This window comes from Pseudomonas tumuqii (assembly GCF_013184545.1).
Lineage (GTDB): Bacteria > Pseudomonadota > Gammaproteobacteria > Pseudomonadales > Pseudomonadaceae > Aquipseudomonas > Aquipseudomonas tumuqii.
Map to the genome: position 1 here is coordinate 224,445 of NZ_JAAOJA010000007.1, position 46,289 is coordinate 270,733.

General features: G+C 62.6%; 40 protein-coding genes and 1 pseudogene (1 of these 41 only partly in view). 34 read left to right on the forward strand and 7 right to left on the reverse strand.

From position 1 onward, the window contains the following. From G9C89_RS15025 to G9C89_RS15115, 20 genes and pseudogenes are all read left to right on the forward strand, one after another. Positions 1-595 carry the 3' portion of a haloacid dehalogenase type II gene (locus G9C89_RS15025; protein ID WP_172149361.1) on the forward strand. The gene continues 110 nt to the left of window position 1, outside the view, so only the last 595 of its 705 coding nucleotides appear in the window; the start codon falls outside the window, past its left edge; the stop codon is at positions 593-595. Further along, a complete protein-coding gene (locus tag G9C89_RS15030; RefSeq protein ID WP_172149363.1) occupies positions 592-1,656 on the forward strand; it encodes a phosphotransferase in 1,065 nt (354 codons plus the stop codon). Before G9C89_RS15025 ends, G9C89_RS15030 begins: the two co-directional genes overlap by 4 nt. Next, positions 1,653-3,005 (forward strand): aspartate aminotransferase family protein, encoded by a 1,353-nt coding sequence (locus G9C89_RS15035; protein ID WP_172149365.1) that lies wholly within the window; start codon positions 1,653-1,655, stop codon positions 3,003-3,005. The genes G9C89_RS15030 and G9C89_RS15035 overlap by 4 nt, the downstream gene beginning before the upstream one ends. Positions 3,006-3,031: 26 nt before the next feature. Continuing rightward, entirely contained in the window at positions 3,032-3,535 is a 504-nt protein-coding gene (locus tag G9C89_RS15040; RefSeq protein WP_172149367.1) for an Lrp/AsnC family transcriptional regulator, read from the forward strand. 296 nt (positions 3,536-3,831) lie between these two features. Continuing rightward, positions 3,832-5,304: an aldehyde dehydrogenase family protein gene (locus tag G9C89_RS15045; protein WP_172149369.1), complete on the forward strand. Its 1,473-nt coding sequence runs from the start codon at positions 3,832-3,834 to the stop codon at positions 5,302-5,304. A 372-nt stretch (positions 5,305-5,676) separates the two neighbouring features. Then, positions 5,677-6,345, forward strand: coding sequence for a haloacid dehalogenase type II (locus G9C89_RS15050; protein WP_172149371.1), 669 nt, complete (start codon positions 5,677-5,679; stop codon positions 6,343-6,345). A 37-nt stretch (positions 6,346-6,382) separates the two neighbouring features. After that, entirely contained in the window at positions 6,383-7,657 is a 1,275-nt protein-coding gene (locus G9C89_RS15055) for an NAD(P)/FAD-dependent oxidoreductase (protein WP_172149373.1), read from the forward strand. An 85-nt stretch (positions 7,658-7,742) separates the two neighbouring features. Further along, complete coding sequence (locus G9C89_RS15060) at positions 7,743-9,386, forward strand: ABC transporter substrate-binding protein (RefSeq protein WP_172149375.1); 1,644 nt, start codon at positions 7,743-7,745, stop codon at positions 9,384-9,386. 82 nt (positions 9,387-9,468) lie between these two features. Next, positions 9,469-10,422 carry an ABC transporter permease gene (locus G9C89_RS15065; protein WP_172149377.1) on the forward strand — a complete coding sequence of 318 codons (954 nt, stop codon included), beginning with the start codon at positions 9,469-9,471 and terminating at the stop codon, positions 10,420-10,422. Continuing rightward, entirely contained in the window at positions 10,419-11,333 is a 915-nt protein-coding gene (locus tag G9C89_RS15070; protein WP_172149379.1) for an ABC transporter permease, read from the forward strand. Before G9C89_RS15065 ends, G9C89_RS15070 begins: the two co-directional genes overlap by 4 nt. A 1-nt stretch (position 11,334) precedes the next feature. After that, the gene (locus tag G9C89_RS15075) at positions 11,335-13,167 is read left to right on the forward strand and encodes an ABC transporter ATP-binding protein (RefSeq protein WP_172149381.1); all 1,833 of its coding nucleotides are present in this window, start codon (positions 11,335-11,337) and stop codon (positions 13,165-13,167) included. After that, on the forward strand, positions 13,164-13,472 hold the full coding sequence (locus G9C89_RS15080; protein WP_172149383.1) for a (2Fe-2S)-binding protein: 309 nt from the start codon (positions 13,164-13,166) through the stop codon (positions 13,470-13,472). The genes G9C89_RS15075 and G9C89_RS15080 overlap by 4 nt, the downstream gene beginning before the upstream one ends. Next, positions 13,454-14,878 (forward strand): FAD/NAD(P)-dependent oxidoreductase, encoded by a 1,425-nt coding sequence (locus tag G9C89_RS15085; protein ID WP_172149385.1) that lies wholly within the window; start codon positions 13,454-13,456, stop codon positions 14,876-14,878. Before G9C89_RS15080 ends, G9C89_RS15085 begins: the two co-directional genes overlap by 19 nt. Then, on the forward strand, positions 14,875-16,029 hold the full coding sequence (locus G9C89_RS15090; protein WP_172149387.1) for an NAD(P)/FAD-dependent oxidoreductase: 1,155 nt from the start codon (positions 14,875-14,877) through the stop codon (positions 16,027-16,029). Before G9C89_RS15085 ends, G9C89_RS15090 begins: the two co-directional genes overlap by 4 nt. Continuing rightward, positions 16,026-17,183 (forward strand): acetylornithine deacetylase, encoded by a 1,158-nt coding sequence (gene argE / locus G9C89_RS15095; protein ID WP_172149389.1) that lies wholly within the window; start codon positions 16,026-16,028, stop codon positions 17,181-17,183. Before G9C89_RS15090 ends, argE begins: the two co-directional genes overlap by 4 nt. A gap of 1,161 nt (positions 17,184-18,344) precedes the next feature. After that, positions 18,345-18,539 (forward strand): annotated as a pseudogene (locus G9C89_RS25540) (HAMP domain-containing protein); the annotation flags it as partial. Further along, positions 18,534-19,397 carry a methyl-accepting chemotaxis protein gene (locus tag G9C89_RS25545; RefSeq protein WP_390623824.1) on the forward strand — a complete coding sequence of 288 codons (864 nt, stop codon included), beginning with the start codon at positions 18,534-18,536 and terminating at the stop codon, positions 19,395-19,397. The pseudogene G9C89_RS25540 and the gene G9C89_RS25545, both read left to right, overlap by 6 nt. A gap of 401 nt (positions 19,398-19,798) precedes the next feature. After that, positions 19,799-21,256 carry an NAD-dependent succinate-semialdehyde dehydrogenase gene (locus G9C89_RS15105; RefSeq protein ID WP_172149393.1) on the forward strand — a complete coding sequence of 486 codons (1,458 nt, stop codon included), beginning with the start codon at positions 19,799-19,801 and terminating at the stop codon, positions 21,254-21,256. A 45-nt stretch (positions 21,257-21,301) separates the two neighbouring features. Next, positions 21,302-22,381: a tartrate dehydrogenase gene (locus G9C89_RS15110; RefSeq protein WP_172149395.1), complete on the forward strand. Its 1,080-nt coding sequence runs from the start codon at positions 21,302-21,304 to the stop codon at positions 22,379-22,381. 355 nt (positions 22,382-22,736) lie between these two features. After that, the gene (locus G9C89_RS15115) at positions 22,737-23,567 is read left to right on the forward strand and encodes a substrate-binding periplasmic protein (RefSeq protein WP_172149397.1); all 831 of its coding nucleotides are present in this window, start codon (positions 22,737-22,739) and stop codon (positions 23,565-23,567) included. Positions 23,568-23,684: 117 nt separating this feature from the next. Here G9C89_RS15115 and G9C89_RS15120 read toward each other — a convergent pair whose 3' ends face one another. Further along, positions 23,685-24,611: a 2-hydroxyacid dehydrogenase gene (locus G9C89_RS15120; protein ID WP_172149399.1), complete on the reverse strand. Its 927-nt coding sequence runs from the start codon at positions 24,609-24,611 to the stop codon at positions 23,685-23,687. 272 nt (positions 24,612-24,883) lie between these two features. Between G9C89_RS15120 and gabT the strand changes: the two genes are divergently transcribed. From gabT to G9C89_RS15145, 4 genes are all read left to right on the forward strand, one after another. Continuing rightward, positions 24,884-26,182 carry a 4-aminobutyrate--2-oxoglutarate transaminase gene (gene gabT / locus G9C89_RS15125; protein WP_172149401.1) on the forward strand — a complete coding sequence of 433 codons (1,299 nt, stop codon included), beginning with the start codon at positions 24,884-24,886 and terminating at the stop codon, positions 26,180-26,182. Positions 26,183-26,276: 94 nt separating this feature from the next. Next, positions 26,277-26,933 carry an HAD family hydrolase gene (locus G9C89_RS15130; protein ID WP_172149403.1) on the forward strand — a complete coding sequence of 219 codons (657 nt, stop codon included), beginning with the start codon at positions 26,277-26,279 and terminating at the stop codon, positions 26,931-26,933. 45 nt (positions 26,934-26,978) lie between these two features. After that, positions 26,979-27,467 (forward strand): Lrp/AsnC family transcriptional regulator, encoded by a 489-nt coding sequence (locus tag G9C89_RS15135; RefSeq protein ID WP_172149405.1) that lies wholly within the window; start codon positions 26,979-26,981, stop codon positions 27,465-27,467. Between the two features lie 428 nt (positions 27,468-27,895). Beyond that, complete coding sequence (locus tag G9C89_RS15145; protein ID WP_172149407.1) at positions 27,896-28,600, forward strand: methyl-accepting chemotaxis protein; 705 nt, start codon at positions 27,896-27,898, stop codon at positions 28,598-28,600. 117 nt (positions 28,601-28,717) lie between these two features. On the opposite strand, the gene G9C89_RS15150 is transcribed toward G9C89_RS15145, so the two are convergent. Continuing rightward, the gene (locus G9C89_RS15150) at positions 28,718-29,338 is read right to left on the reverse strand and encodes a TetR/AcrR family transcriptional regulator (protein ID WP_172149409.1); all 621 of its coding nucleotides are present in this window, start codon (positions 29,336-29,338) and stop codon (positions 28,718-28,720) included. Between the two features lie 149 nt (positions 29,339-29,487). Here G9C89_RS15150 and G9C89_RS15155 point away from each other — a divergent pair, with 149 nt between their 5' ends. The 9 genes from G9C89_RS15155 (at position 29,488) to G9C89_RS15195 (ending at position 39,794) form a co-directional block, all read left to right on the forward strand. Next, on the forward strand, positions 29,488-30,762 hold the full coding sequence (locus G9C89_RS15155) for a serine hydrolase domain-containing protein (protein ID WP_172149411.1): 1,275 nt from the start codon (positions 29,488-29,490) through the stop codon (positions 30,760-30,762). 123 nt (positions 30,763-30,885) lie between these two features. After that, positions 30,886-32,211, forward strand: a complete 1,326-nt coding sequence (locus tag G9C89_RS15160) for an alginate export family protein (RefSeq protein WP_172149413.1) — start codon at positions 30,886-30,888, stop codon at positions 32,209-32,211. Between the two features lie 41 nt (positions 32,212-32,252). Further along, the gene (locus G9C89_RS15165; protein ID WP_172149415.1) at positions 32,253-33,353 is read left to right on the forward strand and encodes a polyamine ABC transporter substrate-binding protein; all 1,101 of its coding nucleotides are present in this window, start codon (positions 32,253-32,255) and stop codon (positions 33,351-33,353) included. Positions 33,354-33,889: 536 nt separating this feature from the next. Then, a complete protein-coding gene (locus G9C89_RS15170; RefSeq protein WP_172149417.1) occupies positions 33,890-34,558 on the forward strand; it encodes a GntR family transcriptional regulator in 669 nt (222 codons plus the stop codon). Positions 34,559-34,622: 64 nt separating this feature from the next. After that, complete coding sequence (locus G9C89_RS15175) at positions 34,623-35,429, forward strand: ABC transporter substrate-binding protein (protein WP_172149419.1); 807 nt, start codon at positions 34,623-34,625, stop codon at positions 35,427-35,429. A gap of 190 nt (positions 35,430-35,619) precedes the next feature. After that, positions 35,620-36,387, forward strand: coding sequence for an amino acid ABC transporter permease (locus G9C89_RS15180; RefSeq protein WP_172149421.1), 768 nt, complete (start codon positions 35,620-35,622; stop codon positions 36,385-36,387). A 1-nt stretch (position 36,388) separates the two neighbouring features. Then, positions 36,389-37,168, forward strand: coding sequence for an amino acid ABC transporter ATP-binding protein (locus G9C89_RS15185; protein ID WP_172149423.1), 780 nt, complete (start codon positions 36,389-36,391; stop codon positions 37,166-37,168). Positions 37,169-37,332: 164 nt separating this feature from the next. Next, complete coding sequence (gene ggt, locus G9C89_RS15190) at positions 37,333-38,919, forward strand: gamma-glutamyltransferase (RefSeq protein WP_172149425.1); 1,587 nt, start codon at positions 37,333-37,335, stop codon at positions 38,917-38,919. Between the two features lie 11 nt (positions 38,920-38,930). Then, positions 38,931-39,794 (forward strand): sulfite exporter TauE/SafE family protein, encoded by an 864-nt coding sequence (locus G9C89_RS15195; RefSeq protein ID WP_256674199.1) that lies wholly within the window; start codon positions 38,931-38,933, stop codon positions 39,792-39,794. A gap of 258 nt (positions 39,795-40,052) precedes the next feature. Here the strand turns inward: G9C89_RS15195 and G9C89_RS15200 are convergent, their stop codons facing one another. Continuing rightward, positions 40,053-40,331, reverse strand: coding sequence for a peptidylprolyl isomerase (locus tag G9C89_RS15200; RefSeq protein ID WP_079202230.1), 279 nt, complete (start codon positions 40,329-40,331; stop codon positions 40,053-40,055). Positions 40,332-40,480: 149 nt separating this feature from the next. Here G9C89_RS15200 and G9C89_RS15205 point away from each other — a divergent pair, with 149 nt between their 5' ends. Beyond that, positions 40,481-41,677, forward strand: a complete 1,197-nt coding sequence (locus G9C89_RS15205; RefSeq protein WP_172149427.1) for a PilT/PilU family type 4a pilus ATPase — start codon at positions 40,481-40,483, stop codon at positions 41,675-41,677. 97 nt (positions 41,678-41,774) lie between these two features. On the opposite strand, the gene G9C89_RS15210 is transcribed toward G9C89_RS15205, so the two are convergent. The 4 genes from G9C89_RS15210 to G9C89_RS15225 form a co-directional block, all read right to left on the reverse strand. Next, positions 41,775-42,422 carry a glutathione S-transferase gene (locus tag G9C89_RS15210; RefSeq protein ID WP_172149429.1) on the reverse strand — a complete coding sequence of 216 codons (648 nt, stop codon included), beginning with the start codon at positions 42,420-42,422 and terminating at the stop codon, positions 41,775-41,777. Between the two features lie 174 nt (positions 42,423-42,596). Continuing rightward, complete coding sequence (locus G9C89_RS15215) at positions 42,597-44,552, reverse strand: acetoacetate--CoA ligase (RefSeq protein WP_172149431.1); 1,956 nt, start codon at positions 44,550-44,552, stop codon at positions 42,597-42,599. A 339-nt stretch (positions 44,553-44,891) separates the two neighbouring features. Beyond that, on the reverse strand, positions 44,892-45,794 hold the full coding sequence (locus tag G9C89_RS15220; RefSeq protein WP_172149433.1) for a hydroxymethylglutaryl-CoA lyase: 903 nt from the start codon (positions 45,792-45,794) through the stop codon (positions 44,892-44,894). 99 nt (positions 45,795-45,893) lie between these two features. Further along, the coding region (locus tag G9C89_RS15225) for an acetyl-CoA carboxylase biotin carboxyl carrier protein subunit (protein ID WP_315852820.1) at positions 45,894-46,289 on the reverse strand (396 nt) is incomplete at its 5' end.

Here is a 46,289-nt window from a genome sequence, read left to right on the forward strand (position 1 = left end):
GATGCCGGCCTTCCTGGACAGTTTTCGCTTCTACCGTCTCGATGAGGTATTGGGTGAGTGGAAACCGTTCTTTGACGTGGTTGAAAACTCCATTCAACGCACGTGCAAGAAGCACGGCGTGGAATATCGTCCTTCCGATGCGCTCGCCCTGTACGAGGCCGTACCGACCTGGCAGCCGCACCCGAACGTCGTCGAGACGCTCGAGGCAATCGCTGCGCATGTTCCGCTGGTGATCCTGTCGAACTCGATGGTCGATCTGATCCCGCACAGCGTCGCCCATCTCAAGGCGCCTTTCCACGCGGTCTACACCGCCGAGGAAGCCCGCGCCTACAAGCCGCGGGCGCAGATGTTCGAGTACATGTTCGATCAGCTCGGCTGCGGGCCGGAGCAGATGATGCACGTCTCCTCGAGCTTCCGTTACGACCTGATGACCGCCTCTGATCTGGGCTTCATGGCCAAGGCCTTCATCGACCGCGGTCACGAGCCCGCCTGCGACGGCTATGGTGTCAACCGCCTGACCGACATTCGCCAGCTTCCCGGTTTGCTCGGCCTCGATTGCCTGGCCCAGACCGCCACGATGAAACGGGGCGCATGATGTCGGAGCATCCGATTGCGGCAGCGGCGTTGAGCACGGCGGTGCCCAGCCTTGCCCTGGACGAGGTGGGGGCCTTGGTCGGTCGTCTCTACGGTATCGATGGCAGCGTCAAATCGCTGGTGGGCGAGCGCGACCAGAATTGCTGCATAGAGACCGCGGACGGCACGCGTTACGTGGTCAAGATCAGCAATCCATCCGAGCCGGTTGCGGTCGTCGATTTCCAGATCGCTGCGCTCGAGCACGTCGCCCGCGTATCGCCAGACCAGCCGGTGCCACGCGTCGTGCGGACGCTTGGAGGACATACGTGCGACACCGTAGCACTGGCCGGCGGGGTTCAAACCACCGTGCGGATGCTGACCTATCTCGACGGCGTGCAAATCCGGGAGACACCCCGGACCGCCGCGCAGCGTCGGGCAATGGGGACAGTGCTCGCCGAATTAAACCTCGCGTTGCGCGATTTCACCCATCCTTCCGCGACGCACGATCTGCTGTGGAACGTTTCCGCGGCGCACCGCCTGGCAGCCAAGCTCGATGCCATTGAGGACGCCCCGCGTCGCGCGCTCGCCGAGTCGTTCATGACGCGCTTCAACGAGCATGTCCTGCCGCGTCTGCCCGCGCTGAGGTCGCAGGTCATCCACAACGATTACCACCTCTACAACGTGCTGGTCGCAGCCGAGGATCATCAGCGCATAGTGGGGATCATCGACTTCGGCGACATGCTGCATGCCCCGCTGGTGGGGGAGGTCGCCACGGCGGCGGCCTTTCACATGGCCGGCAGCGCCGATCCTTTCGAGGGGGCGGCGCAGTTCGTCGGCGCTTATCACGCCACGCTGCCGCTCAGCGAAATGGAGCAGGAGGTCGTTGCCGACCTCATGGCCACACGTCACCTGATCACCGTGTTGATTTCGGAATGGCGGGCCAGGCGCTACCCGGAGAACCGCGCCTACATCATGCGCCACAACCCCGCGGCATGGGAGGCGTTGTCCCTGATGGCCGATCTTTCCCGCGATCAGGCGCGCGACCGATTACTCACCGAAGTAAGCAAAGGAAAAAGCCAATGAAAAGCACCACTGACCTCAACATGGTCAACGCCTATATCCCCGGACGCGCCGACCTGAGCCCCGCAACCGCGGCCATGATCGCGCGGCGCGACGCCTTGCTCGGCCCGGCCTATCGGCTGATGTACGAGCACCCGCTGCATATCGTGCGTGGCGAGGGCGTGTGGCTGATCGATCCAGAGGGGCGCCGTTACCTCGACGTGTACAACAACGTGGCCTCGCTCGGCCATTGTCACCCGGCGGTGACCGAGGCGATATGCAGGCAAGCGCAGACGCTCGCGACCAACACCCGCTATCTGCACGACACCATTCTCGAACTGGCCGAACGCCTGCTCGCGACCGTGCCCGAGACTGACCTTGCGCATCTCATGTTGACCTGCACGGGCAGCGAGGCAAACGACGTCGCCTATCGTATCGCCAAGGTCCGCACCGGTGGCACGGGCGTGATCGTGACCGAAACTGCCTATCACGGCTTCACCGACGCAGTGTCGCAATTCTCGCCATCACTCGGCGCGACAGTCGATCTCGGCGCGCACGTTCGCCTGGTCCCGGCACCGCGCCTCTATCATGCTGAGGGTGCTGACCTCGGCGAACGCTTCACCCGCGATGTCGAGGCGGCGATCGCCGATCTGCGGCGTCACGGCATCAAGCCAGCGGCACTGATTGTCGATTCACTGTTCACCAGCGACGGCATCCTCCCCGGACCGGCGGGCTTCTTGAAGGGCGCGGTCGACGCGATCAAGCGGGCCGGTGGTATTTTCATCGCCGATGAGGTCCAGCCCGGCTTTGGTCGGACGGGCAAGCATATGTGGGGTTTTCAGCGTCACGGCGTCATCCCCGACATCGTCACCCTGGGCAAACCGATGGGCAATGGACAACCTGTCGCGGGACTGCTGGCCACCGCTGACGTATTGGCGGAATTTGGCAAAAACTCGAGGTACTTCAACACCTTCGCCGGCAATACCGTATCGTGCGCGGCGGCGCTGGCGGTGTTGGATACGATCGAAAAAGAAGGCCTGGTGCAGCATGCCGCCAGGGTCGGAAAGATCCTGCACGACGGCATCGCCGCGCTTGCCACCCGGCACGAGGCGATTGGTGATGTGCGTGGTGCGGGCATGTTCGTCGGCGTGGAACTGGTCTCGGATCGCGCATCGCGAACCCCCGACCGCGAGCTCACCAGCCGGGTGGTCAATCTGATGCGCGACAAGGGCGTCCTGCTCAGCGCCTGTGCGATGGGGCACAATGTGCTCAAGATTCGACCGCCGCTGGTGCTGTCCGCGGAACAAGCCGGCATGGTGATCGAGACGCTCGACGAAGCGCTAACCGAAGCGCAATCGGCAAAAGCGCGCTAACGGGACCGACACTCAAGGTACGACTCATGCGATCTTCAGCTTCCCTCGACCCGTTCGATCTCAAGATTCTTGTGCATCTGCAGCGCGAGGGACGCTGTTCGAATGTCGATCTGTCCGCGGCCATTGGCCTCAGTGAGAGCCCATGTCTCCTGCGTACGAAACGGCTTCAGGAAATCGGCATTATCCGGGGCTACCGCGCGGAGGTCGCACTGGAGACGCTGGGCAGCCACGTAATCGTGTTTTCCGAGGTGACCATCTGCAGCCATCGGCCCCGCGACTTCCGTAAATTCGAAGCAGGGGCTGGCAAGTACCACGAAATCGTCGAATGCTACAACGTCAGTGGCGGTTACGATTACCTGCTGAAAATCGTGGCGCCTAGTATTTCCTGTTTCCAGGCGCTCATGGAGCGGCTGCTGGAAGATGATATCGGGATCGAGAAATTTGCCAGCCGGATCGTATTGCGCCAGCCGCTCGATCAGCGTGGATATCCGCTGAGTACTATCGCAACCGGTAAGCCAAGTTGGGACTGATCAAGTGACGCATTGACGCATGAAGTTCGGCACCTTGCATCACTATGGCGTTCGGTTTGAGCTTGGCGTCCGTCGTGTTTCTAACCTTCTGTAGCTGTCTCGCTGCGGTGGCTATACGCAACTGCTGCCGGGCCCGATGGGGCTTTCGGTAGATTGCATAAATGGCGGCTCGACAGACCGCAGCTACTGCTCAAATGGGGGCTAAGGTCGGCAGCAAATATTGGCCGATTTTTTCTACGATGGAGGCCTGGCATCTCATCGCCGAACTGGCGTCCAGCCCCTTTCCGGAGTCCTTTATGAACAGCTTCGACCCCAGCGTCGTCAAGGTACGCAGTGCCCATTTCATCGGCGGGAGATACCGCAATGCCCTGCCGGGGCTGGAGGTGGTGCGACCCTCGGACGGCCAGTACTACGCGCAACTGCCGATCGCCGACACGATGCTGGTCGACGAAGCGGTGGAGAACGCCTGGCAGGCCTTTCGCCAGAGTGACTGGGCGACCCGTCCGCCGCGCGAACGCACCCGCGCCATGCGCCGTTGGGCCGATTTGATCGAGGCGGATGCGGCGACCCTTGCGCCGCTCGAAGCGATTGGTTCGACCCGTCCGTATAAAGACGTGCTGGCCTGGGATATTCCCTATGTGGCCGAGGTTCTGCGCTTCTTCGCCGAACTCGCCGACAAGCACGGCGGCCAGGTCGCGGCGACCCAGCGTGATCGTTTGGGTATGCAGATCGCCGAACCCTACGGGGTGATCGGTGCCATCGCGCCGTGGAACTTTCCGCTGAGCATGGCCAACTGGAAGGTCGCGCCGGCCCTGGCGGCCGGCAACGCGGTGGTACTCAAACCCTCGGAACTGACTCCGTTCTCCATCCTGCGCTACGCCGAGCTGGCGGTGCAGGCGGGGATCCCGGCAGGCATCTTCAATGTGGTGCAGGGCGACGGCCGGCTCACCGGCGACGCCCTGTGTCGTCACCCGCGGATCAGCAAGGTGACCTTCACCGGGTCCACCGCCACCGGCGCGAGCATCATGTCCACCTGCGCCCAGTTCGGGCCGAAGCCGGTGACTCTCGAGCTCGGCGGCAAGAGCCCGCAACTGGTGTTCGCCGACGTCCCGGACTTGCAGAAGACCGCCCGCAGCGTCGCCATGGGCATCACCGGCAATGCCGGGCAGGTCTGCGTATCGGGCTCGCGGCTGATCATCGAGCGTTCGATTCTCGAGCCCTTCGTCGAGTACCTGCAGGGCTACTTCCGCGATCTGCGCCCGGGGCACACCTGGTCGGCGCAGACCAGCCTGTCGCCGATCATCTCTCGTCAGCAGGCCGAGCGGATCGACGGCATCGTCCAGCGCTCGCTTCAGGCCGGCGCCGAAGTGCTGGAGGGCGGTGGCCCGATCGAGGGGCTTGGCGGTGCCTATTACCAGCCGACCCTACTGAGCACGCCGGACAGCCGCAACCCGGCTGTGCTCGAGGAGATCTTCGGCCCGGTGCTGACAGTGCAGACCTTCGAGGATGAGGAGCAGGCGCTACGCCTCGCCGAGCACCCTACCTACGGCCTGGCTGCCGGGGTGCACACCGCCGACCTCAACCGCGCGCTGCGCCTGATTCGCGGCCTGGAAGCCGGCACGGTGTGGGTCAACCGCTACGGCCGTAGCAACGATCACATCCTGCCGACCGGGGGCTATAAGCGCTCGGGTATCGGCAAGGATCTGGGCTGCGAAGCCTTCGAGGCGAATCTGCGGCATAAGAGTGTGCTGATCGATATCGCCGGTTGAATCCGCTGGCCGGTGCCGCCGGCCTCGAGTCTCACGGCAGCATGAGCGGGCGCGTCCTCAGGGGCGCGCCCGTTTTAGTTTGGGGGCGGCGTAGGTTCTGCGGCGCCAGGCGAGCAGGGTGCTCGGGTGAGCGTTGCGATAGCCCGCTAAAGTGCATGAACAGGGGATTCGCCCGCTTTTGGAGCGCTCCGCAGCCTCTGCTGAGGTCGGCCAGTAAAACGGTGGTTTGTACTGAGCGACGCGCGCTTTTAACGGCATCTGCTGGTTTCATGGTGTTGTAATGAAACCGTGATGCAGCGTTGCACCGATGCCTCCCGAACGGAGTAACTGCTTGCCCCGCCATGACCTCAACCATCATTCAGGACCGCACTCATGAGCTTTCTTCGACCCAAGTACATCACCTTCGACTGCTACGGCACGCTGACCAACTTCCAGATGGGCCCGTTGACCCGCGAGCTGTTTGCCGATCGCGTTGCCCCTGAGCAAATGGATCAGTTCGTCAAGGATTTCACCGCTTATCGCTTGGATCAGGTGATGGGTGACTGGCGTCCTTATGACGAAATCCTCAAGACCGCCATCTCGCGGCTGTGCAAGCGCTGGGGCATCGAATATCGCGGTGAAGGTCAGGTTTACTACGATGCCGTGCCGACCTGGGGTCCACATGCCGATGTGACGGCCGGCCTGGCGAAGATCGCCGACAAGATTCCCCTGGTGATTCTATCCAATGCGATGGACGAGCAGATCATGTCCAACGTCGACAAGCTGGGCGTGCCTTTCCACAAGGTCTTCACCGCTCAGCAGGCCCAGGCCTATAAGCCACGTCTGCAAGCCTTCGAGTACCTGCTCGACAACCTTGGTTGCGGTCCGGAAGACCTTCTTCATGTGTCTTCGAGTTTCCGTTACGACCTGATGTCGGCCGACGATATGAAAATCAAAAACAAGGCCTTCGTCGCCCGTGGCCACGAGCAGCCAGGCAACGCCTGCTACAGCTACCGGCAGATCTCCGACATCGGCGGCTTGGCCGGCCTGGTCGGTCTCTGATCCACAACGGTTGCTCTTCAAGGCAAAGGGGTTGGATATGCACAGTGAATCCTACTGGCTCGATACCGCACCGGCGTTCACCGGCGCGCAGAGCGGGGCGCTGCCCGATCAGGTGGATGTCGCCATTGTCGGCGGCGGTCTTACCGGTCTGTCGGCGGCCCGCGCATTGGCCATGAAGGGCGCCAGGGTAGTGGTGCTGGAAGGTGGTCGGGTGATCGGCGAAGCCTCCGGGCGCAACGGCGGGCACTGCAGTACCGGCGTCGCCCAGGATTATGTGGCCCTCAGCGCAAGCCTGGGTGCGGATCGGGCGCGGGCCTATTATCGGGCCTACGAAAGCGCGGTGCAGACCGTGGTCGCGCTGGTGGAGCAGGAGCAGATCGCCTGCGACCTCAAGCGTAACGGCAAGCTCAAGCTGGCGGCCAAACCCCTGCATTACGAAGGGCTGGCGCGGACCTGCGAACTGATTCGCCGGGAAGTCGACGCCGACGTCGAGCTGCTGTCTGCAGAAGAAACCCGCGCCGAAGTCGACTCTGCCGAATTCCACGGCGGCTTGTTGCAGCGCAACGGCGTGCAGATGCACATCGGTCGTTTCGGCGTCGGCTTGGCGCACGCGGCCGCTCGACACGGCGCGCTGATCTACCAGCACACCCCGGTAAGCGACTGGCAAGCCAATGCCAGTGGTTATCGGCTCAACACCAGCAAGGGTTCGCTACAAGCCAAGCAGATTTTGCTGGCGACCGGTGCCTGCCAGCACGGCGACATGGGTTGGTATCGGCGGCGGATCGTGCCGGTGGGCAGCTTTGTGATCGCCACCGAGGTGCTGCCCCAGGCCTTGATCGAGCGCTTGCTGCCGGCCCGTCGTTCTTACGTCACCAGCCGCATTATCGGTAATTACTTCCGGCTGACCCCGGACAATCGCCTGCTGTTCGGCGGCCGGGCGCGCTTCGCCATGTCTGATGCGAACTCCGACGCCAAGAGCGGCAAGGTGCTGCAGGCGGCGATGGTGCAGATGTTCCCGCAGTTGGCCCAGGTCAAGGTCGATTACTGCTGGGGCGGCTTGGTGGACATGACCTCCGACCGCTTGCCGCGCGCTGGCCAGCATGGCGGGGTGTACCACTCCATGGGTTACAGCGGCCATGGCGTGCAGATGTCGGTGCACATGGGCCAGGTCATGGCCGAGGTCCTGGACGGCAAAGTCGAAGCCAACCCCTGGCGGGAATTGAGCTGGCCGGCGATTCCCGGGCACTTCGGTAAGCCCTGGTTCCTGCCGATGGTAGGTGCGTATTACCGGCTGCAGGACTACCTACACTGAATTTATGCAGTTGCTTCACGTTGCAAGAACGCTTCGCCAATGCGCGGGCACCCGAGCCTTATCAATTTCGAAAGGAAGAAACGATATGACTGACAATAAAAACAAAGTCGACTCCCAGCTGATCACCGGCGAAGAAAGCCTGCGGGTTTTCGAGGGGCTCAACCGGGGTATGTCGCGTCGTGATGCACTGCGCATGTTGGGGTTGGCCGGGGTGGCCGTCGCGGGTGCGGGCAGCCTGTTCGGCTCGGCCGGCCAAGTGTTCGCCGCAACCTCCGCAAGCACGGGCAAAGGCAAGCGCGGTGGCCGTATCAAGGTCGCCACTGCGACCAGCTCGACCGCCGATACGCTGGACCCGGCAAAGGGCGGTAATTACACCGACTACTGTCGTCACAACATGTTCTATAACGGCCTGACGGTCCTGGACGCGCAACTGGCGCCGCGCATGGCCCTGGCGGAGTCGTTCGGTACAGCCGATGCGATCTCCTGGACCATCAAGCTGCGCAAGGATGTCGTGTTCCACGATGGCAAGCCATTCACCGCGGCCGACGTCGTCTATTCGTTGATCCGTCACAAGCTGCCGGAGACTGGCTCCAAGGCGCTGACCGTCGCGCAGCAGTTCGAGGAGGTGAAGGCCGCTGGACCGCATGAAGTGCAGATCCGCTTGACCAGCCCGAACGCCGACTTGCCGGCCATCCTCGCCACTACGCACTTCCTCATCGTGCGTGACGGCACCACCGATTTCGCCATCGCCAACGGCACCGGGCCTTTCAAGTGTGCGGAATTCCAGCCAGGGGTTCGCTCGATTGCCGCGCGCAACGACAGCTATTGGAAGCCGGGCCTGCCCTACCTCGACGAAATCGAGTTCTTCTCGATCCCGGACGAGGCCGCTCGCATCAGTGCCCTGCTCGCCGGTGACGTGGACCTGATCAACCCGATCAATCCGCGTTCGGTTTCGCGCATCCAGGACAGTGCCAACGTAGAGTTGATGGAGACCCCGACCGGTGGCTATACCAACCTGATCATGCGCGATGATCTGGGCCCGGTGCAGAACCCGGATTTCGTCCTGGCGATGAAGCATCTGCTCGATCGCAAACAGATCAATCGGGCTGCCTTCCGTGGCTACGGCAAGATCGCCAACGACCAGCCGATTGCCCCCAGCAATCGTTACTATTTCGCCGGTCTGCCACAACGTGAGTACGACCCGGAGAAGGCCAAGTTCCACCTACAGAAATCCGGCATGGCCGGACGTTCCCTGCCTATCGTGGCGTCTGAAGCCGCTACCGGCTCGCTGGACATCGCTCAGTTGCTGCAGCTCTCGGGACAGCAGATCGGCCTCAAGCTCGATATCAAACGGGTGCCGGCGGACGGCTACTGGTCCAATCACTGGATGAAGCATCCGCTGGGCTTCGGCAACATCGGTGCGCGTCCGACCGCCGACTTGTTGTTCAGCCTGTTCTTCAAGTCCGACGCCGGCACCAACGAATCGGGCTGGAAGAACGAACAGTTCGACCAGTTGCTGGTTGCCGCGCGCGGTGAAACCGACGACGCCAAACGCAAGCAGATGTATGCCGATATGCAGGTGCTGGTGCATGAACACTGCGGTATCGGTATTCCGCAGTTCAACAGCAGCCTCGATGGCCACAATACCAAGTTGAAAGGACTTACCCCTCATCCACTCGGTGGGTTGATGGGCTACATGTTCGCCGAGAACGTCTGGCTGGATGCCTGAGCGATTGGTGCAACGATAGCTCGATAACCAAGGCGTCGCCTGCGGGTCATGCAGGCGGCGTCACTAAGTGAAGGTATGAATTATGAACAGCACTATTGCACGCCTGGTTGGTGGTCGGTTGGCTGTAGGCGTGCTTACGCTGCTTATCGTGTCGCTGGTGGTGTTTTTCCTCACCAGCCTGCTGCCGGGTGACGCGGTACAGGAACAGCTCGGCCAGGAGGCGACTGCGGAAGCGGTGGCGGCGCTGCGTGCGCAGTTAGGCCTGGATCTACCCGTGCACCTGCGTTACTTCAACTGGCTGGGCGGGCTGATCACCGGCAATCCCGGTATTTCCCTGGTCAACGGCATGCCGGTCGACGACATGATCGCCAGCCGGCTGCCCAATACCCTGAAACTGGCAGCGGTCACCACGCTGGTCTCGGTGCCGCTGGCGCTGACCATAGGTATTCTGTCGGCGATGTACCGCGGTTCGATCTTCGATCGTTACAGCAACATGCTGGCGGTGTTCGCCGTCTCCGTGCCGGAGTTCCTGATCGCCACCATCGCGGTACTGATCTTCGCCGTGAAGCTGGGCTGGCTGTCGGCGCTGTCGCGTAGCGTCGAGGTCGAGTCGTTCGGCGAACTGGTGCGCATCTACGCGTTGCCGGTGCTGACGCTGTGCTGCGTACTGACGGCGCAGATGGCGCGCATGACGCGGGCCGCGGTGGTCGATCAGCTCAGCGCCTCCTATGTCGAAATGGCGATACTCAAAGGGGCACGACCGATACGGGTGGTGCTTCGTCATGCATTGCCCAATGCGATCGGGCCGATCGCCAACGCCGTGGCGCTGAGCCTGTCGTACCTGTTGGGCGGCGTAGTCATAGTCGAGTCGATCTTCAACTATCCGGGCGTCGCGACGCTGATGGTAAACGGTGTGGTCACGCGTGACATGCCGTTGATACAGGCGTGCGTGATGTTGTTCAGCCTGGGTTTTCTGATGCTGGTTCTGCTGGCTGACCTCTGTGCAATCCTATCCAACCCGAGGCTGCGCAAATGAAACCGAACAGTATTTCACCTAAAGCGAGCATCGGCAGCGGCAAGGATAACGCCCTGAAGCAGGATGGAGCGAACGAGCCGGTGCGGACCCGCCGGCGCCGGCTCTCGCTGTCTGTCGGCGGCGTCATCGGTCTGCTGATCGTGACCTTCTGGGCGCTGATGGCCGTCGCCGGGCCCCTGTTCGCGCCCCACGATGCCAACGCCATGATCAGCGATGGTTACTTCGGCCCGCTCAGCCTGGAGTTTCCCTTGGGTACCGACTACCTGGGGCGGGATATCCTCAGCCGCTTGTTGCACGGAGCGCCTTTCACCATAGGCGTGGCGTTGGCGGCCACAGCGCTGGCCTGCACGGCAGGTGTGGTCCTGGCGCTGGTGGCGGCCGCTTCCGGTGGCTGGGTCGATGCACTCATAAGCCGTACCCAGGATGCGCTGATCGCGATTCCGAACAAGATTTTTGCCCTGCTGATGGTGGCCTCGTTCGGCTCCTCGGTGCCGCTGCTGTTGCTGATGGCCGCATTCGCCTATATGCCGGGTTCCTTCCGTATCGCGCGTGCGGTCGCGGTGAACGTCATGACCATGGACTTTGTCCAGGTTGCGCGTACCCGCGGCGAAGCCATGCCCTACATCATCTTCATCGAAGTGCTGCCGAACATGCTGCGCCCGGTGATGACCGACTTTGGCCTGCGTTTCGTCTACGTGGTGCTGCTGCTCAGCGCCATGAGTTTCCTTGGGCTGGGCGTGCAGCCGCCGGACGCCGACTGGGGCTCGCTGGTGCGGGAAAACATCGAGGGCCTTTGGGCGGGTGCCCCGGCCGTGCTGGCACCGGCGGTCGCCATCGCCACCCTGACCATGGGGGTCAACTTGCTCATCGACAGCTTCGGCGGGCGATCCAAGCGCGAGATGGAGAAGTGAGATGAACGAAATCGTCAGGGTAAGCGGCCTGCGTGTGGCCGCACGTAACGAAGAGGGCATCGATGTGCCGATCGTGCACGGTGCCGATTTTAGCCTGAACAAAGGCGAGGTACTGGCGCTGATCGGCGAGTCCGGTTCCGGCAAGAGCACCATAGCGCTGTCGCTGATGGGTTATGCCCGCTCGGGTTGCCGTATCGTCGGCGGCTCGGTACGGGTCGGCGATGTCGACGTGCTCAAGCTGTCGAATGCCGAGCTGGCAAAGCTGCGCGGGCGCACCGTGGCCTATATCGCGCAGAGCGCGGCCGCGGCATTCAATCCGTCCAAGAGCATCATGGATCAGGTGATCGAAAGCGCGCTGATCCACGGCGTGCTGTCGCGCAAGCAGGCGCAGGCCAAGGCCGTCGAGCTGTTCCGCGAGCTGGCGCTGCCGGAGCCCGAACGCATCGGCGCGCGCTATCCGCACCAGGTTTCGGGTGGGCAGTTGCAGCGGCTGATGGCGGCGATGGCGCTGATCACCGATCCGGCACTGGTGATTCTGGACGAACCGACCACGGCATTGGATGTCACGACCCAGATCGAAGTGCTGCGGGCGTTCAAGAAGGTGGTGCGTGAACGCGGCACCACGGCGATTTACGTCTCCCACGACCTGGCGGTGGTGGCGCAGATGGCCGACCGTATCGTCGTGCTGCGCGACGGCCAGATCCAGGAAAACAACCCTACCGAACAGATCCTGGCAGCGCCGGAGCATCCCTATACCCGCAGCCTGCTGGCCGCGATAAGGCCGGCGGCGCGCCAGGGAGCGGGCGATCAAGAGGCAGCTTCGGCGGAAGAGGATGTGCTGCTCGACATCCACGGTCTGGAGATTTGCTACGGCACCAAGAAGGTGCTGCAGGATGTCGATCTGAAGATCCGACGCGGTGCGGCGGTCGGCGTGATCGGCGAGTCGGGGTCGGGAAAAACCACCCTGGCCCAGGCCATCGCCGGCCTGGCGCCAACCACGGCTGGGCATATCCTGCTCGATGGCCAGCCGCTCAGCAGGACGCTGGCCGGGCGTACCCGCGAGCAGTTCCGGCGCGTTCAGTTCGTCTTCCAGAACGCCGATACGGCGCTGAACCCACGGCACAGCATCGAACAGATCCTCGGCCGCCCGCTGCGTTTCTATCACGGCATGAAGGGTGCGCAGCAGCAGCGTCGGGTGGCCGAGTTGCTGGAACTGGTGCAGTTGCCGGCCAGCATTGCGCAACGCCGGCCCGGCGAGTTGTCCGGTGGCCAGAAGCAGCGCGTCAACCTGGCGCGGGCGCTGGCGGCGGAGCCGGATCTGATCCTCTGTGACGAAGTGACCTCGGCGCTGGATACGGTGGTGGGTGCGGCGATTCTCGAACTGTTGCGCGACCTGCGCCGCGAACTGGGCGTCTCCTACCTGTTCATCAGCCATGACATCTCCACCGTACGTGCGCTGTGCGACGACATAGTGGTGATGTACAGCGGCCATAAGGTCGAGGCCGGCGATCAGCAGGCGTTCGTCCAAGCGCCGTTCCATCCCTATACCAACCTGTTGACCAATTCGGTGCCGGAGCTGCGCCAGGGCTGGCTGGAAAACTGCGGGGCTGCTAAAGGCGGGCTGCCGCCGATCGGCGAGCCGACCAGCAGCGCGCATCTCTGCCCGTTCCTCGATCGCTGCCCGGTGCGTATCGAAGGGGTGTGCAATCGCAGCGCGCCACCGCGCCACAATATCGCCGGCGGTAGTGAGATTCTCTGTCATCACACCGGTGCCGAGCTGCTCAAGGCGCAGGACTGTGTGAACAGCATGAAACTTGTGGGCACCTACGCGTGAGCGCGCGTTTCGTACGCTTGGCCGAGGGTGAGCGGCCAACGGTCAGATTGATGGTCGATGGCGAGCCCATCGAGGCATTGCAGGGCGACACCCTGATGGTTGCGTTATTGACCCGGGTGTCGGCCCTGCGCCAGTCGGAATTCGATCCAGGCCGCCGCGCCGGCTTCTGCCTGATGGGCGCCTGTCAGGACTGCTGGGTCTGGACCCGTAGCGGCGAGCGTCTGCGCGCCTGTTCCAACGAAGTCCGCGAGGGGCTGGATATCGTCACCAGGCAACCGGAGGCGATATGGCCACTGCGCGGCTGAAAAATCTGCAGAAAGACGCCTTACGGGTGGTGATAGTGGGTGCCGGTCCAGCAGGCACCCGCTGCGCCGAGACCCTGGTGGCGGCGGGAATCAGGCCGATTCTGCTGGATGAGAACCGCCGTGATGGCGGCCAGATCTATCGTCGTCAACCCGAGGGTTTCACCCGCGACTATGCCACCCTGTACGGTAGCGAGGCGGAGAAGGCCCGGGCACTGCACCAGAGTTTCGACCGCCTGCGCGAGCGGATCGATTACCGGCCCGACACCCTGGTGTGGAGCCTGACGCCGGGCCAGCTGTGCTGCGTCAGCCAGGGCAAGCACACGACCGTCGATTACGATGCGCTGATCCTCTGCACCGGCGCCACCGATCGGCTGATGCCGATCGAGGGTTGGCAGCTGGCTGGCACCTACAGCCTGGGCGGGGCGCAGATAGCGCTGAAGGCGCAGGCGGTGTCGATCGGTCGCCGGGTGGTGTTCCTGGGCAGCGGGCCGCTGCTGTACCTGGTCGCCAGCCAGTACCTCAAGGCCGGCGCCACGGTGGCCGCGGTGCTCGACACCTCGCCGCTACGCAAGCGCATTGCGGCCCTGCCCAAATTGCTCGCCCGCCCCGGGCTGCTGTTCACCGGGATGAAACTGCTGGCGCAGCTCTACCTGGCGCGAATCCCGGTGCACCTGGGGGTCGAGCCCCAGCAGGTGCTGGGCGATGCGGCCAGCGGCGTCAGCGCGGTGCGTGTGCGCACCAGCCACGGTGACAACCTGCAGTTCGATTGCGATGCGCTCGCCCTGGGCTATCACCTGCGTCCGGAAACCCAGCTGGCCGACTTGGCCGGTTGTCGTATGCGGTTCCAAGAGGTGTCGCAGCAGTGGGTGCTGGATACCGATGGAGAAGGGCGCACTTCGGTCCGCGGTGTGTACGCCGCCGGCGATGGCGCACGGATCCGTGGAGCCGATGCGGCGGAGCATGCCGGCCGCCTGGTAGCGCTGGCCCTGTTACAGGATCTGCAACAACCGGTGCACGGCGAAGCGCTTGCCTTGCAGCGTCGCGTCCTGGCGGTGATGGATGAATTCAGTCACGGCCTGTGCCAGGCATTTCCCTGGCCGGCGGCGCAGGCCAAGGCCTTAGCGGACGAGGCGATCGTCTGCCGCTGCGAAATGATCACGGCCGGCGAGCTGCGCTCCGTGGTGCGCGAGAAGGGCGCCTGCGAGGTCAATCGCGCCAAGGCCTTCAGCCGGGTCGGCATGGGCCGCTGCCAGGGCCGCTACTGCTCCCAGGCCGGCGCCGAGGTGATCGCCGCGGCGGCTGGCGTCGCTGTCGAACGGGTCGGCCGCCAACGCGGCCAGGCACCGGTCAAGCCGCTGTCGATGTTGACCGAGGAACTCAAGCAGGCCGAGGAGGTGGCACCGTGAGCATTGAGAAGACCGATGTACTGATCGTTGGCGGCGGCCTGATGGGTGCCGCTTCGGCATTCTTCCTGCGTCAGCGCGGCAAGTCGGTGATCCTCCTCGAGCGGGACCAGATCGGCCAGTACGCCAGTGGGGTGAACTTCGGCAACGTGCGCCGCCAGGGGCGTTTCCTCGGCCAGTTGGAGCTGGCCAACCGCTCCTTCGCGCTGTGGAAGCGCCTGCCGGAACTGATCGACGACGATCTCGAATTCATTCCCAGCGGGCACATGCGCGTGTGCTACCGCGAGGACGAGATCGCCGAGCTGGAGGCCTACGCCGCGGCGCCCGAGGCGCGCGAGCTGGACCTGCGCATCTTCAGCGGCCGCGAGCTGCACGAGCGCTTCCCGTTCTTCGGCCCGGAGGTCAAGGGCGGCTCCTATGCACCGCACGACGGCCATGCCAACCCGCGCCTTGCCGCACCGGCCTTCGCCCGCGCCGCGCGGCGCGCCGGGGCGACCATCGAGGAGCGCTGCGAGGTGACTAGCGTACAGAAGGTCGGCGGGCAGTTCCGGGTGACCACCAGCGACGGCCGCGAGTACCGCGCCGAGCAGTTGCTGATCACGGCCGGCGCCTGGGGCGAGAAGCTCTCCGCGCAGTTCGGCGAGCCGGTGCCGCTGATCGCCAAGGGCCCGCAGATGTCGGTCACCGAGCCGGTGCCCTATGTGCTGAAGACGGTGATCGGCGTGTACACCAAGATCCCCGAGGAAGTGCTGTATTTCCGCCAGATCCCGCGCGGCAACATCATCATCGGCGGCTGTAACCACAGCAAGCCGGACATGCTCAACCGCCGCGCCCATTTCGAGCCGCAAAGCCTTCTCAAACAGTTGCAGCAGATGCACCGGCTGGCGCCGCATATGGCCAACCTGAACATCATCCGCACCTGGAGCGGCATCGAAAGCTACCTGCCGGACTCCCTACCGGTGATGGGCCCCAGCGGCACGGTCGATGGCCTGTATTACGCCTTCGGCTTCAGCGGCCATGGTTTCCAGCTGGGTCCGGGAGTAGGGGACGTGATGGCCGAGCTGATCAGTACCGGGAGCACCAGCACCGCCATCGAACCCTTTCATATCCGTCGGTTCGCCACCTCATCCATGCAGCGGAGCAAGGCCTCGTGAAACCCCGTGTCCTGGAGATTTTCAAACGGCTGATCGCCTTCGATACCGTCTCTTCGGAGTCGAACCTGGCGTTGATCGAATATGTGCGCGAGCTGCTGCTGAGCAAGGGCATCGAGTCCTTGATCGTCAAGGACGAGAGCGGGCGCAAGGCCAACCTGTTCGCCAGCACCGGCCCGCGCGATGTACCGGGGATTCTGCTGTCCGGGCATACCGATGTGGTACCCGCCGCCGGCCAGGCCTGGAGCGTGCCGGCGTTCCAGGCGACGCTGAAGGACGGGCGGCTCTACGGCCGCGGCAGTTGCGACATGAAAGGCTTTATCGCCCTGGCCATCGACGCCATGCTCGAGGCCGCCGACGCCTCGTTGAGCCGGCCGTTGCAACTGGCACTGTCGCATGACGAGGAAATCGGTTGTGTCGGTGTACGCCGCCTGCTCGACGTGCTGCACCTGGCACCGTTGCGGCCGTTCCTGTGCATTGTCGGCGAACCGACCGAGATGCAGTTCGTCCTCGGCCACAAGGGCAAGGGTTCCTACCGCGCCTTCTGCCATGGCCAGGAAGCGCACTCGTCCCTGGCGCCGCGCTCGGTCAACGCCATTCACGTCGCCTGTGATTTTATCGCCGCGCTGCGCCAGAGCCAGCAGCGCTTGCAAGAGCAGGGCGCGCAGGATGCGGATTACGACGTGCCCTACAGCACCGTGCATGTCGGGCAAATCGTCGGCGGCAAGGCCCTGAACATAGTGCCGAACCTGTGCAGCCTGGATTTCGAAGTGCGCAATCTGCCGGCCGACGACCTCGATCAGTTTCTCGATCAGATGCGCGAACAGGCCGAGTCGATCGTGCGTGAGGCCAAGCGCTTGTCCAGCGTCGCCGCCATCGAGATCGAGACCCTGAATGTCTACCCCGGCCTGGATACCCACCCCAGCGTGGAAGCCGTACGCCTGCTGAAGAACTTCGCCCCGGCAGATACCGGCAGCGTGAAAGTATCCTTCGGCACCGAGGGCGGCTTGTTCAGCCAGCGCCTGAATGTCCCCGTGGTGGTCTGCGGGCCGGGCTCCATTCAACAGGCGCACAAGCCCGACGAATTCATTGAGGTCAGCCAGATGGACGCCGGCGAGCGCTTTCTCGAGGGGCTGCTGGGCTCGTTGAAGCTGTAGCGCCAGCTCAGGCCCTCGCGCACAGCGGAGGGCCGTCTCGCATGCCCAGCTTCCGCCAAGGGAGCACTGACGGCCGTGAGACTTCTCGCCCGAAAAAAGCCGAAAACAATAACCATAAAAAGCGGGACAGCCGAGCCTCCTCGTGCGTCCTGACAACACGCTGGGAGTCCTTCCATGAAAGCCCTCGAACGTCTTTCCTTCTCCGGTAAGTTCGTCTTGCTCGGGGTATTGGCCCTCACCCTGATCGTCGTGCCGACCATCCTCTACGTGCTGGGTGCGCTGAGCAGTGGACGTCAGGCCGAGCGCGAATTGCATGGTATCGCGCCGGTGCAGGCGCTGTTGCACCTGGTCGCGCTGACCCAGCAGCATCAAAATCTGGCCACCACCGTTCTCGGCGGCGACAGCAGTCTGCAGCAGGCCCGCCTGGCCAAGCAGGCCGAGTTGCAGCGTAGCTTCGAGGCGAGCGAGCAGACGCTGCGCACGGCCGAGGTCGACGCGGATCTATTGACCGCTTTGCAGCAGGTGCGCGAGCAATGGCAAGCCCTGTCCGAAGAGATCGGCCAGGGCAGCATCAAGGCTAGGCCGAGCATGCAACGGCATACGCAACTGATCGCGTCCAGCCTGCTGATCGAGGATGCCTTGCTCGATCATTTCGAGCTGTCCCTGGATCCGCTTCTGGAAACCTATTCGCTGATGAACGCGGCGCTGATCGAGATGCCGCAAACCGCCGAGCTGTTCAACCAATTGCGCGGCTTCGGTGCCCTGTATCTGGTGCAGGGGCGAATTCTGCCGGAGCAACAGGGTGCCTTGATGGGGCTGACCGCCCAGGCGCTCGCCAGTTTCGACAGGATGGGCCGGGCCTTCGCCAAGGCCGCTGCCGCCGACCCGGCGATCGCCGCCATGCTGGAGGAACCGCTGGCGGCGCTGCGCCAGCAGATCCGGCAGGCCCTGACATTGACCGATCAGCATCTGGTCGCGGTCATCGAGATGGATTTTTCCGGCGGCGGTGCCGGCTTGAAGGTGGCGTACCCGGTCGCGGACTACCTGGCCGCTTATGATCGGCCGATCGACGCCATGCAGGCGCTTGGCGACTCGGCATTGGCGCTGCTCGAGGAGCGGCTGGGCGAGCGGCGCGACCGGCACCGGCAGCATCTGCTGCTGATGTCCGCCGGCCTGCTGGCGCTGCTGCTGGTCGGCGGCACGCTGGCGACGCTGATCGTCCTGCGCTTGCTGAAACAGTTGGCCATGGCCATGGCCGCGGCCGAGCGGATCGCCAAGGGCGACCTGACGCAGACGCTTGATGCCGCCGGTATGGATGAAGCGGCGCGTCTGCTGCAGGCACTGCAGCGCATGCAAGCGGATCTGCGCGGCACCGTCACCCAGGTTGTGAATTCCGCCGAGCAGCTCAACTCGACTTCCGAGGCATTGAGCGCGGTGACCGAGGACACCAGTCGCGGTTTGCAGCGGCAGAGCGGGGAACTCGATCAGGCCGTGACCGCCGTTACCGAGCTGACCACCGCGATCGAAGAGGTGGCGCGCAATGCCGCCTCGGCCTCGGAGGTGTCCCAGGCTGCCGACCGTTGCGCCCGTCAGGGTCAGGGCAGCGTCACCCGCACGGTCGGCGCCATCGAATCGCTGACCGGCGACATGGCGCATACCGCCGATGCCCTGCAAGCCCTGGCGGGCCAGATAGGCGGTATCGGCTCGGTGCTGGACGTAATTCGCGGGATTGCCGAACAAACCAATCTGTTGGCCTTGAACGCCGCGATCGAGGCCGCCCGGGCGGGCGAAAGCGGGCGCGGTTTCGCCGTGGTGGCGGACGAGGTGCGGGCCTTGGCACAAAGAACCCAGGAATCCACCAAACAGATCGAGACCATCATCGGTTCGGTGCAGCAGAGCAGTCAGGGCGCTCTGCGTTCCATGCACAGTAGCAATGAGAAAACCCAGGACACCCTGGAACTGGCGCGCGCGGCGGGTACTGCATTGACTGCCATCGTCGAGGCGATTGCCCAGATCAACGAACGCAACCTGAGCATTGCCAGCGCCACCGAAGAGCAATCCTACGTGGCCCGCGAGGTGGACAGTAACCTGCTGAATATCCGCGATGTTTCCGTGCAGACCACGACCGGGGCCCACCAGACCCGAACCTCGAGCCTGGAACTCGCCGGCCTGGCCAACGAGCTGAGCGGGATGATCAAGCACTTCAGCGTCTGACCGCGGTACTAGCAGGCCATTAAATGTTGAGCCCGCCGCAGTCTGGTGGGAGATCCCCCGTCATCCAGACGTCGCGCTGTCGCGCAGCAAACCGGATGGACATAGCGTATCTGTCGGCTTGTGGATACCTGTGGGAGGGGCTTTAGCCGCGAGAATGTGCCAGTCCAGTCGCGGCTAAAGCGGAACGCCGCCCGGCCGCTCCCACAGAAGCGACATCTTATTAGTGTCGCGACACTAGCAGCCCCTCCCGGGGCTGCGCTCCCGTCAACAACCCGCACACCCAGTAGAGCCTGCCGTCGCCGGGCGATATTCAGCATCCAGCGCTGCTGGACGAGCGCTTTCAGCATCCTCGTCTGTAGCCTCTGCATAGACTGGAAGCTGTCTCGGAACAGGACTCGACCATGCTCAAGAATCGTTTGAAAGACCCCAGCCTGCTGGTAGAACTCGCCTACATCGATGGCCAGTGGATCGCTGCCGATAACGCAGCCACCCTGGATGTCGTCGACCCCGCCAACGGCGAGTGCCTGGCCCGGGTGCCGGCTCTGCAAGGCGGCGAAACCCGCCGCGCCATCGAAGCCGCCGAACGCGCCTGGCCGGCCTGGCGTGCGCGTCCTGCGGCAGAACGTGCTGCGCTGCTGGAGCGTTGGTATCAGGCCATGCTCGATAATCTCGACGATCTGGCCTTGATCATGACCTGCGAGCAGGGCAAGCCGCTCCATGAAGCCCAGGGCGAAATCCGCTACGGCGCCAGCTTCGTCAAATGGTTCGCCGAGGAGGCCCGTCGGATTTACGGCGAAACCATTCCGGCGCCCAGTGGCGACCGCCGCCTGCTGACCCTGAAACAGCCGGTCGGGGTCTGCGCCGCCATCACTCCGTGGAATTTCCCCAACGCGATGATCACCCGCAAGTGCGCGCCGGCTCTGGCGGCCGGCTGCCCGGTGATCGTCAAGCCTTCGGACCTGACGCCGCTGTCGGCGTTGGCACTGGCCGTGCTGGCCGAGCGGGTCGGCATTCCTGCCGGGGTGTTCAACGTAGTCACCGGCATGCCGGCCGGGATCGGCGAGGAACTGACCGGCAACCCGACCGTGCGCAAGATTTCCTTCACCGGCTCGACCGCTGTGGGCAGCTTGCTGATGCGCCAGAGCGCCGATCAGATCAAGCGCCTCAGCCTCGAATTGGGCGGCAACGCGCCCTTTATCGTGTTCGACGATGCCGACCTGGAGCAGGCGGTGGCCGGGGTCATGCAGAGCAAGTTCCGCAACGCCGGACAGACCTGCGTCTGCGCCAATCGGATCCTGGTGCAAGAGGGCATCTACGAGCGCTTCGCCCAGCGCCTGGTGGAGGAAGTGGGCAAGCTCAAGATCGGTAATGGCCTGGAGGAGGGCGTGACCATCGGCCCGCTGATCAATGCGGCGGCGGTGAGCAAGGTCGCCCGGCATATCGACGATGCCCTGAGTAAAGGGGGGCGTTTGCTCTGCGGCGGCATCCCCGCGTGCGACAGCCAGTTCGTCCAGCCGACGGTACTCGGCGAGGCGCATGCCGGCATGCTGTTGGCCAACGAGGAAACCTTCGGCCCGGTGGCGCCCTTGATGCGTTTCACCGACGAGGCCGAAGCGCTGGCCCTGGCCAATGCCACGCCCTATGGCTTGGCCGCGTACTTTTTCACCCAGGATCTGCGCCGCTCTTGGCGTTTCGGCGAGGCACTGGAGTTCGGCATGGTCGGCCTCAATACCGGGCTCATCTCCATGGAGGTCGCGCCGTTCGGCGGTATGAAGCAGTCCGGCCTGGGCCGCGAGGGCTCCAAGTACGGCCTGGACGAGTACCTGGAAGTCAAGGCCTTCCATATCGGCGGGCTCTAGGTTTTCGAACCGGCCTGATTGACGCGAATTCGACAAGGTGACGACATGAGCAAGACATTCAAAATCGCCGCTATCGCTGGCGACGGCATCGGCAAGGAAGTGCTGCCCGAGGGGCTGCGGGTGCTGGAGCAGGCGGCACGCAAGTGGGACCTGGACCTGAGCATCGAAGTGCTCGATTGGGCGCACTGCGATTACTACCTCGAACACGGGCAGATGATGCCCGCCGACTGGTTCGAACAGCTGAAAGGCTTCGATGCCATCTACTTCGGCGCCGTGGGCTGGCCGGACAAGGTGCCGGACCATATTTCCCTGTGGGGCTCGCTGCTCAAGTTCCGCCGCGACTTCGATCAGTATGTGAATATCCGCCCGGTGCGCTTGTTCCCCGGCGTGCCCTGCCCCCTGGCCGGACGCGAACCTGGCGATATTGACTTCGTGGTGATCCGCGAAAATACCGAAGGCGAATACTCCTCGGTGGGCGGCAAGATGTTCGAAGGCAGCGAACACGAGTTCGTACTGCAGGAGTCGGTGTTCACCCGCCGAGGCGTGGATCGGATTCTCAAGTACGCCTTCGACCTAGCGCAGACCCGACCGCGCAAGCGTTTGACCGCGGCGACCAAGTCCAACGGCATCTCGATCAGCATGCCTTACTGGGACGAGCGCACCGCGCTGATGGCCGAGCAGTACCCGGAGATCACCTGGGACAAGCAGCATATCGACATTCTCTGTGCGCGCTTCGTGTTGCAGCCGGATCGCTTCGATGTGGTGGTGGCGTCGAACCTGTTCGGCGACATCCTTTCCGATCTGGGCCCGGCCTGCGCCGGCACCATCGGCATCGCGCCTTCGGCCAACCTCGACCCCGAGCGACGCTTCCCGTCGCTGTTCGAACCGGTGCACGGTTCGGCCCCGGATATCTACGGGCGCAACATCGCCAACCCTATCGCCATGATCTGGTCCGGTGCCTTGATGCTGGATTTCCTCGGCAATGGCGATGAGCGTTACCGCGCCGCTCACGACGGGATTCTCAAGGCCATCGAGCAGATCATCGCCCAAGGGCCGATCACGCCCGATCTCGGCGGCCAAGGCTCGACCCAGGACGTCGGCAAGGCGATCGCCGCGGCGCTTTAGTCGCGCATTCACGGCGGACCGACGCAAGCCTCCAGAATAGTGTGCGTCACCCTTTAGCCCGCTCACACTGCGGGCTTTTTTTTGCGCCTTAATCGGGCATGGGTCTGATGCTGCCCCGAGTCCGGTAGCAGCCGATTTTAGCCGCGTCATGTAAGGGGCCGCTCGCCGTCTTCGACGCCGCGCTGTCGCGCAGCAAACTGGGGGCAATTGCGTCTATCGGCTTGTGGGTACCTGTAGGAGCGGGCCATGCCCGCGATGTGTTTCGCGGGCATGGCCCGCTCCTACAGGTCTTTGTGCAGATTAAATTTCTATATATAAAACAATTAGTTATTTTTTGTTTGATAAGAGGCTGCGTATGCATATATTGCTGGTTGGGCTACTGGCTTGTGCCTTGCACACCGTGAGCCGGGCGAGCCCGCCTATCGACGTGACCATCCTCTGCGATGCCGGCTACCCGCCATACAGCTATGCCGAGGGAGACCAAGCCAAGGGCCTTTACCACGATATTCTGCGCGCTGCCTTTGCCCGCATGCCGGAGTATCGCGTGCACATTCGCCCCATGCCCTGGGCGCGCGGCCTGGCGGAGTTGGCCAAGGGCCGAGCCTTGGCCCTCTACCCGCCTTACTACCGGCCCGGCGAGCGGCCGTGGATGGACTACTCGCGGCCGATATTGCGGGAGAAGCTGGTGGTCTTCGTGCGCGCCGAGGTGGCTCGAACACTCCCGGACGGGCGATTTCCGCACGCCTATGGCGGCCTGCGCATCGGCCAGAACCGGGGCTTTATCAATATCCTCGACCAGAACTACCAGCTCATGCTGGCCAGAGGCGAACTGCGGCAGATCTATGGCAAGGACAACCGCACCAACCTGGCCATGCTCTACCGCGGGCGACTGGATGCCTATATCAATGACCGCCGTGCCGTCCTCTGGGAACTGGAACGGATGCAGCGCGACGGCGTCTTTGGGGAAAAGGCTCTGGATTGGATAGTCGAAGGGCCCTGGCTCTCCGGTGAGGAGGGGCATCTCGGTTATACCCGGGTCAACCCGTCGGCTTATCCCTACAAGGACGATTTCAAGCAACGCCTCGACGCCATCCTGGCCGATCTGGAGCGTGAAGGCAGCATCATCCGCCTGGCAAAGCGCTACGATCTGTTCAACCCCTTGTTCTCCCAAACCGAGGGGATATAGCAGGCTGTCTCAGCTCGTAGGGTGCGCTGCGCGCACCAGGCACCCACTTGTCAATGGTGCGCACGGCGCACCCTACACACTGACGGCATCTAGCAGGCGTCGAATGCGAAGAACCTGCTAGTAACCCTGCTTGCGATCAATCTGGCCGAGCATGGGCTCGCCGCGTTGATGCCGGCGGATATTCTCCAGCAGCACACCAAATGCGCTTTCCGGTTGGGTCATCGCGGCGATATGCGGCGTCAGCAGAATCTGCGGGTGGTGCCAGAAGGGTTGGTCCGGCGCGGCAGGTTCTTGTTGCAGTACGTCGAGCACTGCGGCGCTGAGCTGGCCGCTGGCCAGAGCGTCGAGCAAGTCTTCTTCCACCAGGTGGCCGCCGCGACCCATATTGACCAGCGCGGCGCCTTTGGGCAGGTGCTGGAACAGCTGACGGTCGAGAATCCCTTGGGTTTGCTCGGTCAGCGGCAGGACGCACAGCAGAATGTCGCACTGGCCGAGGAAAGCCGGCAGCTGCTCGGCGCCGGCAAAACAATCGACCCCGGGTATGCGGTGTTGGCTGCGCGCCCAGCCCGACAGGGCAAAGCCATAGGGTTGCAAGCTGGCGAGTATCTGCCGGGCTTGCAGGCCGAGGCCGAGAACGCCGACCCGGCGTTTCTGCGCGGGCACCAGGCGGTGCGCTTGCCAGCGTCTTTCAGTCTGCTGCTGACGGTAGCGGAGCATGTCCCGGTGCAGGGCGAGTACGGCGAAGCTGGCGTATTCGCACATGCCCTGGGTGATGCCCGGATCGAGCAAACGGACCACCGGCATGCTCGCCGGCAAGCGGCCGAGGTCGAGCTGGTCGACCCCTGCCGACAAGGCGAACAGCACCTGCAGGTTCGGCAGCAGTGTCTCGAGATCGTCCGGCGCCTGCCAGGCCGCCAGATAGTGAATATCCCGCGGGTCGCCGATATCCGGCCAGGCGCGCCATTCGATATCCGGGGCCTGTTCGGCGAACAGCACTTTCCATTGTTCGCCGCGCACCGGGTCGGCTTTATAGAGCAGGGCCATGGGTATTTTCTCCTATAAACGGAAATAGCCAGAATGCCCGAGTGGCAGAGCAGTAAATATCGTAAGAGCCGCGGCAAACGCATTGCGTCGGGCTATATGGAACGAATTTCGACAGATTCCATGTACTGAAGGATTCTGCCGTTTGCCGGGGTGAAAACAGTCGATCCGAATTTCTCAGGGGCCAAGTTCGGCGTAGAGCGTTGTGGCGAAGGCTTAACCTGAAGCTCATCGCAGCCGCCTCCCGGTTGCCGGGCTCACTTATGGGAGATGCCATGAACAGCAAAGTCGAAGAAACCCCTTATCTGCTCCAGCAGCGTGATCAGTTCGTGCCACGTGGCTTGGTCACTGCCCATCCGCTGGTCGTCGACCGCGCCCAGGGTGCCGAACTGTGGGATGTGGACGGCAGGCGTTACCTGGACTTCGTCGGCGGTATCGGTGTGATGAACATCGGCCACAATCATCCGAAGGTGGTCGCGGCGGTGCAGGCGCAGATGCAGAAGGTCACCCACGCCTGCTTCCAGGTAGTGGCCTATCAGCCCTATCTCGATCTGGTACAACGCTTGTGCGAGTTGGTCGCTGGCTCCAGTGGCATTGCGCATAAGGCGGCACTGTTCACCTCGGGTGCAGAGGCTGTGGAGAATGCGGTGAAGATTGCCCGCGCCCATACCAAGCGCCCGGCAGTGATCTCCTTCCGTGGTGGTTTCCATGGCCGTACCCTGCTCGGTACGACCCTGACCGGCATGAGCCAGCCCTATAAGCAGAACTTCGGCATGGCGCCCGAGGTGTTCCATACGCCGTATCCGAATGCCTATCGTGGTTTCACCAGCGAGATGGCGCTGCAGGCCCTCAACGAGTTGTTCGCCACCCAGGTCTCGCCGGATCGCGTAGCCGCGATCATTATCGAGCCGGTACAGGGCGACGGCGGTTTTCTCTCGGCGCCAGTCGAGTTTCTCCGCGCGCTGCGGGCGCTGACCGAACAACATGGCATCGTCTTGATCCTCGATGAAGTGCAGACCGGCTTCGGCCGCACCGGCAAATGGTTCGGTTTCCAGAACGCGGGGATTCAGCCGGATCTGGTCACCGTGGCCAAGAGCCTCGCCGCTGGCTTGCCGATCTCGGGCGTGGTTGGTCGTGCGGAAATCATGGATGCGCCGGCCCCCGGTGGTCTCGGCGGTACCTACGGCGGTAACGCGCTGGCTTGCGCGGCGGCGTTGGCGGTGATCGAGACCTACGAGCAGGAACAGCTGCTGGCACGCGGCGACAAGCTGGGCGAACGTCTGCGTCAGGGCCTGCAGCGCCTGCAGGCGCGCTACCCGCAGCAGATCGGTGATGTACGCGGCACCGGCCTTATGCTGGCGATCGAGCTGGTCAAGGACGATGCTGCCCGCAGCCCGGATGCCGAACTCAACCAGAAGCTCATCGATGAGGCTCGTAACGGCGGCCTGCTGGTGATCAAATGTGGCGTGTACCGCAACGTGCTGCGTTTCCTCGCGCCTCTGGTCGCCGAAGAAGCGCAGATCGACGAAGCCCTGGATATTCTCGAGGCGGCCCTGGCGCGCGTATTGAGTTGAACTAAACCCTCGATCTGCGCGCGTTAATGGTGCGCCGATCGAGGAGGTTTTTGGAGCATGGATTGATGAAGTGCATCCGAGGAGGCTACATACCATGGACCTGACTGATTACCGTGCGCTGCTGATCGATTGCGATGAAGTCCTGGTCGATCGCGACTCCGGCATCTGGACGGCCTTGCAGCCGTTGCTTGAAAACCGTCCCGGCGTGTTGGGACGGGAAGAGGTACTGAGCGAGTTCAACGAGGCGGTGCGCGCACTCTATCCGCGCTTCTCCGAGCTGGGCTTCAGTGGCTTGCTGTGCTTCGCCCATCGCCAATTGGCCGAGCGCCTGGGGCTCAAGGTCAGCTGGGAGGAGGGGATGACGTTCGCCCGTTCGGTACGCAACTGGTCGCTGTTCGAAGACGCGCCCGGTGCCATGCTGTATCTGCACAAGTTCTATCGGCTGCTGGTGCATGGGGACCGCGATGCCGAGGATCGCGAATCGCTCTGCGAGCGACTGGGAATCATGCCCGAGGATTTACTCTCCCCGGCCAGCAAGCCATTGGAGGACCGCGCCTGGTTGCTCGCCAACGAGCTCAAGGCCGAGGATATTCTGCAGGTGTCGAGGTACCCCGCCGAGTCACCCGCATCGGCGGGGTTGTGCCTGATAAATCGTGGCCATGGCCACTATACTCAGCAGTGTCCGGCGGACTATTACATAAACAGCATGGCCGATCTGGTCGCTCAGCATCAGCTGTCTTTGCGGCGCTGACTTTGCTAGAAAGACTGCCTAAAAATAGCGATCGAGAGGTACGCAATGGAAGGTTTAGTCAAGCTGGACCGAATCGACATCAATATTCTGGTCGAATTGCAGAAAGACGGTCGCATCACCAACGTCAAACTGGCCGATGCGGTCGGCCTATCGGCCAGCCCCTGCCTGCAACGGGTCAAGCGGCTCGAATCGGCCGGCTATATTTCCGGCTATAAGGCCCACCTCAATCTGGCCAAGATCACCGACTCGGTGACGGTATTCACCGAGATCACCCTCCACGACCACAAACGCGAAGACTTCGCCAAATTCGAGTCCAATATCCGCTTGGTCGATGAGGTGCTCGAGTGCCACTTGATCAGCGGCGGCTACGATTATCTGGTGCGCTTCATGACTAGCAGCATCCAGCATTATCAGGCGGTGATGGAAGGCCTGCTGGACAAGAACATTGGCATTTCCAAGTACTTCAGTTACATCGTCATCAAGTCGCCTGTGCTGAAAGATGGGATCCCGCTGCGCAAACTGTTGCGTCATTGATCTGTACTCGCACATTCAATAGGGTAAAGCACGTCACCAGAACCGCAGCAGTTTTTGCCTTGGCTTCAGCCGGCCAGTTATTGGCATTTTTTTTGTCTCAGGGCACTACCGCGCCTCCTTCTTTGAGTTTGGTGCGCCAAGCATGCAGGGTGGCTTGGCAGATGCCTTCTTGACGCGACAACTCGGCCACTTACATGTTTAGTCGGCAGCGTTGAATACCCCGCCTGAGTCTGTGCAAAGAAGGCCTGCCGGCACCCAGTAGGTGACCCAGGGGCGACGTATTGCAGCCGATCATCGCCAGCGTCAAGGCTTCGATGGAGACGCTCAGCGCGGCAGCGGTTCGATCCGCTGCCGGTGCACGGGCCAATCTCAATGCCATGGAACGTCAACGTGGAGACACTGATCAGGTTGCCACCGCGATGCAGCAGATGAGCCTGTCCGCCCACGAGATCGCGCGCGACACGGTGTCTGCGTCCCTGGCCACCGACAGCATTCTCAGAACTATCGAAGACGGCACCGAGCTGATTGAGCGCACCACGGCGATCGTCGCGCGGCAGGGTGAGGAGCTGGCGGCGACCAACCAGCAGGTCGGCAGCCTGTCGCTCAAGAGCGAGCGCATAGGCGTGGTGCTCAGCTTGATCCGCGACATCGCCGAGCAGACCAACCTGCTGGCGCTCAATGCGGCCATTGAAGCGGCACGTGCAGGTGAGCAGGGGCGCGGTTTTGCCGTGGTGGCCGATGAGGTGCGCAGCCTGGCCCAGCGCACCCAGGACTCGATCCAGGAGATTCGCAGCATCATCGAGGCGCTGCAGGGCGATACCCAATCGGTGGTGCAGTCGATGGCGATCAACCAGCACCAGGTTAGCGAGACTGGACGGCTGTTCGCCGAGCTGGTCGAGTCTCTGTACGGGGTGGGCAGTGGGGTGATTGAAATTGCCCGGATGAACGGCCAGATCGCCAGCGCCGCTGAGGAGCAAAGCGCGGTGGCCGAGGAGATCAATACCGCGGTGGAGCGCATCCGGCTGGTCAGCGACGAGCTCACCGAGCATGCCCGTGCCGCGGCGGACGATACGCGGGCAGTCGGGGAGCGGGTGATGGTTCAGGGGCAGTTGCTGGCGCGGTTTCGCGCCTAGGGCGATTGACCGGCCACTATCGCGGCTGCAGCCGCGATAGTGGCGTTGAGGCGCAACGTTTGGCGGCCTTGACCAGGAAAGGGAGCGCCGAGACAGGGCGGTTGCCAGTGCCCCTCGCTATGCCTTGTGCGCGGCCATGCCGTAGAGGATCAGCCCGGAGGTCTGGCGCACCAGCTTGCGGTGAGTCTCGAGGTCGAGCGGATCGCTGCTGGTCAGGCGCAGCATCTGCAGATGCGAGTAATCGTTGAGCAGGAACGCGGCGAGGTCGACATCCAGGTCGGCGCGCAGCTTGCCCGCGGCCTGCAGATCGCGCAGCAGTCCGGCAATCTCCCCGCGGAGGGCGTCATTCATGCGCCGATAGCTGTCGGGCAGGCCGTTGTGCCCGCCGCCAAGCACGTGCAGCAGCAGCTCGCGCCAGATTGGTGCAGGCAGCATGGCCAGGGCCTGGTCCACCAGGACCTTTTCCAGGTAGCACAGGGCATCGAGCGGGTCATCCATCTCGGCAATGTGCTCGCGTGCCTCTCTCAAGGCGCGTTCGTCGCCTTTCTGCAGCATCTCCAGCAGGATTTCCTGTTTCGAACCGAAATACTTGAACACCGTTGGCGCGGACACGCCTGCTTCCTGGGCAATCTGCTCGATGGTGGTGTTCTGGAAGCCCTGGCGCTCGAACAGCGCCACTCCCGCCGTGCTGATGGCCTGCCGACGCATCGCTTTCTGCCGTTCCCGAAGACCGCTCACTGCTTATCCCTGTTGGTTGCCGCCGTTGTGCGTGGAGCATAACGGCTGGCGCTTTGTAGTGAAAATATTTTATTGACTTAAATAATTAAGTTGGTTAATTATTTGGCTACATCTGCCGCGTGCAGAGCACCTGTCAGGATTGAAGCTTTATGACACTCAGCCCCAATTCGCCCGCCGCCCTTCAGTTGGGCCGACACTACGCCGATGCCCACGAAGCGCTGCTCGCCGACCCGCGCCACGACACCTTCATGGCCGGCTTTCCGCCGCCCGAAGCACAGCGCGTGACTTGGCACAACTGGATGAGCCCGCCGTTCAATAAGTGGGGTTTCCGTCATCTGGGCCGCCTGCGTCCGAGCATCTCCGTCGCCGCTGGTACAGGCGCCGCAGATGTGCTGCCGCAAGCGCTCTGCGACCTTGATGGTTTCAGCTTCGAGAGCGTATGCGGGCTGTCCGTGCGCCTCGACGAGCATCTGCTGGCCAGCCACACCGATGCCTTTATCGTCCTTCACAGGGGCCAGGTGAAGTACGAGCGCTACTTCAACGGCCAGACGCAGAATGACCGTCACATCATGTTCTCGGTCACCAAATCGCTGATCGGTGTGCTGGCCGAGCAGCTGATTTGCGACGGTGTGTTGAATCCCGAGTTGTTGGCCAGCCACTACGTGCCCGAATTCGCTGGTAGTGCCTTTGCCGATGCGACCGTGCGCCAACTGCTGGATATGGCCGTGAGCATCGAATACACCGAGCGCTACGACGATCCGGCCTCGGAGAGTTCGCAGTTCGGTTACGCCTGCGGCTTCCAGCCGGCACCCCCGGCTTACAGCCAGTACGCCTCGCTCTACCAGTACCTGCCATCGTTGCGTAAACGCGGCGAACACGGCGGTTTTTTCCACTACGTGACCGCCACCACCGAGGCCCTGGCCTGGGTGATGGAGCGCTCCAGCGGGGTGGCCTGCCCCGAGTTGCTTGCCCGCGTATGGGGGCAGATCGGTTGCCAGCGCGACGGTTACTTCATGGCCGACCCGTGGGGCCGCGGTGTCGCCGGGGCAGGTTTCAGTGCCACCGCGTGCGACATCGCGCGCTTCGGCCTGCTGCTGGCCAATCGTGGGCAGTACCAGGGTCGTGAGGTGATTGATCCGCGCGCCATCGACGCCATCGCCCAAGGCGCTGATCCGGCGATCTACGCGGCCAACGAGGAGTTCAGCGAGTGGACCCCCGGCGCGTCATACCGCAGCCAGTGGTACGTGTTCAACGACCATAGCCAGGCCCTGATGGCGTGCGGTATCAGCGGTCAGTACCTGTTCGTAGACCGTGATGCAGAGGTGGTGATCGTCAAGCAATCCTCGCTGCCGGAAGCCATCAGCGTTTTCGACCCTGACAACGTGCGTGCCTTGCGTGCCCTGGTCCGCCACTTCGCTGGCTGACTAGCCGAGCCGACACAACAAGAAAAATCGCTGGCAGGTCGAGTGCCTGCCAGCCCTGCGCCGGCGACGGTTGTCGCCCTACAACTGCCCTGTAACACAACAACAATCATCCAGGAGCACCCCATGATTCGAGCACGTTTTACCCCCTCATTGCTCATAGCGTTAGCCTTGGGCAGTCCGCATGCCCTGGCTGGCTATACCTTCCAGGAAGGCGAGCTCTCCGGCGAGGTTAACCTCACGGCTGGTGGTGCTTACATCTCAACGCGCAACGTTAACTTCGGCGTTGGCCGGATCGACATGCGCAACGGTGAGAACACCGGCACCCGCGCCGACTGGCAGGAGGCCTATGTCAAGCCCGCGGTCAAGTTCAACTATGCGCTGAACCCGGACTTCGACCTGCTCGCCAGCGGCTCGGTGGTGGCAGCTAGCACCTTCGGCGACGGCGATGCCGGCGGCTTCACCCGCAGTTCCGACGGCCGCGTATTGGTAGAAGAGGCTTATGCGGGCTTCCGTGCTGGCGAGTGGCGCTTCACCGCCGGCCGCCAGGATTACATGATTGGTAGTGGCTTTATCGTCATGGACGGCAACCTCGACTTCCTTGACGATGGTGCCTTCTGGCTGGCCCCGCGTACCGCGTTTCGTGACTCCGCCGTGCTCGCCTGGGGGCGCGACGCCCTGTCCGTGCAGGCCTTCAGCCTGCGCACCGACGATCACTTGGGTGACTATCGTATGACCGGTGTGAACCTGGACTACGAGTTGCCTGATGTTGCGACCCTGGGCGCAATGGCGATGAAACTCGATTCCGATGAGCGCTCCGCCAATGCCGGTATGCCGCGTGAAGGCATGGAGGTTTACAACCTGCGAGCGCTCAACGCCAAGCTGCCTGGTCTGCCCAATCTGACCCTCAACGCCGAATATGCAGTGCAGGGCGGCGAGGGCGACGGGGTCGAGTACGACGCCAGTGCCTGGTACGCCAAGGCCGAATATGCTTTCTCCGACCTGCCCCTGCAGCCGGTGCTCGGTTATCGCTATGCCTACTTCTCCGGTGACGAAAACTTGGGCGACAACAAGCGCGAGGCCTGGGATGCGCTGAGCAAGGGCTTTGTCGACTGGGGCACCTGGCTGGTCGGCGATGTGGTCGGCAACTACCTGCTGAACAACAGCAATGAGACCGTACACACCTGGTCATTGAAAACCCAACTCCACCCCACGTTGACCCTGGGTGCCATGCACCACCAGTTCTCCCTAGACGAGAAGAACTTTTTTGGTGCCCCGGTTAATGACCGCCGGTTTGCCGACGAGAGCGTGATTTACCTCGACTGGGCCGCGACGCCGAGCCTGTTCACCTCGATTTCCTACAACTGGGTACAGCCGAAAGCGGCGGCCAAGCAACTGCTGGCTGACAAGGATTTCTCCGCTGTTGAAATGTATTTCACCTACCGTTACTGACATGTGTGCACCAGTAGCAACTGGTGCCCTAGGAGCCCAAGATGAATTCTTTCGTGCGTAGCATGACGGTCGCGTTCGCCGTCACCCTGATGAGTAGCCCGGTGTTCGCTGAACAACGGACCGTGCGGATTTACAATTGGCTGGAGTACCTGCCTAGCGAGATCCTCAAGGATTTCGAGGCTGAAACCGGTATTCGCCCGATTTACGATGTGTTTGACAGTATTGAAATGCTCGAGTCCAAATTACTAACAGGTAATTCGGGTTATGACGTGGTGTTTCCCAGTACTGCTAACTTGGGTAAGTTTATCCAGGCCGGTACCTTTGAGCCGCTGGACCGCAGCAAGCTGAAGAACTGGCCGCATCTGGATGAGCCCTTCATGGCCGAACTGGCCACCACAGGCGACCCGGGCAACCAGTACGCGGTGCCCTACATGTGGGGCACCACGCTGATCGGCTACAACGTCGACATGGTGCGCAAGGCCCTTGGCCCGGACGTCAAGCTCGACAGCTGGGACCTGATTTTCAAGGAGGAAAACATCTCAAAACTGGCCAAGTGTGGCGTGGGCTTCATTGACGCAGCTAACGAGATTCTGCCCATCGCGCTGCATTACCTGGGGTTGCCGTCGCACTCCACCGATGCAGCCGATTATCGCCAGGCCCAGGAACTGATGCTGACGATTCGTCCGTACGTCAACTACTTCAACTCCTCGCGCTACGGCATGGACCTGGCCAATGGCGAGATCTGTGTGGGCATCGGCTGGTCGGGTGGAGTGGCCCTGGCAACCCGTCTGGCCGATGCGGCCGGTAAGGGCGTCAAGGTCGATATGATCCTGCCCAAGGAGGGTGCGCCGGTGTGGTCGGATGTGATGGCGATTCCCAAAGGCGCAGTCAATCGTGATGAAGCGCACGCGTTTCTCGACTACATGATGCGCCCAGAAGTGATCGCCAAGGCCAGCAATGCCATCGGTTACCCAAATGCCAACAAAGACGCCACGGCCCTGGTCGATGCCAGCGTGCGCGACAATCCGAACATGTATGTACCAGCAGACAAGCTAGCGTCGCTGTTCGTGCTCAAGTCGCTGCCGCAGAAGGTTGAGCGCATGCGCCTGCGCACCTGGAACAGTATCCGCACGGGTAAGTGATCCTGCCAGGCCCGGCCGCAATGGCCGGGCCTTCCATTGATGCGCCAGGTTTGGCGCGTTGCGCGTAAGTGCAATCAGTTTGGCTGTGCTGGTCAAACTGGTGACTTGGCGGCTCAGAACAAACTCGCTGATGCTGTCTGTCCGTAGGCAGGAACCGCCGTATATGGAACCGTGTATACGCTGGTTGAGAGGTTAGCGGGGTGGTCCCGCCTCCTGCTCGATCCTGCGGGCGAAATCTCCCACTCTTCATGTGCGCCACCGCCTCGGCAGTCAAGGCTGTCCGCGCACGGGGCGAGTGCAAGCGTGGTGCCCCCCGGCGTTACGTTGGGTAACTGTGCGCACCGTTTCCTTCTCATGCATGCCCTGATTTGTGGCGCTCCCGCCCACGTTACAACATGTCGACGTCGTGCAATTGCTCTTTCTTCCAATAAATAGCTAGTAAAAACAAGTACTTGATTAATTTTTGAGCGAGTTTGGCACGCTCTCTGCTTTAATTTGGATAATTGGATACAAAAATACATAGAGGCAATCGATACATGCGAATCATCCCCGCCTACGCCGAACGCGCGCCCATGACAGCCGAAGAAGAGGCCTACAACTATCTGCTCGATGCCATCTGCAAGGGCCAGTACTGCACGGGTGACCGGTTGATCGCCGAAGACATCGCCAAAGACGTCGGTATGAGCCGCATGCCGGTGCGTGAGGCGTTTCGTCGCCTGGCCGCTGAAGGTTTGGTGACCCTGCGGCCCAACCGCGGTGCCATTGTCAGCGGCCTGAACATCGACGAGATGCACGAGGTGTTCGAGATGCGCAGTGCGCTGGAAGGGCTGGCCATCCGCGTCGCCGTGCCGAAGATCACCCCCCGCCACCTGAACCTGCTCGAACGCCTGCTCGATGACATGGACGACTTCCGCGATGACAGCGCCGAGTGGGTCAGCCGTCACCGGGCCTTTCATGAATACCTCTGCAGCCTCAGTGGTCGGCCCCGGCTGATGCGCCAGATCACTGCGCTCTACTCGGTGATAGAACCGCACATGCGTTTATGGCTGCAGCATGCCGAAAAACCCCTGAGCGCACGCCAGGAACACACCGTGATTCTTGATGCCCTGCGCGCCGGCGATGCCGCTGTGGCCGAGCGCGTCGTGCGTGAGCACATTGAAGGCACCGTTACGGAGTTGGTGCGTTTCCTTGAAACGGGCGCCTGACCCGTCTGCTGTTGCTGTGTCGATTCGAGTACTGCCCGTCCCTGAACGCAACCGGAGTTTCGTCATGTCTTATTACAGGAACACGCTCGCCGCTTTCGCCCTTGGTCTCGTCGTGCCGGCCGCCCTGGCCACTCCCACATTACCCGAACGCCTGCACAACGCTGAGAAGCTGACCTACTGTTCGGGCTTGGACTCGCCACCGCTGGTGTTCTTCGATGCCAAGCAGAAGCCCACTGGCCTGGCCGTCGAACTGGGCAACCTGATCGCCGAAAAACTGGGCAATAAGCGTGTGGAATGGCGTGTGGTGCCCTTTTCCGGGATGCTCCCGGCGCTGTTGGCCAGCCAGTGCGACATGATCGTCGATCAGCTGTTCGACAAGCCCGAGCGGCGTGAAGTGATCGACATCGTCAACTACATGTACTCCAGCCAATCGGTGGTGGTGCCCAAGGGGAACCCTAAAGGGGTGAAGTCGTTGTCTGACTTAGCAGGGCTGAAGGTCGCAGTACTCAACGGCTCGACCATCAAGACCCTGCTCGATGCCGAGAACGACAAGCTGGCCGAGGCCGGCAAGCCGCCGATGAAGCTGGGGGTCTACAACACCGACACCGATGCTTTCCAGGCATTGCGCATCGGCCAGGCCGACGCTTATGGCACCACCGTGGAAACCGCCGGCTACTACCAGAGCATGGCGCCGGATCTGTTCCAGGAAGGGGTTCCGGCGTTCAGCCGCATCCTGACCGGCATCGGCATCCGCAAGGACGACCCCGAGCTCAGCGTTGCTGTGGCTCAGGTGCTGCAAGGCCTGCGTGACGACGGCACCTACCTGGCCCTGCTGCGCAAGTGGCATGTCGAAAGCGACAAGCTGGACTGAGAGCGCGTGAAAACTCTCGCCTACTGCGGCCGTCTGCAAACGCCTGCGGTGGTGTTGCTCCAGGTGAAAAGTGGGGGGCATTCAGCTCACTGAACTCCCCCCACTTTTTAAGCAACGCGCCTTGCCGCGAACACTTGGATGCGACTTCGCGTCGGCTCTCGATATTTTCACAGCCCCTGAGGCCTGAACGATGAATTTCAGTTGGGATATCTTCTGGCAATACCTGCTGCAACCCAGTGACGTATACCTCTATGGCCTGTGGCTCACCTGTGTGATCAGCGTACTGTCCATGGCGTTGGGCTGCGCACTCGGGCTAGTCGCGGCGCTGATGCGCCTGTCGAGCAATCCGCTGCTGCAGTACCCGGTGCGATTCTATGTATGGCTGATGCGTGGCACGCCGCTGCTGGTGCAGATCGTCTTTCTATACACCGCACTGGCCGCTGGCGGCATCTTCCGCTTCGAGGATCTTGACCTGGGCTGGTTCATTCTGCCAGGCAACATCCAGGCGGCAATCATCGCCCTGGGTCTCAACGAAGGGGCCTACATGGCCGAGATCATCCGCGCGGGTATCGGTGCGGTGGATAAGGGGCAGTACGAGGCGTCGCGCTCACTGGGCATGACGTTCGGCAAGCTGATGCGTCGCATCGTCCTGCCGCAGGCTTTTCGGGTGATCGTTCCGCCGATCGGCAACGAGTTCAACGTGATGCTGAAGAACACCACCCTGGTCAGTGTCATTGGCGTGCAGGAGTTGTTGCTGAGCACGCAGATGGTCACCTCGGCAACCTTCCGGGTCTTCGAGCTGTACCTGGTAGTGGCCATCTATTTCTTGCTGCTGACCACTCTCTGGGGCTTTTTCCAGCGCTGGCTCGAGATCCGATTCAGCCAGTCGGAGCAGCATGCACCGGCCAGCAGCCGGATGTTCGGTCGGCAGGCCATGAAGTTGCTGAGGGGGCGTTGAGATGGCACATCTGAGTGAAGAACCCATCATCGAGGCGCTGGGCATCCACAAGGCCTTCGGTGAACTGCAGATTCTAAAGGGCATTTCCCTGCAGGTGCGGCGCGGCGAAGTGGTGGTGTTGATCGGTGCCTCCGGTTCCGGCAAGACCACCTTCATCCGCTGCATCAATCTGCTCGAAGACATCCAGGCCGGGCGGATACGCGTCAATGGCCGGGCCATGGGCTATCGCGAGCGGTCAGATGGCAGACTGGTGCGCGATTCCGAGCGCAACATTGCCCGGCAGCGTCGTGACATCGGCATGGTGTTCCAGCGCTTCAACCTGTTCCCGCACATGACCGCGCTGGAGAACATCATCGAAGCCCCGATCCAGGTGCTCGGCCTCAGCCGTGCTGCCGCTCTGGAGGACGCTCGGCGCCTGCTCGGTCGCGTCGGCCTGGCCGACAAGGCCGATCACTATTCGTCGCAACTGTCCGGTGGCCAGCAGCAGCGTGTGGCCATAGCCCGTGCCCTGGCGATGAAGCCGCAGGCGATGCTGTTCGACGAGCCCACCAGCGCGCTTGACCCGGAAACCGTCGGCGAGGTGCTGCAGGTGATGAAGGAGCTGGCCGAGGAGGGCATGACCATGGTCGTGGTCACCCACGAAATGGGCTTTGCCCGCGAGGTGGCCGATCGGGTGGTGGTACTCGACCAGGGAGAACTGATCGAACAGGGGACTCCCGAGCAAATCTTCAGCCAGCCACAACACCCGCGCACTCGCGCCTTTCTCAGTCGCGTGCTTTAGCCGAAAAAATCCCCTCCCAAAATGTAACGACCTCCCTGCCGTTCCTGCGGCCGGCAGTCAGGCTCTGTCATGGGGATACCGCAGCATCAGAACAGGATTGCTTGAGGCCTCTATCTCGCCCCTGAAGCACCTGTTCCTTACAAGAATTGAACGGAGACTTGTTCATGCGCAATCTGCAACTCCCTGGCCGCTCACCTGTCCGCGCGACTGAAGGCATGGTGGCCACATCCCATCCGCTTGCGACACAAGCCGCTATCGATATTCTCAAGCGCGGCGGCAATGCCATGGATGCAGCCATCGCCGCATCAGCAGTGCTTGCTGTGGTCGAGCCACAAGCCACAGGCATCGGTGGCGACTGCTTTGTCCTCTATTGCCCCAGTGGCAGTGAAAAAGTGTTGGCGTTCAACGGCTCGGGTCGTGCACCGGCCGCGGCAACAGCGGAGTGGTATCGCGAGCGCGGGTTCACTGAGATTCCCGAGCGTGGACCGCATGCCGTCACTGTGCCCGGTGCGGTCGATGCCTGGTGCCGGTTGATCGAGGATCACGGACGCCTGCCCATGAGTGAACTGCTGTCTGCCGCAATCAGCTATGCAGAGCGTGGCTATGTCGTAGCCGACAGGGTCGCCAGGGACTGGGCGAATAATATGCCTTGGCTTTCCGAGTTTGCAGATGCTGCGCGGATATTGCTGCCCGACGGGCAGGCACCGCAGGCCGGCAGCATTCATCGACAGCCAGAGCTCGGCCGTACATTGCAGCGTATTGCCCAGCATGGCCGTGCTGGTTTCTATCAGGGCGCGGTCGCCGAGGATATGGTGGCTCAACTACGCCGGCTGGGGGGGGTGCATAGCCTCGAAGACTTCGCGACTTGCTGCGGTGAATACGTGGAGCCGATTCACTCCCATTACCGCGGCTATGACCTCTACCAGGTTCCGCCGAACAATCAGGGGCTGACCGCGCTGTTGATGCTCAACATCCTCGCCGGCTTCGACTTGAGTCAACTCTCTGCCACTAGCGCAGCCCGTTTGCATCTGGAAGTTGAAGCTGCGCGCCTGGCTTACCGTGAGCGTGATCAGCGCATTGCCGATCCCGGGTTTGCTCAAGTGCCTGTAGCGGAGTTGCTCTCTGAGCACTACGCCGAACAGGCCCGTAAGCTAATCAACCCGCAGCGTGTAGCAAAGGCGCTACCCGAGCCGATCATGGAGCACTCCGACACCACCTATCTGTGCGTGGTCGACAATGAGCGTAACGCGGTGAGCTTTATCAACTCCATCTACAGCGAGTTCGGTAGTGGGGTCATGGCCCCAGCGAGCGGAGTGATGCTGCAAAATCGCGCTAACTGCTTCCGTCTTGATCCAGAACACCCCAACTGCATTGCGCCCCTCAAGCGGCCGATGCACACGATCATGCCAGCCATGCTGATGCAGAACGCTCGTCCAGTTGCGCCGTTTGGGGTGATGGGGGGCGATTACCAGCCGATGGGGCAGGTGCACGTCCTGACCGGCATCATCGATTTCGGTCTCGATCCTCAAGAAGCACTCGATGCCGCTAGAGCCTTCTATTCCGATGGCAAATTGCATGTGGAAAACGGCATCCCCGCGTCGGTGCGAGAGGAGCTGAGCCGTTATGGCCACGAACTTGCCGATCAAACCGAGCCGTTAGGCGGAGGCCAGTTGATCTGGATCGACTGGGAAAAAGGCACGCTTACCGGTGGCTCTGACCCCCGCAAAGATGGCTGTGCATTGGGTTATTGAGGAGCGGCAGCATGGATTTTCTAGTGCAGATGGGTTTGAGCGATTTTCTCGCGCAATACAGCTTGCCTTGGTTGTTGGGCTTGACGGTCGCGCTTCTGATTACCGGTATTGTTGCCGGTCTTCTCGCGGGTTTGCTAGGGGTTGGGGGCGGCATCGTCATCGTCCCGGTGCTCTATCACTTGTTCACCTTGCTCGGTGTCGACCCGGAGGTACGCATGCATGTCGCAGTGGGTACGTCCCTGGCGACCATCATCCCGACATCGATTATTTCAGCGCGAGCCCACCGCAAGCGCGGCAGCTTTGATAAGCACCTGCTGCGTCGCCTCATTCCTTCGGTGCTGGTGGGGGTGGTCATTGGCGCTGTGGCCAGTCACTGGCTTAGCGGCGAAGTACTGACCACGTTATTCGCCATGATCGCCTTGTTGGTAGCCGCAAACATGGGGCTTCGCAAAGAGGCTCTGCTATTGCGTGATGCGCTGCCTGGAGCATTTGGGACCTCGCTGATAGGCAGCGGTATAGGCGGTATCTCTACCCTTATGGGTATCGGTGGTGGGACGCTCAGTGTGCCGATACTCAGCGCCTTTAAAACGCCAATGCACGTGGCGGTCGGTACAGGTGCGGCGTTAGGTATGGTCATCAGCTTGCCGGGTGCTATTGGCTTCCTGATCAATGGTGTGGATGTTGTGAATCGTCCTCCCTTCACGGTTGGCTATATCAATCTCGCAGGTTTGGCACTCATCGTGCCTATGACCATGCTACTTGCGCCCTATGGTGCCAGACTGGCCCACTCAGTTGATGCGCGCCGTTTGCGTCAGCTGTTTGCTTTGTTCTTGTTTCTGACAGCGCTGCGCATGCTGTATGGATTGTCACACTAACCGACCGTTAATAAATTTGCCGAGGCAGCCTGAGTTAAGAGCTATCTCGCCTCGCTTAACTCAGAGGTTGTGAAAATATCGAGCGCCGTAGCGAGACCGCCTCCAGGGGTTCGCAGCAAGGCGCGCTACGCAAAAAGTAGGGGAGTTTAGTGAGCTAAATGACCCTGCTTTCACCTAGCGCAATGCCGCAGCGGGCGTTTGGAGGCGTTCGCAGAGGCGGTCGCAGTAGGCGAGAGTTTTTTCACAAGCTCTCTGCTCTTAGTCGCGGTAAAACACCTGTACCAAGTGATAGCCGAACTGGCTCTTCACCGGACCATGCACCTCACGCAGGGGTTTCTTGAAGATGACCTGATCGATCGCCCGTACCATCTGCCCCGGGCGCACCTCGCCGAGATCGCCGCCGCGCTTGCCGGACGGGCAGGTGGAATACTGGCGCGCGAGCAGATCGAAGGCCTCGCCGGCGGCGATGCGCTTCTTCAATGCGGCGGCTTCTGCTTCGGTTTTCACCAGAATATGGCGGGCCATTGCTTTTGCCATGACGAGTTCCTCATTTCTACCGGGCGCGTATTGTGCCAGTGTTTGCTGCGCCATCAGAATGACGTCACTTTTCAAGTTTGCCGATTCGCCAGGGACATGGGCGAATACTGGCCTGACGAATTAAATCCACTCGACGGAAGCGCTGCCCCATGGATATCCACTCAATGCTGAAAATCCTGGCCAGCCAGGATGGTTCCGATCTGTACCTGTCCACCGGCGCGCCGCCGTGCGCCAAGTTCAATGGTGTGCTCAAGGCGCTCAGCCAGGAGCCCTTGAAGCCCGGTGAGGTGGCCGCCATCGCCGACGCGGTGATGGATGTCGCGCAGCGTGAAGAGTTCGAGCGCGAGCTGGAGATGAACCTGGCGATTTCCCTGGCCGGCGTCGGACGCTTTCGCATCAACATCTTCAAGCAGCGTAACGAGGTGTCGATCGTCGCGCGCAACATCAAGCTGGACATCCCCAAGTTCGAAGACTTGAAGCTGCCTGAGGTGTTGCTCAGCACGGTGATGGAAAAACGCGGTCTGGTGCTGTTCGTCGGCGGCACCGGCTCGGGTAAATCCACCTCCCTGGCGGCGCTGATCGACTACCGCAACCGCAATGCCGGCGGCCATATCATCACCATCGAAGACCCGGTGGAGTATGTCCATCGGCACAAGAAGTCGATCATCAACCAGCGTGAGGTGGGGGTCGATACGCGCAGCTTCCACGCCGCGCTGAAGAACACCCTGCGCCAGGCGCCGGACGTGATCCTGATCGGCGAGATCCGCGACCGCGAGACCATGGAGCATGCCCTGGCCTTCGCCGACACTGGCCACCTGGCAATTTCCACCCTGCACGCCAACAACGCCAACCAGGCGCTGGACCGTATCATCAACTTCTTCCCGGAAGATCGCCGTCCGCAATTGCTCAACGACCTGGGCAACAACCTCAAGGCTTTCGTCTCCCAGCGCCTGGTCAAGACCATCGATGGCAAGCGCCGCGCCGCGGTGGAGGTGCTGCTGGGTACACCGACCATCCGCGATCAGATCAAGCGCAACGACTTCTCCGAAATCAAGGAAACCATGGAGAAGTCGAAGAACCTGGGCATGCAGACCTTCGACCAGGCGCTGATCGACCTGGTCAACCAAGGGGCCATCGACGAGGAAGAGGCGGTGAAGAATGCCGACTCGGCGAACAACGTGCGCCTGAAACTCAAGCTCTATCGCGACAACCCGGCGGCTGCGGCACCGGTGGCTCCGCCGGCACCGGCAGCGACCGCCAAACCTGCTGACTGGGGGCTGGAGCTGACCCTGGAGGATATCGAGGAGCCCGAGTCGCCAGAAGATCTCGGGCGCTCCGGGATTTAGCGGAGAGCTGCCGGGCGTTTGCCGATGCATTTCGCGAATAAATTCGCTCCTACCCCGCAGCTGCCCAAGATCGCGGTGGTGCATCCCTGTCTTTAGGCTAGGCGCGCTGGCCGGTTGGCTGATAGGTGCCCAGACCATGGGGCGCGGCGGCGAATGCCGGCAGGGCTTCGGCGGCGGCCGAGAGCCGCTGCAGGGCAGGGAAGGCCGCGGCTTCGAGCAGGTCCGGCAGCATCGCCTGGGTGAAGTACCAGGCCACCGCGGTGCTGATGCCGGCCTGATCGATGCTGGCGTGCTTCAGCGCCAGCGGCTCGCGGACCAGCTCGGTCTCCAGGGCGGTGTAGGCCGCCAGCAATTGACCGCTGACTCGCGACAGCCAGGGCTGGTGCTGTTTATCCGCCGGGCGCAGCTCGCGTTCGTAGACGATCTGCACGCTCTTCTCGCAGGCGGCTAGCGCCAGGCCGATGATACGCAGCGCCCGTTGACGCTCGCCGATGGCCGCGGGCATCAGGGATTTATCGGGGCCGGCGAGGTGCTCTGCGTAATCGAGGATCAGGGTCGAGTCCATCAGCACGCTGCCGTCGTCGCAGATCAGCGAGGGCGCCTTGACCACGGGGTTGAGCTGGCGGAATTGCTCGAAGGTGCTGAACACCGAGATAGCGCGGTGCTCGAACGGCACCTCGAGCAGTTGCAGCGACACCGCGACCCGGCGCACGTAGGGTGAGTCGAGCATTCCGATCAGTTGCATGTGTTCTCCTTGGCTGGATGCCGGTCGACGTCCGACTGCGCCATGAGCCAGTCGGGCATCAGACGCTAGGCGAAGTTTGCCGTGCTGTCCATAGGGGCGCCGGATAGCGCTCTGGACCTGTAGGGTGCGCCATGCGCACCGATTGGCGAAACGGTGCGCACGGCGCAGCCTGCCTCAGCGCTGCAGTTCGGGCAGGTCCTTGTACAACTCCAACGCCTGCGGGTTGGCCAGGGCGTCGGTGTTTTTCACCGGCTTGCCATGCACCACGTTGCGCACCGCCAGTTCGACGATCTTGCCGCTGATGGTGCGCGGGATGTCGGCCACCGCAATGATCTTGGCCGGCACGTGGCGCGGCGTGGTGTTGCTGCGGATCACCTGGCGGATCCGTGCCTGCAGCTCGTCGCTCAGCGTCACGCCGTCGCGCAGACGGACGAACAACAGCACGCGCACATCATCCTGCCAGTCCTGGCCGATGGCGATGGATTCGAGCACCTCCTCGACCTTCTCCACCTGGCGGTAGATCTCGGCGGTGCCGATGCGCACGCCACCGGGATTCAATACGGCGTCGGAGCGGCCGTGAATCACCAGGCCGCCGTGCACGGTCTCTTCGGCATAGTCGCCGTGGGCCCAGATGCCGGGGAAGGTCTCGAAGTAGGCGGCCTTGAACTTGGCGCCGCCCGGGTCATTCCAGAAGCCCACCGGCATCGAGGGGAAGTGCCTGGTGCAGACCAGTTCGCCTTTCTCGCCTATGACCGGCTGACCGGCGTCGTTCCACACCTGCACGTCCATGCCCAGGCCTTTGCACTGCAGCTCGCCGCGCCAGACCGGCAGCAGTGGGTTGCCGAGGGCGAAGCAGGAGACGATGTCGGTGCCGCCGGAAATCGATGACAGGCACAGGTCGCTTTTGATCTCGCGGTAGACGTACTCGAAGCTCTCGTGGGACAGCGGCGAACCGGTCGAGAGGATGGCCTTGAGATGCTCCAGCTTGTGGCTGCTGCCCGGCTTGGCACCGGCCTTCTCCAGGGCGGCGAGGTACTTGGCGCTGGTGCCGAAGATGCTGATGTTTTCCGCGTCGATCAGGTCGATCAGACGTTCCGCCCCCGGGTGGAAGGGCGAGCCATCGAACAGCACCAGGGTGGCGCCGAGGGCCAGGCCCGAGACCAGCCAGTTCCACATCATCCAGCCGCAGGTGGTGTAGTAGAACAGGCAGTCGGCAGCATGCAGGTCGGTGTGCAGGCCGAGTTCCTTGACGTGCTGCAGCAGCACGCCGCCGCTGCCGTGGACGATGCACTTGGGCACGCCGGTGGTGCCACTGGAATAGACGATGTACAGCGGATGGTCGAACGCCACGGGGGTGAACGCAGGCTCGCCGCCGGGCTGGTAGAAGTCCTGCCAGAGCGCGACCCTGGCCGTGGTCTGGAAGTCGCTCGCCTTGGCAGCCGGGTTGGCGTAGGGCACCACGAGCAACTGCTGCAGCGACGGCAGGCGCGCGAGAATTTCGTTGAGTTTGCCGGTCAGGTCGAGGTTCTTGCCGGCATAGCGGTAGCCGGCGGCGGCGATCAGTACCTTGGGTTCGATCTGGCCGAAGCGGTCGATCACCCCCTGGGTGCCGAAGTCCGGCGAGCAGCTCGACCAGGTGGCGCCGAGGCTGCTGGCGGCGAGCATGCCGACCAGCGTCTGCCAGGTGTTGGGCATGAAGGCGGCGACGCGATCGCCGAGGCCGACACCGGCGGCTTGCAGTTGGCGTTGCAGGCCGGCGACATGGGCCGCCAGTTCGGCGTAAGTCAGTTGCTCGCGGCTGCCGTCTTCGCCGATGGCGACCAGGGCCGGGTAGCTGTCTCGGCGGCGCAGCAGGTGTTCGGCGAAATTCAGGGTGGCGCCGGGGAACCAGTGGGCGCTGGGCATGGCTGGACCTTCGTCGAGAATGCGCTGCGGTGGCGCGCTAAAGCGAATCTCGAAGAACTCGACGATGGCCTGCCAGAAGGCTTCGCGCTGGGTCACACTCCAGGCGTGCAGGGCCGGGTAGTCAGGCAGTTGCAGGCTGTGGCGCTGGTTGACGAAACGCCGGAAGGCGTCCATTCGGGTGGCGGCGATACGTTCCTTGGAGGGTGTCCACAAGGGCTGTTGCATGTCGATTCCTCATTCGGCTGTTGCCGTGATTCTTGATGGGCCGGGCCATCGCGCCTGGCCGATGGCACGCTAGCCTACTGGGCGCCGGGCGCATTGACCTGCAGCGACCCTTATTGCTCGGCTGCCGACCTGGCGGCCGTTGTAGCGGCTTTGCACCGAAGGCAGGGCAACTGCTTCAAGCCTGGCTGTGGTGCTTTACAGCGCGTAACAAAAGCCTGACGGCGAGCGCCTCGCGGAACATAGAAGCAGCGGGGGCGCCTAGCCCATGCCCGCGATGCGTTTTGCAGGCATGCCTATCGCGGTCATGGACCGCTCCTACGAAGCCCCTGAACCTCGCGGCTACGCACTGGCCAGTCTCGCCCGTGCCACCCGCGAGCCGTTGGGCTTGTCCAGCACCGCGCAGATGCGCTGGCCGGCGGTGATCAGTTTGTCCAGGTCGATACCGGTTTCGATACCCAGGCCATTGAGCAAATACAGCACATCCTCGCTGGCGACGTTGCCGGTGGCGCCTTTGGCATAGGGGCAGCCGCCTAACCCTGCGACCGAGCTGTCGAACACGTCGATGCCTTCCAGCAGGCTGGCGTAGATATTGGCCAGGGCCTGGCCGTAGGTGTCGTGGAAGTGCCCGGCCAACAGGTTGCGCGGCACATCGCGACCGACCACGTTGAACAGGTGGCGCACCTGGCCGGCGGTGCCGGTGCCGATGGTGTCGCCCAGCGACACCTCATAGCAGCCCATGGCGAACAGCTCCTTGGCCACCCAGGCGACCTGTGCCGGCGCCACCTCACCTTCATAAGGACAGCCGAGCACGCAGGACACGTAGCCGCGTACGCGAATGCCCTGCTGCTTGGCGGCTTCCATCACCGGCACGAAGCGCTGCAGGCTCTCGCGGATGGAACAGTTGATGTTCTTCTGCGAGAAGGACTCGGAGGCGGCGGCGAATACCGCCACTTCCTTGACTCCGGCGGCCAGCGCGTCTTCAAAACCCTTCAGGTTGGGGGCCAGGGCGGCGTAGGTGACGCCGGGCAGCTGCTGGATCCGGGCGAAGACCTCGGCGCTGCCGGCCATCTGTGGCACCCACTTGGGCGAGACGAAGCTGCCGACCTCGATATAGCACAAGCCGGCGGCGGACAGGTCGTCGACCAGGCGCACCTTGTCGGCCACGCCGATCGGCTGTTGCTCATTCTGCAGGCCGTCGCGCGGGCCGACTTCGACCAGGCGCACGTGTTGGGGCAAATTCATTTGGCGTCTCCTCGGCATTTTGGGGAGCAATGGTGCGCACAGCGCACCCTACGATTTAGTGCAGTGCGCAGAATGTCATGATCGCACCGATCATTGCGCTCAGGCCTCTTCCAGCTCGACCAGCACGGCGCCTTCGCCGACCATCTCGCCTTCGCGGCAATACAGCGCCTTGACCACACCGGCATGCGGGGCGCGGATGCTGTGCTCCATCTTCATCGCCTCCAGCACCACCAGGGCGGTGCCGGCCTCGACCTGCTGGCCGGCGTCGACCAGTACGCGGACGATGCTGCCGTTCATCGGCGCGGTCAGGCCGCCGTGATGGCTGTGGCTGGCTTCGACGGCGGCGATCGGGTCGAGCTGGCTGACGGCGTGCAGGTCGCCCTGCCATTCCAGGTAGAGGGTATCGCCCTGGCGGATGGCGTGCAGGCGCTGTTGTAGTGCGTCTGGCTGAACCTCGGCGTCTAGCGGGCTGCTGCACAACAGCGTGTCGCCCTG

Coding starts and splice junctions, on each gene's coding strand:
- G9C89_RS15055 (WP_172149373.1), top strand. CDS start 6,383: ATGCACAGTGAATCCTACTGGCTCGATACCGCACCGGCGTTCACCGGC.
- G9C89_RS15200 (WP_079202230.1), bottom strand. CDS start 40,331: ATGGCAAAAGCAATGGCCCGCCATATTCTGGTGAAAACCGAAGCAGAA.
- G9C89_RS15155 (WP_172149411.1), top strand. CDS start 29,488: ATGACACTCAGCCCCAATTCGCCCGCCGCCCTTCAGTTGGGCCGACAC.
- G9C89_RS15050 (WP_172149371.1), top strand. CDS start 5,677: ATGAGCTTTCTTCGACCCAAGTACATCACCTTCGACTGCTACGGCACG.
- G9C89_RS15135 (WP_172149405.1), top strand. CDS start 26,979: ATGGAAGGTTTAGTCAAGCTGGACCGAATCGACATCAATATTCTGGTC.
- G9C89_RS15065 (WP_172149377.1), top strand. CDS start 9,469: ATGAACAGCACTATTGCACGCCTGGTTGGTGGTCGGTTGGCTGTAGGC.
- G9C89_RS15060 (WP_172149375.1), top strand. CDS start 7,743: ATGACTGACAATAAAAACAAAGTCGACTCCCAGCTGATCACCGGCGAA.
- G9C89_RS15165 (WP_172149415.1), top strand. CDS start 32,253: ATGAATTCTTTCGTGCGTAGCATGACGGTCGCGTTCGCCGTCACCCTG.
- G9C89_RS15030 (WP_172149363.1), top strand. CDS start 592: ATGATGTCGGAGCATCCGATTGCGGCAGCGGCGTTGAGCACGGCGGTG.
- gabT (WP_172149401.1), top strand. CDS start 24,884: ATGAACAGCAAAGTCGAAGAAACCCCTTATCTGCTCCAGCAGCGTGAT.
- G9C89_RS15130 (WP_172149403.1), top strand. CDS start 26,277: ATGGACCTGACTGATTACCGTGCGCTGCTGATCGATTGCGATGAAGTC.
- G9C89_RS15040 (WP_172149367.1), top strand. CDS start 3,032: ATGCGATCTTCAGCTTCCCTCGACCCGTTCGATCTCAAGATTCTTGTG.
- G9C89_RS15170 (WP_172149417.1), top strand. CDS start 33,890: ATGCGAATCATCCCCGCCTACGCCGAACGCGCGCCCATGACAGCCGAA.
- G9C89_RS15075 (WP_172149381.1), top strand. CDS start 11,335: ATGAACGAAATCGTCAGGGTAAGCGGCCTGCGTGTGGCCGCACGTAAC.
- G9C89_RS15210 (WP_172149429.1), bottom strand. CDS start 42,422: ATGCAACTGATCGGAATGCTCGACTCACCCTACGTGCGCCGGGTCGCG.
- G9C89_RS15205 (WP_172149427.1), top strand. CDS start 40,481: ATGGATATCCACTCAATGCTGAAAATCCTGGCCAGCCAGGATGGTTCC.
- G9C89_RS15035 (WP_172149365.1), top strand. CDS start 1,653: ATGAAAAGCACCACTGACCTCAACATGGTCAACGCCTATATCCCCGGA.
- G9C89_RS15160 (WP_172149413.1), top strand. CDS start 30,886: ATGATTCGAGCACGTTTTACCCCCTCATTGCTCATAGCGTTAGCCTTG.
- G9C89_RS15085 (WP_172149385.1), top strand. CDS start 13,454: ATGGCCACTGCGCGGCTGAAAAATCTGCAGAAAGACGCCTTACGGGTG.
- G9C89_RS15045 (WP_172149369.1), top strand. CDS start 3,832: ATGAACAGCTTCGACCCCAGCGTCGTCAAGGTACGCAGTGCCCATTTC.
- G9C89_RS15070 (WP_172149379.1), top strand. CDS start 10,419: ATGAAACCGAACAGTATTTCACCTAAAGCGAGCATCGGCAGCGGCAAG.
- G9C89_RS15185 (WP_172149423.1), top strand. CDS start 36,389: ATGGCACATCTGAGTGAAGAACCCATCATCGAGGCGCTGGGCATCCAC.
- G9C89_RS15215 (WP_172149431.1), bottom strand. CDS start 44,552: ATGCAACAGCCCTTGTGGACACCCTCCAAGGAACGTATCGCCGCCACC.
- G9C89_RS15110 (WP_172149395.1), top strand. CDS start 21,302: ATGAGCAAGACATTCAAAATCGCCGCTATCGCTGGCGACGGCATCGGC.
- G9C89_RS25545 (WP_390623824.1), top strand. CDS start 18,534: ATGCAAGCGGATCTGCGCGGCACCGTCACCCAGGTTGTGAATTCCGCC.
- G9C89_RS15105 (WP_172149393.1), top strand. CDS start 19,799: ATGCTCAAGAATCGTTTGAAAGACCCCAGCCTGCTGGTAGAACTCGCC.
- G9C89_RS15195 (WP_256674199.1), top strand. CDS start 38,931: ATGGATTTTCTAGTGCAGATGGGTTTGAGCGATTTTCTCGCGCAATAC.
- G9C89_RS15120 (WP_172149399.1), bottom strand. CDS start 24,611: ATGGCCCTGCTCTATAAAGCCGACCCGGTGCGCGGCGAACAATGGAAA.
- G9C89_RS15145 (WP_172149407.1), top strand. CDS start 27,896: ATGAGCCTGTCCGCCCACGAGATCGCGCGCGACACGGTGTCTGCGTCC.
- G9C89_RS15220 (WP_172149433.1), bottom strand. CDS start 45,794: ATGAATTTGCCCCAACACGTGCGCCTGGTCGAAGTCGGCCCGCGCGAC.
- G9C89_RS15175 (WP_172149419.1), top strand. CDS start 34,623: ATGTCTTATTACAGGAACACGCTCGCCGCTTTCGCCCTTGGTCTCGTC.
- ggt (WP_172149425.1), top strand. CDS start 37,333: ATGCGCAATCTGCAACTCCCTGGCCGCTCACCTGTCCGCGCGACTGAA.
- G9C89_RS15180 (WP_172149421.1), top strand. CDS start 35,620: ATGAATTTCAGTTGGGATATCTTCTGGCAATACCTGCTGCAACCCAGT.
- G9C89_RS15115 (WP_172149397.1), top strand. CDS start 22,737: ATGCATATATTGCTGGTTGGGCTACTGGCTTGTGCCTTGCACACCGTG.